This window comes from Dietzia timorensis, from assembly GCF_020742175.1.
GTDB lineage: Bacteria > Actinomycetota > Actinomycetes > Mycobacteriales > Mycobacteriaceae > Dietzia > Dietzia timorensis_A.
In genome coordinates, this window is the sequence record NZ_DYXM01000116.1 from 1 (window position 1) to 43,573 (window position 43,573).

Annotated in this window: 41 protein-coding genes; 25 read left to right on the forward strand and 16 right to left on the reverse strand. The window is 65.8% G+C overall.

Annotated elements, in window-relative coordinates; all coding sequences use genetic code 11:
- On the forward strand, positions 1–124 hold a 124-nt coding region (locus K8V11_RS06265), incomplete at its 5' end, for a DUF5701 family protein (RefSeq protein WP_369693045.1).
- Here the strand turns inward: K8V11_RS06265 and K8V11_RS06270 are convergent.
- Genes K8V11_RS06270 through glp form a run of 3 tightly spaced genes read right to left on the reverse strand, consistent with a single transcriptional unit; the run spans position 121 to position 2,927 of the window.
- Positions 121–1,008 carry a PhzF family phenazine biosynthesis protein gene (locus K8V11_RS06270; protein WP_303911761.1) on the reverse strand — a complete coding sequence of 296 codons (888 nt, stop codon included), beginning with the start codon at positions 1,006–1,008 and terminating at the stop codon, positions 121–123. The genes K8V11_RS06265 and K8V11_RS06270 overlap by 4 nt on opposite strands.
- 36 nt (positions 1,009–1,044) lie before the next feature.
- On the reverse strand, positions 1,045–1,647 hold the full coding sequence (locus K8V11_RS06275) for a molybdenum cofactor guanylyltransferase (RefSeq protein WP_303911763.1): 603 nt from the start codon (positions 1,645–1,647) through the stop codon (positions 1,045–1,047).
- A gap of 2 nt (positions 1,648–1,649) precedes the next feature.
- Positions 1,650–2,927: a gephyrin-like molybdotransferase Glp gene (glp, locus tag K8V11_RS06280; RefSeq protein ID WP_303911764.1), complete on the reverse strand. Its 1,278-nt coding sequence runs from the start codon at positions 2,925–2,927 to the stop codon at positions 1,650–1,652.
- A gap of 75 nt (positions 2,928–3,002) precedes the next feature.
- Here glp and K8V11_RS06285 point away from each other — a divergent pair, with 75 nt between their 5' ends.
- The gene (locus K8V11_RS06285) at positions 3,003–3,533 is read left to right on the forward strand and encodes a lipoprotein LpqH (protein ID WP_303911766.1); all 531 of its coding nucleotides are present in this window, start codon (positions 3,003–3,005) and stop codon (positions 3,531–3,533) included.
- Here the strand turns inward: K8V11_RS06285 and K8V11_RS06290 are convergent.
- The 5 genes from K8V11_RS06290 to K8V11_RS06310 all read right to left on the reverse strand — a co-directional run bounded on the left by K8V11_RS06290 (position 3,514) and on the right by K8V11_RS06310 (position 9,281).
- Complete coding sequence (locus tag K8V11_RS06290; protein ID WP_303911844.1) at positions 3,514–4,872, reverse strand: M20/M25/M40 family metallo-hydrolase; 1,359 nt, start codon at positions 4,870–4,872, stop codon at positions 3,514–3,516. The two genes, K8V11_RS06285 and K8V11_RS06290, sit on opposite strands and share 20 nt — an antisense overlap.
- A gap of 111 nt (positions 4,873–4,983) precedes the next feature.
- Positions 4,984–7,272 (reverse strand): FdhF/YdeP family oxidoreductase, encoded by a 2,289-nt coding sequence (locus K8V11_RS06295; protein WP_303911846.1) that lies wholly within the window; start codon positions 7,270–7,272, stop codon positions 4,984–4,986.
- A 287-nt stretch (positions 7,273–7,559) separates the two neighbouring features.
- Positions 7,560–8,285 carry a hypothetical protein gene (locus K8V11_RS06300; protein ID WP_303911768.1) on the reverse strand — a complete coding sequence of 242 codons (726 nt, stop codon included), beginning with the start codon at positions 8,283–8,285 and terminating at the stop codon, positions 7,560–7,562.
- Between the two features lie 10 nt (positions 8,286–8,295).
- Complete coding sequence (locus tag K8V11_RS06305) at positions 8,296–8,775, reverse strand: SRPBCC family protein (protein WP_303911770.1); 480 nt, start codon at positions 8,773–8,775, stop codon at positions 8,296–8,298.
- 32 nt (positions 8,776–8,807) lie between these two features.
- Positions 8,808–9,281: an SRPBCC family protein gene (locus K8V11_RS06310; protein WP_303911772.1), complete on the reverse strand. Its 474-nt coding sequence runs from the start codon at positions 9,279–9,281 to the stop codon at positions 8,808–8,810.
- Between the two features lie 250 nt (positions 9,282–9,531).
- Between K8V11_RS06310 and groL the strand changes: the two genes are divergently transcribed.
- The 6 genes from groL (at position 9,532) to K8V11_RS06340 (ending at position 15,727) form a co-directional block, all read left to right on the forward strand.
- Positions 9,532–11,157 (forward strand): chaperonin GroEL, encoded by a 1,626-nt coding sequence (gene groL / locus K8V11_RS06315; RefSeq protein WP_303911773.1) that lies wholly within the window; start codon positions 9,532–9,534, stop codon positions 11,155–11,157.
- A gap of 460 nt (positions 11,158–11,617) precedes the next feature.
- Positions 11,618–11,767 (forward strand): hypothetical protein, encoded by a 150-nt coding sequence (locus K8V11_RS06320; RefSeq protein ID WP_303911774.1) that lies wholly within the window; start codon positions 11,618–11,620, stop codon positions 11,765–11,767.
- A 104-nt stretch (positions 11,768–11,871) separates the two neighbouring features.
- Positions 11,872–12,036: a hypothetical protein gene (locus K8V11_RS06325; protein ID WP_303911775.1), complete on the forward strand. Its 165-nt coding sequence runs from the start codon at positions 11,872–11,874 to the stop codon at positions 12,034–12,036.
- 415 nt (positions 12,037–12,451) lie between these two features.
- Positions 12,452–13,540: an alpha/beta hydrolase family protein gene (locus K8V11_RS06330; RefSeq protein WP_303911776.1), complete on the forward strand. Its 1,089-nt coding sequence runs from the start codon at positions 12,452–12,454 to the stop codon at positions 13,538–13,540.
- A 107-nt stretch (positions 13,541–13,647) separates the two neighbouring features.
- The gene (locus K8V11_RS06335; RefSeq protein ID WP_303911778.1) at positions 13,648–14,748 is read left to right on the forward strand and encodes an alpha/beta hydrolase family protein; all 1,101 of its coding nucleotides are present in this window, start codon (positions 13,648–13,650) and stop codon (positions 14,746–14,748) included.
- A 97-nt stretch (positions 14,749–14,845) separates the two neighbouring features.
- Positions 14,846–15,727 carry an alpha/beta fold hydrolase gene (locus K8V11_RS06340; RefSeq protein WP_303911780.1) on the forward strand — a complete coding sequence of 294 codons (882 nt, stop codon included), beginning with the start codon at positions 14,846–14,848 and terminating at the stop codon, positions 15,725–15,727.
- On the opposite strand, the gene K8V11_RS06345 is transcribed toward K8V11_RS06340, so the two are convergent.
- On the reverse strand, positions 15,705–17,741 hold the full coding sequence (locus K8V11_RS06345) for a prolyl oligopeptidase family protein (protein ID WP_303911782.1): 2,037 nt from the start codon (positions 17,739–17,741) through the stop codon (positions 15,705–15,707). The genes K8V11_RS06340 and K8V11_RS06345 overlap by 23 nt on opposite strands.
- A gap of 173 nt (positions 17,742–17,914) precedes the next feature.
- Here K8V11_RS06345 and K8V11_RS06350 point away from each other — a divergent pair, with 173 nt between their 5' ends.
- Together K8V11_RS06350 and lpdA are read left to right on the forward strand one after the other, a co-directional pair.
- Positions 17,915–18,043 carry a hypothetical protein gene (locus tag K8V11_RS06350; RefSeq protein WP_303911784.1) on the forward strand — a complete coding sequence of 43 codons (129 nt, stop codon included), beginning with the start codon at positions 17,915–17,917 and terminating at the stop codon, positions 18,041–18,043.
- 94 nt (positions 18,044–18,137) lie between these two features.
- Positions 18,138–19,529, forward strand: a complete 1,392-nt coding sequence (gene lpdA, locus K8V11_RS06355; RefSeq protein ID WP_303911786.1) for a dihydrolipoyl dehydrogenase — start codon at positions 18,138–18,140, stop codon at positions 19,527–19,529.
- A gap of 84 nt (positions 19,530–19,613) precedes the next feature.
- Here lpdA and K8V11_RS06360 read toward each other — a convergent pair whose 3' ends face one another.
- Positions 19,614–20,462, reverse strand: a complete 849-nt coding sequence (locus K8V11_RS06360) for a hypothetical protein (protein WP_303911788.1) — start codon at positions 20,460–20,462, stop codon at positions 19,614–19,616.
- Between the two features lie 131 nt (positions 20,463–20,593).
- Between K8V11_RS06360 and K8V11_RS06365 the strand changes: the two genes are divergently transcribed.
- Positions 20,594–21,286, forward strand: coding sequence for an HAD family phosphatase (locus K8V11_RS06365; protein ID WP_303911790.1), 693 nt, complete (start codon positions 20,594–20,596; stop codon positions 21,284–21,286).
- A gap of 43 nt (positions 21,287–21,329) precedes the next feature.
- Positions 21,330–23,768, forward strand: coding sequence for a glycoside hydrolase family 65 protein (locus K8V11_RS06370; protein WP_303911792.1), 2,439 nt, complete (start codon positions 21,330–21,332; stop codon positions 23,766–23,768).
- Here the strand turns inward: K8V11_RS06370 and K8V11_RS06375 are convergent.
- The 3 genes from K8V11_RS06375 to K8V11_RS06385 form a co-directional block, all read right to left on the reverse strand.
- A complete protein-coding gene (locus K8V11_RS06375; protein WP_303911794.1) occupies positions 23,765–24,331 on the reverse strand; it encodes a carboxymuconolactone decarboxylase family protein in 567 nt (188 codons plus the stop codon). The genes K8V11_RS06370 and K8V11_RS06375 overlap by 4 nt on opposite strands.
- Positions 24,332–24,398: 67 nt before the next feature.
- Positions 24,399–26,345, reverse strand: a complete 1,947-nt coding sequence (locus K8V11_RS06380) for an HNH endonuclease signature motif containing protein (protein WP_303911813.1) — start codon at positions 26,343–26,345, stop codon at positions 24,399–24,401.
- A gap of 282 nt (positions 26,346–26,627) precedes the next feature.
- Entirely contained in the window at positions 26,628–28,103 is a 1,476-nt protein-coding gene (locus tag K8V11_RS06385) for a short-chain fatty acyl-CoA regulator family protein (RefSeq protein WP_303911815.1), read from the reverse strand.
- 327 nt (positions 28,104–28,430) lie between these two features.
- On the opposite strand from K8V11_RS06385, the gene aceA reads away from it, so the two are divergent.
- The 10 genes from aceA (at position 28,431) to deoC (ending at position 38,498) form a co-directional block, all read left to right on the forward strand.
- Positions 28,431–29,720, forward strand: a complete 1,290-nt coding sequence (aceA, locus tag K8V11_RS06390; RefSeq protein WP_303911817.1) for an isocitrate lyase — start codon at positions 28,431–28,433, stop codon at positions 29,718–29,720.
- Between the two features lie 184 nt (positions 29,721–29,904).
- Positions 29,905–30,855, forward strand: a complete 951-nt coding sequence (locus K8V11_RS06395) for a 3-hydroxybutyryl-CoA dehydrogenase (RefSeq protein ID WP_303911819.1) — start codon at positions 29,905–29,907, stop codon at positions 30,853–30,855.
- Positions 30,856–30,988: 133 nt separating this feature from the next.
- Positions 30,989–33,298 (forward strand): 5-methyltetrahydropteroyltriglutamate--homocysteine S-methyltransferase, encoded by a 2,310-nt coding sequence (gene metE / locus K8V11_RS06400; protein ID WP_303911821.1) that lies wholly within the window; start codon positions 30,989–30,991, stop codon positions 33,296–33,298.
- Between the two features lie 66 nt (positions 33,299–33,364).
- Positions 33,365–33,709 (forward strand): hypothetical protein, encoded by a 345-nt coding sequence (locus K8V11_RS06405; protein ID WP_303911823.1) that lies wholly within the window; start codon positions 33,365–33,367, stop codon positions 33,707–33,709.
- Positions 33,710–34,984: a DUF445 domain-containing protein gene (locus tag K8V11_RS06410; protein WP_303911825.1), complete on the forward strand. Its 1,275-nt coding sequence runs from the start codon at positions 33,710–33,712 to the stop codon at positions 34,982–34,984.
- 343 nt (positions 34,985–35,327) lie between these two features.
- Entirely contained in the window at positions 35,328–35,753 is a 426-nt protein-coding gene (locus K8V11_RS06415; protein WP_303911848.1) for a helix-turn-helix domain-containing protein, read from the forward strand.
- 65 nt (positions 35,754–35,818) lie between these two features.
- Positions 35,819–36,649: a hypothetical protein gene (locus tag K8V11_RS06420; protein ID WP_303911827.1), complete on the forward strand. Its 831-nt coding sequence runs from the start codon at positions 35,819–35,821 to the stop codon at positions 36,647–36,649.
- Positions 36,650–36,771: 122 nt separating this feature from the next.
- Complete coding sequence (locus K8V11_RS06425) at positions 36,772–37,056, forward strand: DUF2516 family protein (protein WP_303911829.1); 285 nt, start codon at positions 36,772–36,774, stop codon at positions 37,054–37,056.
- A gap of 15 nt (positions 37,057–37,071) precedes the next feature.
- Positions 37,072–37,782 (forward strand): MerR family transcriptional regulator, encoded by a 711-nt coding sequence (locus K8V11_RS06430; protein ID WP_303911831.1) that lies wholly within the window; start codon positions 37,072–37,074, stop codon positions 37,780–37,782.
- A gap of 11 nt (positions 37,783–37,793) precedes the next feature.
- Positions 37,794–38,498, forward strand: coding sequence for a deoxyribose-phosphate aldolase (gene deoC / locus K8V11_RS06435; protein ID WP_303911833.1), 705 nt, complete (start codon positions 37,794–37,796; stop codon positions 38,496–38,498).
- On the opposite strand, the gene K8V11_RS06440 is transcribed toward deoC, so the two are convergent.
- Together K8V11_RS06440 and K8V11_RS06445 are read right to left on the reverse strand one after the other, a co-directional pair.
- A complete protein-coding gene (locus tag K8V11_RS06440; protein WP_303911835.1) occupies positions 38,499–39,218 on the reverse strand; it encodes an LmeA family phospholipid-binding protein in 720 nt (239 codons plus the stop codon).
- A gap of 82 nt (positions 39,219–39,300) precedes the next feature.
- Complete coding sequence (locus tag K8V11_RS06445) at positions 39,301–39,798, reverse strand: DUF2505 domain-containing protein (RefSeq protein ID WP_303911836.1); 498 nt, start codon at positions 39,796–39,798, stop codon at positions 39,301–39,303.
- A gap of 140 nt (positions 39,799–39,938) precedes the next feature.
- Between K8V11_RS06445 and K8V11_RS06450 the strand changes: the two genes are divergently transcribed.
- Together K8V11_RS06450 and yidC are read left to right on the forward strand one after the other, a co-directional pair.
- Complete coding sequence (locus K8V11_RS06450) at positions 39,939–41,054, forward strand: UDP-N-acetylmuramate dehydrogenase (protein ID WP_303911849.1); 1,116 nt, start codon at positions 39,939–39,941, stop codon at positions 41,052–41,054.
- A gap of 41 nt (positions 41,055–41,095) precedes the next feature.
- Positions 41,096–42,130 carry a membrane protein insertase YidC gene (yidC, locus tag K8V11_RS06455; protein WP_303911837.1) on the forward strand — a complete coding sequence of 345 codons (1,035 nt, stop codon included), beginning with the start codon at positions 41,096–41,098 and terminating at the stop codon, positions 42,128–42,130.
- Between the two features lie 11 nt (positions 42,131–42,141).
- Here yidC and K8V11_RS06460 read toward each other — a convergent pair whose 3' ends face one another.
- Positions 42,142–42,903 carry an SDR family NAD(P)-dependent oxidoreductase gene (locus tag K8V11_RS06460; RefSeq protein ID WP_303911851.1) on the reverse strand — a complete coding sequence of 254 codons (762 nt, stop codon included), beginning with the start codon at positions 42,901–42,903 and terminating at the stop codon, positions 42,142–42,144.
- A gap of 225 nt (positions 42,904–43,128) precedes the next feature.
- On the opposite strand from K8V11_RS06460, the gene K8V11_RS06465 reads away from it, so the two are divergent.
- Positions 43,129–43,573: ATP-binding cassette domain-containing protein (locus tag K8V11_RS06465; RefSeq protein WP_303911840.1), on the forward strand; the 445-nt coding region annotated here is incomplete at its 3' end.

Here is a 43,573-nt window from a genome sequence, read left to right on the forward strand (position 1 = left end):
GATCAGCGGCGGCACCGGCCGAGACGGCGCCGAGCGCAAGGGCGCGCCGAAGGTCGGTTGGTGCTGGGCGGGGAATCGCCACACGTGGCTCGGCTTCGCCTCCGCAGCCGGGCGCGGCATCTAGCCCGAAAAACCACCTAGCCTGCCGAGGTCGAGAGACCCCGCCACGTGGGTGAACGTCTCGCCCGCCACCCACGCGCAACCCTCTGCGTCGAAAGAAATCCGCACGCGCCCATTCCGACCGAGAGCGGTCCCCTGCGCGGCCACGTAACCGCCGTCGACCACGCCCGATTCGCGCAGCCACGTCGCGGTCGATGCGCCGAGGCTGCCCGTCACTGGATCTTCGCGGATGGAGCCGTCGGGCGCCGAGAAGAAGGCCCGGACCTCGAAATCGACCTCCGCGTCCCCGGTCTCATGCGGGCCCACCACGCCGACATTGATCTCCGACGGCCAGCTCCCGGCCAGCGAGAGTTCGAGCACCTCGGCCGACGACGCAAGGCGTACGCCGAGCCAGCCCGGTCCGTTGTCGATCCACGCGGCGTCGATGACGTCGTCGGTGGTGATCCCGAGGAACCGCACGACCTCGTCGAGCTCGGCCGCGCTGGCAGGTCCCGAGCGGAACAGAGGCGGCGCCGCGAACGACAGCAAGCCTTCCGACGTCCGGCGGATCGTCACCAGGCCCGCCCCGCATTCCTGGACGAATGCGTCCCCGCCACGCCCGAAAAGTTCCGCGAAGACATGGCACACCCCGAGCGTCGGGTGACCGGCGAACGGAAGCTCGCGGGACGGGGTGAATATCCGCGCCTGATAGTCCGCGTCCGGAGTGGTTGCGGGAAGCAGGAAGACGGTCTCGGACAGGTCGAACCACCGCGTGACCCGTGCCATCTCGTCGTCGCCTAGGCCTTCGCCTCCGGTCACCACGGCCACCGGGTTCCCGTCCATGGCCCTTCCGCCGAACACGTCGACCATGTAGAGCGAGAGGTTGGGAGTGAGCTTTACGTCTGTCATCTCGAGATCCTCTTCAACTGTTGTGAGTTTCCGGTGCTACGAGTCCCGGCTGCGCAGATCACGTAAATCTTCCCAGGTGTTGACGTCGGAGGTCACGGTTTCCCAGTCGGCAACCGGCACGTCGATGCAGGACATGTCGGCGAGAAGGCCGCGTAGCGAGAGACCGTGCGCGCCCCCGGGCGCGAGGGAGTCCGCGCGGGCGCGGAGGGACTCGCCGCGCACCACCGACGGCAGGAAGGAGGCCTTGCCGCCTTGAGGATCGGGACGTGCGACGTCATACGTGACGGATATAGAGGTGCCGGAGCGCAGGGCCGCGAGGAGGGCCGGGAGCGCGCGCGGTGCGTATGGGGAGTCGCCGGCGAGAAGCGCGTAGGTATCGGCGCCAGGGGAGTGGTGCACCCCGGCGAGCAACCCCGCAGCAGGACCTCCGAACGGCGGATCCTCGAGGCAGCGCGCGGTGCCGTCGGGCAGCTCAAGCCCGGGCGGGGCAACAACGAGCGGTGCGAACCCGGCCGCGCGTGCACCTTCGATGACATGGGCGACGAGCGAGCGGCCGTGCAGCTCCAGCTCGGTTTTCGACACCCCACCCATGCGCCGTGCGGTTCCCGCGGCGAGGATGATCGCGACCCTGGAAGCCATGCTTACACGGCGGAGCGGTCGATGGCGATGGCGCGCATTTCGTCGCCCGCGGCCGCAGCGGTGTCAGGTTCGACGATGAGGAGCACGTTCGCGCGGTGCAGCGTGGATGCGGCGTGCGAGAATCCGCGGTCGGCGCCGAGCAGCGAGAACTCGCCGCCCGAGAGCACGGCAGGCACGAAACGCCGCTTGCCGCCGAACGGGCCGAGCGACTCCGACATCCGGCCGGTGACGTGTGCGAGGCGCGTGGGGTGGGTGCTCATCCGGCCGACGACGTGACGCACGTACAGCCACGCGGAAACGAAAGCGCTCACGGGGTTTCCCGGGAGCATCATGATCCGCGCATCGCCGATTGTGCCGTAGCCCTGCGGTTTTCCCGGCTGCTGCGCGACCTTCAGGAAGTGCAGGTCGATGTCGTCGCGGCCGGAGTCGGCGAGCATCTTCAGCGGGTCGTACGCTCCCGCGGACACGCCACCGGTCGTGACGACGAGGTCGACGAGGCCCGCGTGGTCGGAGATGACCTCGGCGAGTGCCTCGGGGTCGTCGTTGACGGAGGTGTTGTGGACGTCCGTGCAGCCCCACTGTCGCAGGAGCGCCGCGATCATCGGGCCGTTCGAGTCGTTGATGAACGTGCCGCCGTCGTCGAGCGAGGCCGAACCGCCCGACGCGGACATCAGCTCTGCGCCCGTAGAGATGACGAGCACGCGAGGCAGCGGGACGACCTCGACCTCGGTTACTCCGGCGGACAGGATGCCGCCGATCGAGAACGGCGTGATCACCTGCCCCTTCTCGGCGACGACGTCGCCCGCGCCCATGATCTCGCCGGCCTTGCGGATATGCGCCCCAGGCTTTGGCGCCGTCTCGATCCGTACCTCGGAGGGCAGCTCGTGAGGGCCCGCGGGGACGTCGGTGTCCTCGACGGGAACGATCGTGTCGGCGCCGTCGGGCACCGGCGCTCCGGTCATGATGCGAGCGACCGTGCGCGGCGCGAGGACGACGAGCGGGTTACCGGCGGGAACGTCCGCCGACACGGGCATCTTCGCTGGCACGCCCTGTTTCTCGATATCGGCCAGGCGGCACGCGAACCCGTCCATCGCCGAGTTCGTGAACGCGGGCGTGGGGGTCTGCGCGTGCACGTCGGCGGCGAGCACGCAGCCCTGCGACTGCGCGACTCGGCGCCGCTCGGTGGGAAGCGGGGTGAGCTGGGTATCGAGAATGCGCAGGTACTCGTCCGGGGTGATGAGCTCTTGGGCTGCGCGGGGGAGAGGGGAGTGCTCGTGCATGCCCACAATCTTGCTACAGAAGTCGCCTCCGGCGTCTTCACGTGGCTTTCATGTTCGGTAGTTAATCTCCGGCTTATGCGACATACAACGAGGACAACACTGGCACTATCCGTTCTACCTGCGGTGGCGTTCGCGCTCGCCGCATGTTCTTCCGATGACGGCGAGCAGGCTTCCACTCAGGCGGGCGCAGCCGAGCCTGCGACGACGGTTCAAGAATCGGCGAGCGAGACTCGCGACTCCGAAATCGGCGGTTCGGAAACCGGCGGCGTTCGGGTCCTCATCGACGGACAGCCCGTCGAGGCTGACCTGTCCCGCTCGCACTGCGAATGGGGCTCGGATGACGGCGTGGAACAGCTCGAGTTCGACGCCGGGCGCGACGATGACGGCCTGCTCGAGGTCGAGATCGACATGCACAACCCGCCGCGCCTCGACGACTTCGAATTCGACGGGCCGGGCGACGAGGACTGGGAGGCCGAGGATCACCACAAGCAGTCCGCCCAGATCGGAGTCGAGGGCGATACCTATACCGTCACATCGACGGTCGCAGAGGACGACTCCGACCGCGAGGCCGAGATGGTCGCGGTCTTTACCTGCCCACGGAGCTGAACGCGCGCAGGAACGCCGCCTGCGCGAGCGCGATGCGCTCGATCTCGGTCGGGTCGACGGACTCGTCCGGGGAGTGGATCGCGGCCGCCGGGTCCTCCACGCCGTAGAGCGCGATCTGCGCGGCCGGGTGGGCCTCCTGCAGGACGGTCGTGAGCGGGATCGACCCGCCGGAGCCGATCTCCGCGACCTCGCCGGCGCCGTAGGCGGAGGCGAGGGCCTCGCCGAGCAGAGCCTCGACGGACCCGGTGGACGCGCCGTCTGACGTCATAAATGGATGTGCGACCGCACCCTTATCGCAGGTGACGCGCGCATTCCAGGCGGCGCGGGCCTCCAGATGCGCGACGAGCGCGTCCTGCGCCGCGGACGGGTCCATGCCCGGCGGGATCCGCAGGTTGATCAGCGCGCGGGCCGTGGGCTGCACCGCGCCGATGGCGCCCTCGACAGGCGGGCAGTCGATGCCGAGCACCGTCGCGGTGGGGCGCGCCCACACGAGGTCCGCGACCGGCGCGGCGTTGGAGACCTCGACGCCGTCGAGGATGCCCGCGTCCGAGCGGAAGATGTTCTCGTCGTAGGGCATGCCGGACCAGGTGCCTGTGAAATCGACGCCGTCGATCGTGGTCGCGCCGGTGGCCGGGTCGCGCAGTGAGGACAGCATCGAGATGAGCGCGGCGAGCGCATCGGGCGCCGCCCCACCGAACTGGCCCGAGTGCACGCCGGCGGCCATGGTGTCGACCGTGACCGTCACGTTCGCGGTGCCGCGAAGAGATGTCGACAGCGTCGGCACGCCCACGGCCGCGTTGCCCGAGTCGACGATGCAGATCGCGTCCGCGGCGAACAGCTCGGGGCGCGAGGCGACAAGATCGTCGAGCCCTCCGCCGCCGGTCTCCTCGGAGCCCTCGACGACGAGCGTCAGCCCGAGGCCGTCGAGCGGATCGGCGCCGTCGCCGGCGAGCTCGGCGAGCGCGCGCAGCGAGGCGAGATGCACCACGAAGTTGCCCTTGCAGTCCGCGGCGCCGCGCCCGTACCAGCGGCCCTCGCGCTCGGTGAGCTCCCACGGGGACGCCGTCCACGCCTGGAGATCCCCGGCCGGCTGCACGTCGTAGTGCGAGTACAGCAGAACCGTCGGCTTATCACCCTCGGCGTCGCGGTGCGCGACGATGGTCGTCGACCCGTCCGAGGTCTCGATCTGCTGGATCTGCTCGCGGCCGATCCCCGGGATGGCGAGGCCCGCGAGGAGCTCGACCACCGTCGCGGCGGCCTCGGCGCACGCTTCCGGTTCGGCGCCGTGCACACTGGGCAGCGCCACGAGCGCGGAGAGATCGGTCTTCGCCTGCTCCATCTGCGCGGCAACGAGTGGGCGTAGCGCGTCGACGGACTCGGACGCAGAATTCGAATCGGTGGTGGAGTCGTCCTTCGGGGAGATCATGTACCCAGAGTAGAACCTTCTCACCTACGCCGACGGCGCGACCTTGACGAAAATGTTCTTCATGATCGGCTGATCGGATTGCGTGGAGAAATCGGTGACGCTCAGCAGCGCATTCATCTCCGGCATGTAGCCCGCCGCGCTACCGACCGGCGTGTTGTATCCGATGGCGCGATACCCGCGAAGTGTGCGCTGCGTGCCGTCGCGGCTCGTCGACGTAATGTCCACGGGATCCCCCTCGGAAATCCCGCGGGCACGCATGTCCTCCGGGTTGAGCATGATCATCTCGCGCACATTCTTGATGCCGCGGTAGCGATCATTGTTCGAGTAGATCGTTGTGTTCCACTGGTCGTGTGAGCGCATGGTCTGGAGTACGAGAGTTTCGGGATCGGTGGGGATGACGTCGGGCAGCGCCTCCAACGAGAACTCCGCGAGCTTCGACGGCGTCGTGAACTGTCGCTCCCTCGGCGGCTGCGGGATGCGGAAGCCACCAGGCTGCCGGATGAGCTCGTTCATGCCCTCGAAACCAGGGAGGACGCGTGCCATCGACTCGCGGATCGTGTCGTAGTTCGCCGCGAAGCCTTCCCAGTCGATCGAACTTTCGGGCATCGCCGCGCGTGCCAGTCGCGTGAGGATTGCCGGCTCCGACATGAGGTTGTCTGACGCGGGCTCGCGATGCCCGACGGACATGTGAACCATGCTCATCATGTCCTCGACCGTGACGCCCTGCGGCCCCGAGGCCTGCTCGTCGATTTCGGTGCGCGCGAGACACGGGAGGATGAGCGCCTTGCGGCCGTGGACGAGATGCGAACGATTGAGCTTCGTCGACACCTGCACCGTGAGCGCGCACTTGCGCAACGCCTCTGCCGTGTATTCGGGGTCGGGCACGGCGCGCACGAAGTTGCCACCCATGCCGACGAAGATCTTGACCTTCTCGTCGTGCATCGCCTCGATCGTGTCGACGGTGCCCAGACCATCCTCGCGGGGGCTGTCGATCCCGAATTCGGCATCCGTGGCCGTCAGAAGTTCCTCGGAGGGGTGGTGGTTGACGCCGCACGTCCGGTTTCCCTGGACGTTGCTGTGTCCGCGGATCGGGGACGGGCCGGCGCCGGGCCGTCCGATGTTGCCGCGCAGCATGAGCAGGTTGACGATCTCACGCACCTGATCCACTCCGTGCTCGTGTTGGCTCACACCGAGGCACCAGCTGATCACGACCTTTTCGGCCCGCAGATAGATCTTCGCGGCGCGGCGAATCGAGTCCTCGTCCAGTCCCGATTGCGTGGTGATCTCGTCCCACGACGTCGTTCGGCATAGTTCGCGGTAGGCCTCGAGGCCGTTGGTGTACCCGGAAAGGAACTCGTGGTCGAGGACATCCGGATCGTGCTCGGCTGCCTCGAAGACGACCTTCGACATCCCGCGAATCAGCGCCATGTCGCCGCCTGGCCGCACCTGCAGCGATGCGGTCGCGGTGTCCGTGGCCTGGAAGGTTGCCATTCGGGAGATTTCGTGCGGGACGATGGTCCTCGTCGCGCCGGCCTCGAACAACGGGTTGACGTGCACGACGTCGGCGCCGCGGCGGACCGCCTCGGCGAAAGTGGTGAGCGCTCGCGGGGCGTTGGAGGCCGAGTTGGAGCCGAGAATGAACAGCGCGTCCGTCTCGTTCCAATCCTCGAAGTCGCAGGTGCCCTTACCGGTACCGATCGAAGCCGTGAGCGCCCGGCCCGACGCCTCGTGGCACATATTCGAGCAGTCGGGCATGTTGTTCGTGCCGAGGGCGCGACACATCACTCCGTACAGGAACGATGCCTCGTTGCTCAGCCGACCAGAGGTGTAGAACGAAGCCTCATTGGCAGAATCGAGCTTGCGCATTTCCTCGCCGTACAGGGCGAACGCATCGTCCCACGAGATCGGGACATAGTGGTCGGACTCGGCGTCGTACACCATCGGTTCGGTCAGCCGGCCTTGCTCCTCGAGCGCGTAATCGCTCCATGTCGCGAGCTCACTCACCGTGTGCTCGGCGAAGAACCCGCCCCTGGCGCGCTCGCGGGTCATCTCCCACGCGGCGTGTTTGATCCCGTTTTCGCACACATCCATCGTGATCTTCTGATCGTCCGGCCATGCGCAGCCCGGGCAGTCGTAGGAGACCCGGTCGTGGTTCATTCGGACCACCGAATGTGCGACCTGGAGCGGCAGGCGTTCACGCAGCATGACGCCTGCCACCGACATTGCGGCGCCATAGCCGGCGGCCGGATGCGTGTAGTCCTTCTGCGAGAAACCGTCTGACGTCGGAGGACCGAATCCGCCCTGGCGCGGCATCGTCGACAGCAGCCCTAGCGTCTCGGGCGCGAGCGTCGCGACGCGCTTGCCCCCGGAGGGCTCCGTCGCCGCGCTCGGGGACACGGTCATCCTTTTCGTGCGCGGACCGTGAAGATACCCAGAGTCGTGGGAATCGCCCTCGCCGCGTGCTTCGTTGCTCACGATCAAGCTCCATTCATCCGACGCGCATACGCATACCTATTTATAGTCAATTGTTCGGGCCCGGGCAGGCGAAGTCGAATGGTGCACCCGAGCGTCGGCAAATGGGGCTACTCGCAAAGCTGGCGCTAAACCATGTTGTCGAAGCGCAGCGAGCCGAGAACCTGATCGATCACGGCCTCCGGCTCGACGCCCGGCTCGTCCTCGTCTGTCATGAGCAGGAGCGCCACGGTCTCGGGGGACTCGGGGCTACCGATACTCACTCCGATGACGTCGGCGCGGATGGTCGGGGGAGTACAGATCGAGCGGGGTTCGTTCGGGGTGCCCCGAATGGTCTGGTGGTAAGCCAAAGTGCCGGAGACACCGATCTTGTCCGCGCTGCCGAGGTCGACCTCCGAGCCGTGCTCGGAGAACATCGTGTCCATCGCGTCGCCCATCGACCGCGACATCGACGCCGTGATCGACTCCGCGTCCCCCTGCGCCGGTTCCGTGAGCCCCACGCGCACCCGGAACGATGAGGTCCCGGGCAGCGAGCAGTAGCCGCGCTGGGCTTCTGCGTTGGCCGACGTCAGAACCCCGAAGCCCCAGTCGAGCGAATCGTCGGCCGCCTCGGGAGCGTCCTCGGCGACCACGGCCCACTCCGGCGGCACCGAGTAGACCAGGCCGGAGCGGTGCCGAAGGTCCTGCCAGTCCGAGGGGACCTGCGCGCCGAGGGGCGGCCCCGCCTGCTCCTGCACGGGCCGCTCGGGCGCGGACTCGGGGAGCAGCGCGCAACCACACAGCGCAGTGCAGGCAAGTGCTGCGAGGCCGGCGCGAAACCTACGACGTGCGGTAGGAAGACGTGCGGTGGACACCGGCGAGGAGCTAGACGGACCGCTGCTCGGCGAGCGCCTTGATGCGCTTGAGCGAGGAGTTGACGCCCTTGCCGAGGCCCTCGGAGAACTTGTCCTCACCGCCGGTGGCCTTGGAAATCACGTTCTCGAAAAGGGAGACCACCGGGGCAGGGGCGTCGCGGTACTGCTTGAGGGTCGTCGTGCCCGCGCCTCCAGCGCCCTCGGACAGTTCGAAAACCCACTCCGAGCCGTTTGTCGCCATATTCGAGATGCGCCGACCCGGCACGTAGTCGACGACCTTCGAGGTGGTCGGCCAGAAGACGGGGCCCTGCTTGTTGAGGTTGAGCGACCACGTCCCGTTCTTCGTGCGACCGCCGAGCGCGCGGACCTTCTTCGTGGTCGGCGCCCACTTCGGGGCGTTCTCCACTTCGCCCACGATCTCCCACACGGTGGAGACGGGCGCGTTGATCTCGATCTCGGACTCGAAGCTGCGGACCTTCTTGTTAGCCATGGTGTCGATAGTACGGAACGGCCGCCGCGAACCTACCCGGTCTCGACGATGTTCTTGATCTTCTCCAGCGATTCGCCGACGCGGGCGCCCATGAATTCGTTGTACGGCTGCTCGCCACCCATTGCGGGCGTGACGATCCGTCCCGCGATAAACCCGCGCGGGTAGTAGGTCTCCCGGAACTGGCGCAGGCGCGTGGTCCCGTCCTTCGGCCCCGGCTCCAGCTCGAACACCCATGTCGCGCCGGCCATACCGACCTCGTTCGCGAAGCGCTTGCCGGGCTGGAAGTCGGTCACCTTGGCCCAGGTCGACCACGCGATGACGCCGCGGTGGTTGAGATTGACCGAAAAGGTGCCCAGCTTCGTCGTTCCGCCGAAAGCGAACACCTTGCGTGCCTGGCTGCTCCATTGCGGCGCGTTGCGCACGTCGGAAATGAGCTCCCAGACGCGCTCGACCGGCGCGTTTATGTCGACCTCGTGGAGAAGTTGGCGTTCGGTGCGCGTCGTCATGCCCGCAATGCTAGTCGGCCGCCGGCGTGCCGGGGCGAAGTAAGCGCTGGCCAGCGCTTACAACGGCGTTCACAACCTTGCACTCGCCCACGGAGAGTGCTAGAAAAGGGCTTGGCACTCTACTAATCAGAGTGCTAAACAAACTGAACTCTGGTCGGGGCGGCGAGATCGGTCCAGACACGCCGTTCGTCCGTCGCGGGCGTCGCGCTCGACCATCGCGTGTCACAAACACGAAGGAAGACGTACCAAGATGGCAAAGACTATTGCTTTCGACGAAGAGGCACGTCGCGGACTGGAGAGCGGTCTCAACCAGCTCGCCGATGCCGTGAAGGTCACCCTCGGCCCCAAGGGCCGCAACGTGGTGCTCGAGAAGAAGTGGGGCGCCCCGACCATTACCAACGACGGCGTGTCGATCGCCAAGGAGATCGAGCTCGAGGACTCCTACGAGAAGATCGGTGCGGAGCTCGTCAAGGAGGTCGCCAAGAAGACCGATGACGTCGCAGGCGACGGCACCACCACGGCGACCGTGCTCGCCCAGGCACTCGTGCGCGAGGGCCTCCGCAACGTCGCGGCCGGCTCGAGCCCGATGGGCCTCAAGCGTGGCATCGAGAAGGCCACCGCCGCTGTTGCAGAGAACCTCATCTCCACCGCCGTGGAGATCGAGACCAAGGAGCAGATCGCTGCCACCGCCGGTATCTCCGCTGCGGACCCGACCATCGGCGAGCTCATCGCCGAGGCCATGGACAAGGTCGGCAAGGAAGGCGTCATCACGGTCGAGGAGTCCAACACCTTCGGCCTGGACCTCGAGCTCACCGAGGGCATGCGCTTCGACAAGGGATACATCTCCCAGTACTTCATGACCGACCCGGAGCGCCAGGAGGCCGTGCTCGAGGATCCGTACCTCCTGCTCGTCTCGGGCAAGATCTCCACGGTCAAGGACCTCCTCCCACTCCTCGAGAAGGTCATCGGCGAGGGCAAGTCGCTCCTCATCATCGCCGAGGACGTCGAGGGCGAGGCTCTGTCCACGCTCGTGGTGAACAAGCTCAAGGGCACCTTCAAGTCCGTCGCCGTCAAGGCTCCGGGCTTCGGCGACCGCCGCAAGGCCATGCTCGCCGACATCGCCATCCTCACCGGTGGCCAGGTCATCTCCGAAGAGGTCGGCCTCTCGCTCGACACCGCCGAGCTCTCGCTCCTCGGTAAGGCACGCAAGGTCGTCGTCACCAAGGACGAGACCACGATCGTCGAGGGCGCCGGAGACGAGTCCCAGATCGAGGGCCGCGTCAACCAGATCCGCGCCGAGATCGAGAACTCCGATTCCGATTACGACCGCGAGAAGCTGCAGGAGCGCCTCGCCAAGCTGGCCGGCGGCGTCGCCGTCATCCGTGCCGGTGCGGCCACCGAGGTCGAGCTCAAGGAGCGCAAGCACCGCATCGAGGATGCCGTGCGCAACGCCAAGGCAGCCGTCGAAGAGGGCATCGTCGCAGGCGGCGGCGTGGCTCTCGTGCAGTCCGAGAAGGTCATCGACGCCCTCGGCCTCACCGACGAGGAGCTCACCGGCGCGAACATCGTCAAGTCCGCGCTGTCCGCTCCGCTCAAGCAGATCGCCTTCAACGCCGGCCTCGAGCCGGGCGTCGTGGCGGAGAAGGTCCGCGGCCTCGAGGTGGGCAACGGTCTCAACGCCGCCACCGGCGAGTACGAGGATCTCGTCGCCGCGGGCATCAACGACCCGGTCAAGGTCACCCGCTCGGCGCTGCAGAATGCGGCGTCCATTGCGGCTCTGTTCCTGACGACGGAGGCCGTTGTCGCCGATAAGCCGGAGCCCGCCGGTGCGGCAATGCCGGGCGCCGACGGCGGCATGGGAGACATGGGCTTCTAAGCGGCCCGTCCGCCCCGAAACGCCCCGCAGGGATGCGAAAAGCATTCCCGCGGGGCGTTTTTCGTGCCCAATTACACCCCTAAACGTTGTGAACCTGCTCACGACGCTGACGTCGGCAACATGATGAGCAAGTGAACCCTAAGTTAATTAATGGTCCACGTTGTTCTGAGAAAAATAAAGAACGAATTCATAATCCGAGTTAAACAGCTTCTTAGGGTGGATTGTTGACGTTACAACTGGAATTTCCGAGGCGTGCGAGTGCGCGGTACGTGACATGCGCTACGCCGTTTTTGCTGTTGACCTAACGTTTTGTTGTGGCAGAATTCAGGTCGACAGTGAGGGGGAAGTTGCGGCTATCGCGGCCGTGCGCCGTCACAGTTCGAAACCCGGGGGTTGAATACGGCCCCTACGCTCATGTCCTCGGCGACGAGGAACAACAACATCAATCTGGGAGAGAAATATGCCTGACTTCGGTGCCATCTCTGATCTGCTCGGCAACGTCGGCGACGCCTTCGGCTTCATCGGCGAATTCGCCGGTTCGCTCCAGGCTCCTTTCGGTGACGGCGACTTCGCCGGCTCGGTTGAGGACGCCATCGGCGGCACGGAGTAATACGCCCCGAGCCTGCGGGCTCGTTCGCTCGCCCGGGACTCAGGGTGAGTGGTCACAAAAACTCGAGGTCGGGAAAGCCGGCCACCACCTCTCAAGGAGTAATCATGGAATTCGGTTCCCTCAGTGATTCGGCCGAGCTCGGCGTCATCGGCGATGCAGGCGAGGTCATCAGCGGCTTCTTCAGCAACTTCTCCACCCTCTTCGGTGTTGTCGACTACTTCACCGGTGAGGACTTCCAGGAGGCTCTCGCCAAGGGCTTCATGAAGTAACACTTACCTCGGCCACGCGGCCGAAGTTGTTTTGGAGATGCGCCCTTCCTGATTCAGGGAGGGCGCATCTTTCATTTCCTCTGGTAACGGCGCTGTCGGGGGTGTTTTATGGGCGCTGACGTACATGGATGGTGACCTAAGAAAAGTCCCCGGCTAAAGTGGTAACGGTTCGGCAACGATGGACGATACAAGAGTATTGACGTCGGACAGCCGACGTTGAACGGCGACGGAAAAGCCCCGCCCAGCGGGGGTTTGTCCACGAGCTACATAGTTTGACTTAAGTTGCGTATGTGACTTATGAGAAAGTGTTGCGGTGTAAGCATTTTTAAGGAATGCTTCTTCACGTAGGTGGCCTATTCTTTGTGGGTCCCAGTCGCAACGAAGAACGATCTAAGAGAAAGTCAGGCCTGGGAGTATGCGCGCAGCGAAGAACCGCCATCTCGTCAAGAAAGTCGTGGCGGCAGCCATGGCGGTTGGCGTGGTTCCGGTGATCGGCATGGCCGGCACCGCAAACGCACAAGATAAAAACGTTCCGTACACGAAGGCCACCGAAGAGAACCCGGTAGTCGAAACGCCACTGGAAGACGGCCGCCTCATCGTCTCGGTGTGGTCGGATTCGATGGAGATCGAGGTTCCGAACATCGTTCAGAAGCCCGCGGATCCCAACGCCGCTGCACCCGTCTCATACCTCATTAACGGTGCCGGCGGCGGCGAGGACTCGGCGACCTGGCAGGCGCAGTCCGACGTCAAGGAGTTCATGTCCGATAAGCAAGCATGGACCGTTACTCCCATCGGCGGCGCGTTCTCCTACTACACCGACTGGCGGAAGCACGACCCCAACGTTCAGACGCGGTTCGCCACGGAAACAGATAAGCCGATGGCATTCGAGACGTACCTTGCCAAGGAGCTGCCCGACGCGTTCGAAAAGCAGTACAACACGAACGGCAGGCGCGCACTCTCCGCGATCTCCATGACCGCCACCTCGGTTCTCACCATCGCGGAGAACCATCCGGGCCGATTCCAGTTCGTCGGCTCGTACTCCGGCTGTGCCGAAACCTCCACGCCGGCGGGCCACGCGTTCATCGAGATCGTCACCGGAATGCGCGGGGGCGCCAACCTCGACAACATGTGGGGCCCCTACCCGGGAGAGGGTTGGGTCAACAACGACCCGGTCGCCCAGGCGCCGAAGTTCGTACAGCAGAAGAAGGACGGAACGCTTCCTGCGATCTACGTGAGCACCGGCAACGGCCTGCCCGGACCGCACGAGTCCCTCGACAACTGGCGCATCCGCAACAACATCCCCGCGCTCGCCAACCAGGCGATCGTCGGCGGTGTCATCGAGGCTGCGACCAACTACTGCACCGCGAACCTCGGTCGCCGTTTCAACGAGCTGGAGATCCCGGCGAAGTTCAACTTCAAGCCCGCCGGAACCCACTCGTGGGGCTACTGGCAGGACGACCTGCACGACTCCTGGCCGATGCTCGCCGAAGCGGTCGAAGCCTAACAACAGCTTCCGTAGCCCGGGGGCCTCACCAGGCGTCATCGACCTGGTCGGGTCCCCGGACTGTGTGAATTATCCGAATAACAGCAAAAAGAAAGAAGGACCGGAGCATGCGCGCTAAGAAGAACCGCCATCTCGGTAAGAAGCTCATGGCGGCCGTGCTGGCGCTCGGCTTCGCGCCCGTTGCCGGCGTAGTCGGCACGGCCAACGCCCAGGACTCGTCGATCCAATACACGAAGGCCACCGAGCGTGAGAAGGTAGTGGAGACGAACCTCCCGGACGGCCGCAAGATCGTGTCCGTGTGGTCTGACGCGATGAAGCTCGAGATCCCGAACATCGTTCAGCCTCCGCGCAACGGCAATGCGAATGCCCCGGTCCTCTACCTCATCAACGGCGCCGGCGGCGGCGAGGACTCCGCGACCTGGCAGGCCCAGACCGACGTGAAGAACCTCATGGGCGACAAGAACGTGTGGACCGTGACCCCCATCGGCGGCCGCGGCACCTACTACACCGACTGGCTGCGCCACGATCCGAACGCCGGCACCCGCATCTCCAGGGAGACGCAGGAGCCGATCCAGCTCGAGCGCTTCCTCACCTGGGAGCTCCCGTTCCAGTTCGAAAACCATTACGGCGGCGCCGTCGACGGCAACCGCAAGCGCGGCATCGCCGCCATCTCGATGACCGGCACCTCGGTCCTCAACTTCGCGAACCACTCGCCGGGCCGCTTCCAGTTCGTCGGCTCGTACTCCGGTTGCGCCGAGACCGCGACGCCGATCGGCCACGCCGCCATCGACATCGTCACGAAGTACACCGGCGGACCGAACCTCGACAACATGTGGGGACCGTTCCCGGGTGACCGCTGGGCGTACAACGACCCGGTCGCCATGGCGCCCGAGCTCGTCAAGCAGCGCGATAGCGGCGAGCTCCCGGAGATCTACGTGACCACCGGTAACGGCCTGCCCGGGCCGCACGAGAACCTCGAGAACTGGCGTATCCGCAACAACGTCCCGGCACTGGCGAACCAGACCATCGTCGGCGGCGTCATCGAAGCGGCCACCAACTACTGCACCGGCAACCTCGCTCGCCGCTACAACGAGCTGGGCATCCCCGCGACGTTCAACTTCAAGCCGAACGGCACGCACTCCTGGGGCTACTGGCAGGACGACCTGCACGACTCCTGGCCCAAGATCGCCCACGCACTCGGCGTCTGATAAAACGCCCGCGTAAAGCGGGGCCCTCGCCCGGCGGTAATATTTCGCCGGACGAGGGCCCTTCGTCATTTCCGCACCAAGAGGGGATAGAACGCACGTGGCACGCACGCCTGACACGATCACGACGCTCCAACATGCCGACGGGCACACGAGCGAGCTCCGTATCTTCGACGCCGCCACGGCCTCCCCGAAGGGACTCTTCCTCATCCTCCCCGGGATCGCCGTCGGCGCCCGGTACTACGACCCCATCGCCGAAGCCTTCGCCGCCGCCGGGTACACCGCCGCGAGCACCGAACTCCCCGGGCAAGGAACCAGCACCATCGGCGTAGGCCGCAAGGCAATACCCACCGGCTATCACGACGCCGCAGCGAAGGACTTCCCGCTCGCCGTGGACACCCTCCGCGCGCACACGGCGGGCCCGGAACTCCCGCTGTACATGCTCGGACACTCCCAAGGCGGCCAGCTCGCCGCGTATTACGCCGCGCGCGAGGCGATCGTGCAGACCCCGGGGAGGGGACTGTCCGGCGTCATAGGCGTGGCGACCCAGTCCCCATTCCATCGCGGATACGCCCCGCACGTCGGCCGCCGATTGCGGGCCGGATCGGTGGTCCTGCCTATCGGCGCGGGACTGTTCGGCGCCGTGCCCGCGTCGTTCTTCGGTGGCGAGGGTCTGCAGCCCGGCCGGCGGATGCTCGACTGGTCGCAGCTCGCACGCACCGGCCGGATGAACCCGCTCGGCGCAGATGTCGACTACCTCGAGGGGATGAAGAAGGTGCGCACGCCGGCGCTCGCGATCACGCTCCCGGGCGACGAGCTCGCACCGCAGTCCGCCGCGCGCTACTGGCTCGATTTCTTCCCGAACGCCCCGCGCACGATGCGGCACATCGATGCCGACCTCGGCCATAACAGGTGGGCGCGCACCCCGGAGCCGATCCTCGGCGCCGTGCTCGACTGGATCAGTAAAGTCCCAGCCGCTTAGCGAGGAACCAGTACAGCAGCGCGTTCTTGCGCGCCTCCTGCGAATTATCGGCCGCACCCGCGTGCCCGCCCTCGGTGTTCTCGAAGTACGTCACGTCCTGCCCGGCTGCCTCGAGCGCGGCGACCATCTTCCGCGCGTGCCCCGGGTGCACGCGGTCGTCGCGAGTCGACGTCGTGAGGAACACCGGGGGATAGGTCGGCTCCTTCGCGACCTGCTGATACGGCGAATACCGCGAGATGAACTCCCAATCACCGGGCACATCCGGATCGCCGTACTCAGCCATCCACGACGCCCCCGCGAGGAGCCTGTTGTACCGGCGCATATCGAGCAGCGGCACCGCGCACCCGATCGCCCCGAACAGCTCAGGGTATCGCGTGAGCATCACGCCCATCAGCAGCCCACCGTTCGACCCGCCGTAAGCGCCGAGCTGCTCGGGCGTAGAGAGACCGCGCCGCACGACGTCACGCGCGACGGCCGCGAAGTCCTCGTACGCGCGCGGCCTCTTCTCGCGCAACGCCGCCGCGTGCCAGCCCGGGCCGTACTCGCCGCCGCCCCGGATCCCCGCGACGACATAATGCCCGCCGCGCTCGACCCACAGCTTTCCCCGGAGCGCCGCGTACGACGGCGTCATCGCGATCTCGAATCCCCCATAGCCGTAGAGGACCGTCGGTGCGGGGCCGTCCACGTCGCTGCGCCGCATCACGAAATACGGCACACGCGTACCGTCGTCCGATTCCGCGAAATGCTGCTCGACCACCACGTTCTTCGCGTCAAAGCGCGCCGGCGTCTGCGCCAGCACGTCCCCGTCGATCGTCACCAATGACGGCGGGGTGACCGGGTTACTCAGGGCCAGCACCGCCACGTCGGAAGTGAAACGATCGGTCGCGGTGACCGTGACCTCCGCGTTCTCGGCAAGCCCCTCTACAGGCGTATGGGTCCAGCCGTTCGCGCCCGGCCGCAGCCAGAACAAGCTCGACTGGACGTCGTCGAGCACCGTACACAGCAGCCCGCCGCGCGTGACCGAGATGTCCTCGAGCGCCTGGCTCGCGGAAGGCTCCCACAGCACCTCCGCGCGCGGCGACCCGTCGATGACGTCGGACCAACGAAGCGCTCCGATGCCGCCCGCGGGAATCCGAGTGCCTGCGATCTCCGCGGCCTCGCGCGGCAGCAGAATGAGATGGTCGGCCGTCTGCACGAGGCGGCAGTCGGTCGGGATGTCGAGCGGGCTCCAGTCCTCCTCCGGGCCCGAACGCACGGCGTATGCGGCGTTGTGGAAGTCGAGCGCGCGCGTGGCCACCTCGCGCCCGGTCTCCGGATCCTTGGAAAAGCCCACGGCGACGTCGTCGACCTCTCCCTCCCAGATCGCCTCGGCCGACAGGCCCTCGCCGCGGCGCCACAGCTGCACGCGCCGACCGTATCCGGACGACGTCGCAGCCTCGGCCGCAGAGACCACTGCGACCGTGTCCTCGTCGACCCAGGACACGTCCTGCTTGGCCTCGTCCAGCCAGAGGCCGTCGGGGACGAAGTCGGCCGTCGCCAGGTCGAACTCACGCACGACGACGGCGTCCGCCCCGCCCTTCGAGAGCAAACAGAGCGCCCGGTCGTCCGCGGGCCTGCGCACCACGGTGCCCGCGTAGACCCAGTTGACGCCCTCTGCCGCCGCGAGCGCGTCGACATCAAGCAGGAGCTCCCAGTGCGACGAGGCGGGATCCGGGCCGCCCGACGTCATAAATTGCGAAAGAGGCATGCGCCGCCAGATGCCGCGGGGGTGGGAGGCGTCGCGCCAGAAGTTGTACGCCCAGTCGCCGCGAATCTGCGACCACGGGATGCGGTCCGAGGCATCGAGGATCGAGCGGGCGTCGCGCTCGAGGGCGAGGTACTCCGGGTCGGCCTCCGCTGTGGCGAGGGTGGCGTCCGAGCGGGTCCGCGCGAAGTCGAGCGCGTCGGCGCCTTCCACCTCTTCGAGCCAGAGGTGCGGGTCGGAGGTGTCGTTGGGGTTCGCGTTGTCGGTCATATGTCCATAGTGCCTGTCCCGCGGCGGGGGTGAGCCGGTGACATTTACCTGAATATCGGAGAAATATGCTGGCACAGCTCTTGAGCTAAGCAAGAATTATTTATAACCTGGGCGAGTACGTTTTGTTATGTGCCTGCACCTTCGTGCAGGCACCTTTGGAAGGATCTTCATACATGAGCCTCGACCTCACCGGCAGCCTCACCTCCGGCTCCGACAACCTGACCGACGACATCGCCGACTCCATCGGCGACGCGGTCGCTTCGCTCGTCAAGACCGCGTTCAAGAGCTTCCTCGGCAGCTAATACGCGTCTCGGCTCAGACCGCCCCACCGCTCGGTGGGGCGGTTTGTCTATTTCGGCTCGGCGCTATCAGGCGAAGTCGCATATTGTGGGAAATATGGCTGACAACAAATTCGATCTCATCGTCCTCGGCGCCGGACCCGGCGGCTACGTATCCGCGATTCGCGCGGCACAACTCGGCCTCAAAGTGGCTGTTGTGGAGCAGAAGTACTGGGGCGGCGTGTGCCTCAACGTGGGCTGCATCCCCGCGAAATCCCTGATCAAGAACGCTGAGGTCGCCCACACCTTTAAGCACCAGGCCGAGGAATTCGGCATCTCCGGCGACGTCACCTTCGACTACGGAAAGGCCGTCGACCGGAGCCGCAAGGTGTCCGCCGGCATCGTCAAGGGCGTCCACTTCCTCATGAAGAAGAACAAGATCACCGAGCTCGACGGGCGCGGCACCTTTGTCGACGCGCACACGATCGAGGTCGACGGTGAGAAGTACACCTTCGACAACGCGATCATCGCCACCGGCTCGGTTGTCAAGACCCTCCCGGGCGTCGAGCTTTCCGAAAATGTCGTGTCCTACGAAGAGCTCATCGTCGACCGCGACCTGCCCGATTCCATGGTGGTTATCGGCGCTGGCGCCATCGGCATGGAGTTCGCCTACGTGCTCGCCAACTACGGTGTCGAGGTCACGGTCGTCGAGTTCCTCGACCGCGTCCTGCCGAACGAGGACGCGGACGTTTCCAAGGAGATCACCAAGGCGTACAAGAAACTCGGGATCACCTTCAAGACCGCGCACAAGACCACCGAGGTCCGCGATAAGGGCGACTCGGTCGAGGTCGACATCGAATCCGCCGACGGCAAGAAGAACGACACCCTCGTCGTCGACAAGGTCCTCGTCGCCGTCGGCTTCGCCCCGCGTGTCGAGGGCATCGGCCTCGAGGCCGCCGGCGTCGAACTCACCGATCGCGGCGCCATCGCGATCGACGAGCAGATGCGCACCAACGTCGACGGCATCTACGCCATCGGCGACGTCACCGCCAAGCTCCAGCTCGCCCACGTCGCCGAGGCGCAGGGCGTCGTCGCCGCCGAGACCATGGCCGGTGCCGAGACCCAGACGCTCGGCGACTACCGGATGATGCCGCGCGCAACCTTCTCCGAGCCGCAGGTCGCGTCCTTCGGGCTCACCGAGGCACAGGCCAAGGACGAGGGCTTCGACGTCAAGGTGTCGAAGTTCCCGTACTCCGCGAACGGCAAGGCGCTCGGCCAGGGTGACCCCACCGGCTTCGTCAAGCTCGTCGCCGACGGCACGCACGGCGAGCTCCTCGGCGCGCACCTCGTCGGCGCCAACGTCTCCGAGCTCCTCCCGGAGCTGACGCTCGCGCAGATGTGGGACCTCACCGCCGCCGAGATCGCGCGCAACGTGCACACGCACCCGACGCTGTCCGAGGCGATCAAGGAAACCGCCGAGGGCATCGAAGGCCACATGATCAACCTCTAGCGCGGACACACGTACAAAGAAGGCGGGTATCTCCTCCACCAGGGAAGATACCCGCCTTCGCCGTCATAGACGGGAGGTTTCCGACTAGGCGTCCTGGAGCTTTTTCGCCTGTGCGGAAAGGATCTCGTTGAGACGCTCGTTGTCGACCGCCGTGATCGGGTTCGTGTCCGGACCGTCGCTGTTCGCGCTGTAGGAGATCTCGATCGTGGTATCCCCGGCGTAAGCGTGGATGATGACGTTGCGGCTGAGCGCTGTCTCGCCGGCGTCGTTGCTCTTGACGATGTCGCGCACTTCGCGGAAGCCCTCGACCCCGTCGATGCCGGTGAGGCCCTCGACGGCGATTCCGAGCGTGACGGTGAACGGCTCGTTGCCTGCCTCGACGCCGGGAACCTCGGTCGACGGCGCCTGCGCGCCCTGGCAGCCGGTGTAGTTCGAGCGGTCGAGGAAGCCGTCGAGCTTGCCCGGCTTGAGCGCGACCGTGGTGGCGCCGGCGGAGTCCTTCGGCGCCTCGCCCTCTCCCTCGGGGAAGGACACGCGATTGATGACGGCGTCGTCGAGGAGGCTGTCGACGACGACATCGGTCTCGAGGGCGCTGTCGCACGTGCCGCCGAAGATCTCGGAGGCGTCCTTGATCGCCTCGCGTCCCTCTACGTACTTGACGATCGTCTCGGAATCGAGCTCCGAGACCTTCGCGTTGGGGTCGAAATCCTGCAGGTCCTCGGCCGTGATGAGCTTCTCGGCGAGCGCGGTGTTGGTGCCGATACGCGGATCGCGTTCCGGGTCGGCGGCCTCGCCGTCGGCGGGGTGGGCGCCGTCGACGACCTCCTCGGCGGTGGAGACGCTTTCCTCCTCGCCGCCGCCGGAGCAGCCGGCCAGAAGTGCCGTGGCCGTCGCCGATGCGGCAAGCGCGGCGAACAGTTTTCGAGCTCTCAAAGTACGTCCCCTTAACGTGCAAGCAAATATCAAGAAACTATTCTGCCAAAGCTGCTGCGCATCGGCGCGGTGTTCTACCGATACAACTACTGTGTCACCTAACTATCGATTCGACGTAAATGGGGGCGGAAATGGGACTGACGGGCGATAAGCTCTTCGGCGCCGGCGCGGTGTTGTTCGATCTCGACGGGGTCATCACCCCCACCGCGGACCTCCACATGCAGGCATGGGCCGGACTATTCCAGCCGCTCTTCGCCTCCGCGGGCGTCGCCGACTACGGCGACAGTGACTACTTCACCTTCCTCGACGGCAAGCCGCGTACCGCCGGCATCGGCTCCCTGCTCGACGATCGCGGGTTGGATCACGACGACGCCTACGTCGACGAACTCGGCGAACGCAAGAACGCGCTGTTCCTCGAGCTCCTCGCCGCCGGCATCGAGCCGTACCCGGGTTCCGTGCGGTTCATCGATGCGCTCGACGAGGCAGGCATCGCCAAGGCGGTCGTGTCGAGCTCGAAGAACGCGTCCCAGGTGCTCACCTCCGCAGGGCTCCGCGACCGCTTCACCGTTGTGGTTGACGGCGCAGTCTCCGCAGCCCAGGGGCTGCCTGGCAAACCGGCCCCCGATACGTATCTCTATGGCGCCGAGCTCCTCGGCGTCCCCTCGTCCACCGCGCTGGTGATCGAGGACGCGATCTCCGGAGTTCAGGCGGGCGCGGCCGGGGACTTCGCGGGCGTCGTCGGCGTCGACCGCGGCGCCGGCGCCGGCGCGCTGAGCGAAGCGGGGGCCACCGTCGTCGTGCGTGAACTCGACGAATTGTTGTAAGTTCTAGCCCGGCTCCACCCCCTTCTTCGAAAGTCGGTCCGTGATGAATTCTTATCTTCCGTCCGCCGGACTCAACCGCACGACGCACGGCGTCAATCTCCGCAGCCACCTCGAGGTCCCGGAGATCGACCGCTCGATGCATCCGGTTGACCCGTGGCGGTGGAGCGAGACGAGCCCGAAGGCCGGGCCGCTCGGCGTCTCCGAGACCGTCTTCGCCGTGGGGAACGGCTTCCTCGGGCTCCGCGGTAATCCGGACGAGGGGCGCGACAGCGCGCAGCATGGAACCTTCGTCAATGGCTTCCACGAGACCTGGCAGATCGAGCACGCCGAGGATGCGTTCGGCCTGGCCCGCGACGGCCAGACCATCGTCAACGCGCCCGACTCGAAGACCATCCGTATCTACGTCGACGACGAGCCCCTTCGCCTCCAGGTCGCCGATCTCGAGGACTACGACCGCTCGATCGATTTCCGCGAGGGCATCCTGCGGCGCAGCGTCAACTGGCGTACGCCGTCAGGAAAAATGGTGCAGATCAACTCGACGCGCATGGTGTCGATGGAGGAGAAGCACCTCGTGGTCTACACGTACGAGGTCGTGCTCCCCGACGATTCCGCGCCGGTCGTGATCTCCTCGCAGCTGCTCAACCGGCAGGACGGGGAGGACGAGTATCACCTCGCTTCGCAGGCCGGCGGCGAGTTCGACCCGCGCAAGGCCGAGTCGTTCAGCCACCGCGTGCTCGAGCCGCGCCTGCGCCGCAGCGAGGGTGAGCACCAGATCCTCGGCTACCGGTGCGCCAATTCCGGTATGACCATCGCCGTGGCCACCGACCACCAGCTCATCACCGATAACGACTACGACCTGCGCACCTTCATCGACGACGACTCCGCCAAGTCCGTCTACCACGTACACGCCAAGCCCGGCCGCGTCATCCGCCTCGTCAAAATGGCGTCGTATCACACCTCCGTAGGCACCCCGGTGCGCGAACTCGGCTACCGCTGCTCCCGCACGCTTCGCCGCGCCCGCGAGGCCGGCGTCGAGGTGCTCGAGCAGTACCAGCGCGACTGGTTCGAGGATTTTTGGGCCAGGTCTGACGTCGAAGTCGAGGGTGCCCCCGAGACCCAGCAGGCGATCCGCTGGAACCTCTTCCAGCTCGCGCAGGTTTCCGCCCGCGCAGAGCAGAACGGCATCGCGGCGAAGGGCGTGACCGGGTCCGGATACAACGGCCACTATTTCTGGGACACCGAAACCTACGTGCTCCCGTTCCTCACCTATACCTCCCCGCAGGCGGCGCGCAACGCGCTGCGCTTCCGGTATTCGCTCCTTCCGGAGGCGCGCGACCGCGCAAAGGAACTGTCCGTCGAGGGCGCCCTGTACCCGTGGCGCACCATCAACGGCCGCGAGTCGTCCGCCTACTACGAGGCCGGTACGGCGCAGTATCACATCAACGCCGACATCGCGCACGCCCTCGTGAAGTACACGCTCGCCACCGGCGACCTCCGTTTCATGGCGCGCGAGGGCGTCGACATCCTCGTCGAGACCGCGCGCATGTGGGTGTCGCTCGGCTTCTTCAACTCGCGCTCGGAGTTCCACATCCACGGCGTGACCGGGCCCGACGAGTACACCACCGTCGTCGATAACAACCTGTTCACCAACGTCATGGCGCGCGCCAACCTCCACGCTGCGGTGACGGTTGTGCTCGAGATGGCGCGCCGCGTGCCCGACGAATACGAGACGATGGTCAACCGGCTCCGCCTCCGCGAGCACGAGATCGACGATTGGCAGCGCGCGGCCGAGCAGATGTTCATCGCCTACGACGACAAGCTCGAGGTGCATCCGCAGGACGAGTACTTCCTCGACAAAGAGGTGTGGGACAAGGACATCGACAGCCCCCACAGGCCGCTGCTGCTGCACTACCATCCGCTTGTCATCTACCGGCACCAAGTGCTCAAGCAGGCTGACGTCGTGCTCGCGCTTTTCCTCCGGGGAGAGGACTTCACCCACGACGAAAAACGCGCGGACTTCGAGTACTACGATCCGCTCACCACGGGCGACTCGACGCTGTCCGCGGTCGTGCAATCGATCATCGCCGCCGAGATCGGTTACGCGAAGGAAGCCTTCGAGCACTTCTCCAAGGCGCTCGTCGTCGACCTCGCCGACGTGCACGGCAATGCCGCGGACGGGGTGCACATAGCCTCGACGGGCGGTGTGTGGTCGGCGCTCGTGTGCGGCTTCGGCGGCATGCGCGACCCGGGCGGGGACGTCACGTTCGACCCGCGCCTCCCCGAGGAGTGGGAGAGGCTCACCTACCGCCTCACCATCCGAGGGCAGCGGGTGCGCGTCGAGGTGACCGCCGACGAGATCGCGTTCGAGCTCGAGGTCGGCGAGCGTCCACTCGACATCTTCGTCCAGGGAACCGGGTACACGGCCGTCCCGGGCGAGAGGCTCGTCGCGCCGCTCGCGAAACCGGAGAAGAAGACCGATTAACTCTTGTTGTCGAGCTGCACACGCAGGGTGTGCAGTGTCGTCGCGAGCCCGTCGTATTGGGTGACGAGCATGACCAGCCCAATGAGCTCCCGCTCATTGAGGTGACGTGAGATCTCGGACCATGTCGCGTCCGAGACGTCCTTTGTGCCTACGAGTTCGTCGGCGACCCGCAGCATCGCGGCGGTTCTCTCGGGCCACCCCGCTTCGCGCGGGCCCTCCTTCGTGCGGGTGATTTCCTCCGACGTCAGCCCGATACGTGCACCGAGGTGCTCGTGGTGGTTTCGCTCGTAAGCGCTGCCGCGAAGGTGCGAGACCCGCAGGATGACTAGTTCGGTCTCCTTTCGGGAGAGCACGCCGAAGGGCATCATCATGCCCGAATACAGCAGCCAGGCCGGGAAGAGACGGCGGACTCGGCCGAGAGTGGAGAAGAGGCGAACATCGTCGGTGCCGGTGACCTTCGAGCCGACCTTGGAAGCGAGGAGGGCCAGCGGGCTGAGCTCGAGCCCCTTCCCCGGAACGACGCGGGCGCGGGAATCGTCTGATCGGTTCTCGGATTCAGTCATGGCTTCACCATAAAGGCGTCCATTCGCCGGCGGGTGGGTTGAGAGGAAGTCCGCGCATCGGGTTCGCCTAGAACTCGATTGTGTTGAGGTCTATTGCGGTTGAACCGTGGATTCCGTCGTTCCACCTTGATTGAGCGACCCGTTCCCGGAAGCGTCGTGCCTTCTTCTCTCTGAGCGCAGAGCGAAGCTCGATGACGTCGGATTTCGTCGCCTTCCTGGCGGGCGCCTTCTCGCCGTTCCGTCCCGAAGAGACGCTACCGACCAACAGTTCGTCGAGGTGGGCAGCAAGCTCCCAGGCCGCCTGGGCGAGCTGGGCGGTTTCCTCGAGAATTTCGGCCCGCGGCCCCTCGTATTCCGCGCCGATATCGCCGCGCAGCAAGCCACGATGGCCCTGCGGTGAGCTCGACCCGATGCAGTCGTCGCCAATCCGTGCGTACACCGTGCCGTCCGCATCGAGGCGGTACGAGCAATTGCCGTGCGTCTTGAACCTGTGATGATGGCGGCAGAGGGAGATGAGGTTGTCCTCGCGTGTGAGCCCGCCGGTGAGCGGCCTGTTCTTGTTGAAGGGGGTGACGTGGTCGAGGTCGCACCGTTGGGCAGGGTGGGTGCACCCGGGGTGGCGGCAGGTGCCGTCCCGTTCGACGACAAGTCGGCGGACGGTGTCGGTCGGGACGTAGGTGGTCTGTTCCTTGAAGTCGGAATCGATGCGCTCTAGGAGAGCGGAGAGGCCTTTGAGGTCGCTAAGTCCGACGTCATGCCTGGTGGGTACTACTTGCAGGTGAGCGCGGGACGCCTCTGCGAGAAGTTCGTCCAGCTTCTGCTTTGCCACCGATGCGTTGCCGGCCCAGGCGCGGGTGCGTGCGTGGGCGGGGTCGACATCGGCGACCAGCGTGATTCGTGGCTGGATGACTGGCGGCTCGGAGTGAGAGGGGGTACGGGCGGGGGCTTCCTCGCCTTCCGGCATCTTGCTCAGTCCAGTGACCAGCTGGACGAGGGCGTCCGCTCGGAGCTCGTCCTCGCAGCGATCGTCGCCGTCGGTATCGATCCATTCGTTGGCGATGGAATCGAGCCTTTCGGCGATTGTCGCGCACTCCAGAGCAGGGAGCTTCGCGCTGAGTGTGGCCATTCCGGACTTGCTCGCTCGAGTGGAGACCTTGCGATTTTTCGTTTCTTCGTTCTCGCGATCGACAACGCCCTCAGGGTCGATTTCTGCGATCACTCGGTCCAACTGCTTGGACAGGTGGGGGTTCCAAAACGCTGGTGACTTGTCTCTGTCCATTCGGTTGAGGAATACCGCCTCGATGGTCGAGCGCTTTTCTGGATCGACCACGTTGCGGAGTTGAAAGGCGATTTTCCTGGCGGCATACGCAGGTAGTTTGCCGTCGACGACGCGATTCCAGAGGCGCGGAAACTTGGAATGCAATTCGACGGCGCCGGCGACCATGTCCGATGCGGCGCGGTGATGCTGGCGATGCTCGATAGCCACGATGTCCGCCGCCACCCGTTCCGGATCGACCCGCGCAAACTTGGGGCGAGACTTCTCGGCGGCGTGCGATTGCGCCTCACGCGCCCGGTCGACCGCTTCAACGCAAAGCACCATCTGGGCGCCGTCCAACGTATTGCGCAAGTTGACGAGAAGCGCGGCTGATTCGGAAGGGGAATCGGCGTTGAGAATGACCGCGACGAGTTGCTTGGCAAGCAGTTGAAGCTCGTGTCCCATGGCGGTGACAGGGCTCGGTTGGCGGCGGGGATGCCCGGGCGACATTACGGCACGTTCCAGATATTCCGGCAACGGCGGAGCTGCTGGTGGGCCGAAAGGTTCATTGGTGTCGAACGGAATATCTATAAATCTGTCATGTTCGAATGCGTTGCGTATTGTGGTGGCGGTGCTAATGGTGGAATCAAGTAGCGTACCCCGGCCGTGCGCGAGATCGCGTAGACTCTTTGGGCGCTCTAAAATCGCACATGAACCGGTGGTAGGAGGTTTGTAGTCGGCGTCAAGCGGCTGGTTCATATCGGGCCTCGGTTTCCGTTTGTGAATGGATCTCGGTGACTCGTTTTGAGCGTAGATCAGTAGTTCGACAAATGCAATGATTTTCGATATTGTTGTTCGCGGATGCCGAGTGTGTTGAGGGTGGTGGCGAAAAAGGCCGAGGAAGGCGGATGAAAGCTGGGTTTTGGTGAGGCGTGATGCTGCGCTTCCTGTCGAGAGGGCAGCGAAGATGAGGCCAGGGTGGCTTCGTTGAATTGACCGGCTGTCGGGTGCGCGGGTGTGCGTCGTCCCGGAGTCGGTGAGTTAGCGGGAGTCGCCGAGAAAGTAGGGCGACAGTGAAGAGCGGTGAGCGTTGATCTTGAGGTCAACACTGACCGGAGGGAATGCGCGTTGTGGGCAGTTGGTGCGTTCGCACAGTCGGCAGCCGATGCCGATAGGTGTGGCAGCGTCCTCGTCCTCTAGGTCCAGCCCCTGCGCGTAGACCGTGCGGTGCGCATGCCGCGCTTCGCAGCCCAGTCCGATGGCAAAGGTCTTGCGCGCTTGCCCGAAACGGACGCTGCGCGTTGAGACCGTGCGGGAAATCCAGAGGTAACGCCGGCCATCCGGCATTTCCGCCACCTGTCGATTGATCTCGCCGGGAGAGGAGAACGACTCGTACACGTTCCACAGCGGGCACGTGCCGCCAGAGGTGGCGAAGTGGAAACCCGATGCAGACTGTCGTTTCGACATGTTTCCGGCGCGATCGACGCGGACGAACGAAAACGGAACCCCAGGCGAGCCCGGTCGCTGGAGGGTGGAAAGGCGGTGGCACACCGATTCGTACCCGGTCCCGTAGAAGGCTGCGAGGCGTTCGATGTCGTAGCGAAAGTCCTCGGCGGATTCTAGGAATCGTCCATAGGGCATCAGCACGGCTGCGGCGAAATAGTTCGCGAGGCCACGTAAGGCCAGATTTCGGGCGGCAGGGGAGGAGAACGATGCCTCGTCGACGAGTTGGTTGAGAAGTTCGCGATGTTCAAGGAAGGCGAGCTCGGTGGCGATGCGGAACGACTGCTGACCCCGATTGAGCTGAGCAGAAAGTTCGAGCCGTCTGGTCCGCGGGTCGAACTCGTGCCACACGCCGTCCGGGAGGTCGACGCGTCGGACGACGCGAACGTCATGTTCTGTTTCTATCCGGCGCCCGATCACGGTGCGGGTGTCACCGCGATTCATCCGGATCCGCGTGCTCAGGTCCTCGGCGGCGACGTCGAGCGAGCCGATGTAGTTCTGTCGCTGAGCGAAATAATCGCGCACCTCTTCGTGGGGCATAGCGGTCGATGCCAGCTGGTTGGTGCGCGAGGTCTGCGAGGCGTGTAGGTCCGATTCGGCTACCGACCCGGGTTTGGGGAGTGCGTTTCGAGTCTCCGCGACGATCGAAAGAAGTTGCCGCGTGTTGCCAAGTTGTTGGTATAGCGCGAGGAAGGCTTTCGCCATGTTGGGGTTCTCGCGAACCATCTCGACGATCTCGGAGGTGGGGACGCCGTCGCTCTGGCCGGTCTCGGTGAGCGCGTCGGTGAGCTGCGCGATGAGGCGGGTGTCCGAATCCGACGACATCGTCGCCAGGTCGACCCCGTACCTTTCGGCGATCAGCGTAAGTACACGCGACGACAGCGACCGCACGTTGTTCTCGAGCTGGTTCAGATAACTCGAGGAGATGCCCAATTGCGCGGCGAAAGCCGCTTGGGTGAGGCCTTGATCTTGGCGAAGCTCCCGAAGGCTCGCGCCGGCAAAGGACTTGGGCATGAACCCGACGATAGTGCCGCACAACGCGATTCGGAAACGCCCGACAGCCACCCGTAACCACACCTGAGGGGAAAGACAAAAATTCGCAAACTTTGCAAAGTTGACCAAAATCCTCGCGACATTTACAGAAAAGCCTGGTAGACGCCTCCGGATAAATGTGGCAAGCTCTGCTGTACGCCGCAAAGTCATTGGCAATAATGCGAAGCATCTGGGCCTGGCAAGGTCCAAGGGAATGCCTCGACACGATTGCCGATGCTGCGGGAGACGCACCGCAACGGTGCATCGTATTACTCAAGTAATTGGGACAACGGAAAGCGAGACTTACGAATGTCTAACGTCGGTCAGGCACGTACCGCGCAGGAGATCCAGAAGGACTGGGACGAGAACCCCCGCTGGAAGGGCATCACGCGCAACTACACCGCTGAGCAGGTTGCCGAGCTCCAGGGCACCGTCGTCGAGGAGCACACTCTCGCTCGCCGTGGCGCGGAGATCCTCTGGGACAAGGTCAACAACAAGGACTTCGTGAACTCCCTCGGTGCCCTCACCGGTAACCAGGCCGTTCAGCAGATCCGCGCGGGCCTCGAGGCTGTTTACCTGTCCGGCTGGCAGGTTGCCGGCGACGCCAACCTCTCGGGCCACACCTACCCGGACCAGTCGCTGTACCCGGCCAACTCGGTGCCGAACGTTGTTCGCCGCATCAACAACGCGCTTCTCCGCGCCGACGAGATTTCCCGCGTCGAGGGTGACACTTCCGTGGAGAACTGGCTCGCCCCGATCGTTGCCGACGCCGAGGCCGGCTTCGGTGGCGCTCTCAACGCCTACGAGCTCCAGAAGGCCATGATCGCCGCGGGCGCCGCCGGCGTCCACTGGGAGGACCAGCTCGCTTCGGAGAAGAAGTGTGGCCACCTCGGCGGCAAGGTGCTCATCCCGACCCAGCAGCACATCCGCACGCTGACCTCGGCTCGCCTCGCTTCCGACGTTGCCAACGTCCCGTCGGTCATCATTGCCCGTACGGACGCCGAGGCCGCTACCCTCATCACCTCCGATGTGGACGAGCGCGACCAGGAGTTCATCACCGGTGAGCGCACCGCTGAGGGCTTCTACAACGTCAAGAACGGCATCGAGCCCTGCATCGCCCGTGCGAAGGCCTACGCTCCGTTCGCCGACATGATCTGGATGGAGACCGGCACCCCGGATCTCGAGTACGCCAAGAAGTTCGCCGAGGGCGTCAAGGCCGAGTTCCCGGACCAGCTCCTCGCCTACAACTGCTCCCCGTCCTTTAACTGGAAGGCGAACCTCGACGACGAGACCATCGCCAAGTTCCAGAAGGAGCTCGGCGCGATGGGCTTCAAGTTCCAGTTCATCACCCTCGCGGGCTTCCACTCGCTCAACTACGGCATGTTCGATCTGGCCCACGGCTACGCCCGCAACCAGATGACCGCGTTCGTCGACCTGCAGCAGCGCGAGTTCAAGGCCGCCGAGGAGCGTGGCTTCACCGCCGTCAAGCACCAGCGCGAGGTTGGCGCCGGCTACTTCGACCGCATCGCCACCACCGTCGACCCGGAGAGCTCCACCACCGCTCTCAAGGGCTCCACCGAAGAGGGCCAGTTCCACTAGGAACTCCCTCCGGCTAGACAGCCCTTAGCTACATATAGGTACCGGGGCCGCACTGTTTCACGACACAACTTCGTTCGTGTCGGGTGCGGCCCCGAGTGCTACCGGGGCCGGAATGTGTCCCGGCTCACGCGCCAGCAAGACCCGCCAGCACAAACCCTTTCGTCCTAGGAGCTGAATCCTTCCCATGACAGAGAACACCGCCGCGCAGAACGCGGACAATGCTGCAGATCGTGCCGCAGAGACGGCAAACAAAATCACGCGCGTCGGTGTCATCGGCGCAGGCCAGATGGGCGCCGGCATCGCCGAGGTGTGCGCCCGTGCCCAGGTCGACGTCCTTGTGTGGGAAAAGACCCGCGAGGCCACCGCCGCAGGCCGTGCGCGCATCCTCAAGTCGCTCGACCGCGGCGTGTCCAGCGGAAAGATCACCGAGCGCGAGCGCGAGCAGGCCGCCCTGCGCCTCCGCTTCACCACGGAGATCGCGGACTTCGCCGACCGTCAGCTCGTCACCGAGGCCGTCGTCGAGGACGAGGCAGTGAAGACCGAGCTGTTCCGCGAGCTCGACGAGGTCGTCACCGACCCGAACGCCGTGCTCGCCTCGAACACCTCCTCCATCCCGATCATGAAGCTCGGCATGGTCACGCAGAACCCGCAGCGCGTTATCGGCCTCCACTTCTTCAACCCGGTGCCGGTGCTCCCGCTTGTCGAGCTCATCACCACGCTCGAGACGTCGTCGAAGGTCACCGAGCGCGCCGAGAAGTTCGCCGCGGAGATCCTCGGCAAGCAGGTCGTGCGCTCCGCGGACCGTTCCGGCTTCGTCGTCAACGCGCTGCTCGTGCCGTACCTGCTCAGCGCCATCCGCATGGCCGAGTCCGGCTTCGCCACGGTCGAGGACATCGACCAGGCGATGGTGCTCGGCTGCGCCCACCCGATGGGTCCGCTCACCCTCACCGACCTCGTGGGGCTCGACACCGTCAAGGCCATCGCCGACTCGATGTACGGCGAGTTCAAGGAGCCGATGTACTCGCCGCCGCCGATGCTGCTGCGCATGGTCGAGGCCGGACGTATCGGCAAGAAGGCCGGCCACGGCTTCTACCGGTACGACACCGACGGGCGCGTCACGAAGTCCGGCGCATAAGGCGCCTGCCGCCACCCGTACAAACATTCACGTGTGACGGCGGAGTCGGTGAAATCTCCCCGCCTCCGCCGTCATAGGTGATCGAATCGAAACCACAAGCGGTACGTTCGTCGAAAAGTAAAGGGTAAAGAATATGCCGGGGCACTCTGATTCCATCGCGCACCTCGATCGCACCCGTGCTTCCAGCGTCCTGGGTTATCCGAGGATCGGGCCACATCGCGAGCTCAAGCGCGCGCTCGAGAGCTACTGGCACGGCGATTCGCCGGCCGCCGAGCTGCTCGCGACGGGACGCCAGATCCAGGAGTCCACGTGGCTCGAGCTCAAGGCGATGGGGCTGACCCAGATTCCGGGCAAGACCTTCTCGTTCTACGACCACATCCTCGACGACGCGCTGCTTTTCGGCGCCGTCCCGCACCGGTTCAAGCCGCTGCAGGAGGAGCTCGACCCGCTCGATTTCTACTTCGCGATCGCTCGCGGCAAGCCCGAGTACCCGCCGCTGGAGCTCGCGAAGCTACAGGGGACGACGTACCACTACCGCCAGCCGGAGTTCGAGGACACCTCGCACTTCGAGCTCGACGCGCAATCGGTGCTCGACGAGATCGACCGCGCCCACGCGCTCGGTATCGAGGTGCGTCCGGTGATCACCGGTCCGCTGTCGCTGCTGCTGCTGGGCAAGTCGGCGGAGACGGCCGCGAACAACTTCAAGCCGATCATTCTGCTCGACCGGCTGCTCGCCGAGTACGTCAAGCTGCTCGAGGCGCTCGCCAAGCGGGGCGTGGTGTGCGTGCAGTTCGACGAGCCGGCGATGACGATGGAGCGCACGGACTTCGAGATCAAGCGCTTCCGCGAGGCCTACCAGGCTCTCGCCGATTCGGCGCTGCGCCCGCGCATCCTCGTCACCGGACCGTATGGGGATTTCGGCGCCGCGCTCGAGGCGATCGCCGCGACAAATGTGGAGGCCATCGCGCTCGATCTCGTGCACGGGCGCAACGATGTCGAGGAGCTCGCCGCTATTCCCGGCCTGCGCCGCAAGCGCATCTACGCCGGCGTCATCGACGGGCAGAACATCTGGCGCAACGACAAGTTCGCGACGCTCGATTACCTGAAGAAGCTGCGCGAGAAGTTCCCGGATCTCGTGGTCTCGACGTCGTCGACGCTGCTGCACGTGCCGCTCGACGTGCTCACGGAGACCGATCTGGACCCGGCGCTCGACGACACGCTCGCGTTCGCCAAGCAGAAGGTGGCCGAGGTCGTCTCGCTGGCGAACGCGCTCGAGGACGGGCCGACGAAGCGGTGGCGCCCGCTGCCGGAGCGCGAGGGCGCGTTCCGTGAGGACGTGCGCAAGGTGGTCGAGGCCGCGCGCGCCTCGCGCTCGGATCGCATGCCGTATGCCGAGCGCAGCGTGCTGCAGGCCGAGCGACTGCAGCTTCCGGTGCTGCCGACCTCGACGCTCGGTTCCTTCCCGCAGACCCCGCAGATCCAGCGTGCGCGCAAGGACCTCGGCGAGGGGCGCGTCAACTACGAGGAGTACTCGCAGTACCTGCGCGAGGAGATCGAGAAGGTCATCCGCCTGCAGGAGGACATCGGCCTCGACGTGCTCGTGCACGGCGAAGTCGAGCGCAACGACATGGTGCAGTACTTCGCTGAGCTGATGGAGGGCTTCGCCGTCACCCAGAACGGTTGGGTCCAGTCCTATGGCTCGCGCTGCGTGCGCCCGCCGATCCTGCACGGCGACGTCAAGCGCCCGCGGCCGATGACTCTCGAGTGGAATGCGTACGCGCAGACGCTCACCGAGAAGCCGGTGCGCGCGACGCTCACGGGCCCGGTGACGATGCTCGCGCGTTCGTTCTGGCGCGAGGACCTCGCGCCGGAGGAAGTCGCCTACCAGGTGGCGTACGCGGTGCGCGAGGAAATCGCCGACCTCGAGTCGGAGGGCATGGCGATCATTCAGGTCGACGAACCGTCGATCCGCGAGCTGCTGCCGCGCCGCGGCGCGGACCGGGCGCAGTACCTCGATTGGGCGGTGGACACGTTCCGCTTCGCGACCGAGGACGCGAAGCCGGAGACTCAGATCCACACGCACATGTCGTACTCGTCGCTGCAGGTGATGACGGAGGCGATCGAGGATCTCGACGCGGACGTCACGTGCATCGTCGCGACGCGCTCGATCGACTGGGTGCTCGAGGCGCTCGACGACCACACCCTCACCCGCGAGGTCGCGCCCGGCGTGTACGAGTCGCGCTCGGCCTTCGTGCCCGACATCGATCTGCTGCATCGCCGCCTGCGCAAGGCGGTCGATACGCTTGGCATCGAGCGTGTGTGGGCCGTTCCTGACGGCGGACTCAAGACGCGCCACATGTGGCAGCTGGAACCGGCGCTTCGCAATATGGTCGCCGCGGCGCACCGGCTTCGTCGGGCGGCCGCCAAGGACGCGCAGGGGTGATTGTGTGCACGCGGCCGCGGTCCGTCTAAGATATTGCTGAACAAGGTTAAGTAAAGGGGTCCGAGAATGGAACACGCCGCAGAGCTCGAGCACCGCGGTCCGCAGATCGAGAAGGCGTACTACCCGGAGTACTTCGACGAGGCGCCGACGACGTTCCCGCTGTACAGCTGGGAGGTCCTCCTCGGCAGCTCGGTCATGCTTGCCGGAATGGGAGCACTTGGGTTCCCCATCACCGCCGCCGCGTACATGAACGAGAACGGCGATGTGTCGATGAGCCTGGTCATCGGGGCCGCCATCTTCTTCGTCCTCGTCGAGACGCTCGGGCTGCTCATGGTGGTCACCGGGTTCAAGCGCCACACACGTGAAGACGACCACCATTTGCGCGACAACCACCACGTGGATTCTCACTAGGTGGCCGGAACCGGCCTCGTCGCGCCCACCGCGGCGGATATCACGAACGCACGTGCGCTGCGGCGCATGAAAATCGTGGCGACAAGCTTTCTGCTTGTCGCCGCGATTTGTTATGTGCTCTCTCAGATCGCGTTGTCTCGCGATGCGGGGGCGTGGGCCGGGTACCTTCGCGCCGCGTCGGAGGCCGGAATGGTCGGCGGTCTGGCGGACTGGTTCGCGGTGACGGCGCTCTTCCGTCACCCCCTCGGCATCCCGATCCCGCACACCGCCTTGATCCCGCGGCGCAAGGATCAGCTCGGCGAATCGCTCGGCGGGTTCGTGGGGGACAACTTCCTCGACCCGGATCTCGTGGGGGAGAAGGTTGCGAGCGCGCACATCCCCGAGCGCGCGGGGCAGTGGTTGCTGGAGCCGGATAACCGCCGGCGAGCGTCCGGCCAGGCGGCGAAAGCGATCCGCGCGGCGCTCGAGGTGCTGCGCGACGAGGACGCGGTCGGTCTCATCGAGCGGACCCTCGTGGCCCGGATCTCCGAGCCCGAATGGGGACCGCCGATGGGCAAGGTGCTCGGCGAGATGGTCGCCGAGGGCAGGCAGGAGCCTGTCGTCCAGCTGCTCGCCGACCGCACTCTCGAATGGGTCGAGCGCAACCCCGAGACGATCGAGTACTGGGTCACCGAGAAGGCGCCGACGTGGGCGCCGCAGCTGGTCAACGAGATCGTCGCCGAGCGCGCCTACTCGGAGGTGCTGCATTGGGCGCGGGCGATCAAGGAAGATCCGCACCACAGCGTGCGGGTCGCGCTCACCAACTTCCTCACCCAACTCTCGCGGGATCTGCAATACGATCCGGACACCATCTCCCGGCTCGAGCGGTTCAAGGGCGACCTGCTGTCGCGGCCCGCGACGCGCGATGCCATCGCCTCGGCGTGGATCTCGGCGAAGAACGCCTTTATCACCGCGACGGAAGACTCGAGCTCCGAGCTGCGCGGCAAACTCGACGAGCTCACCGAGCGGCTCGCGAACAACCTGGTCTCGGACTCGAAGATGCGCGCGTCCGTGGACGACTACCTCGTGCGCACCGCCTCGTTCGTCGCGTCGAACTACGCGGGCGAGATCACCTCGATCATCTCCGAGACCGTCGAGCGCTGGGATGCGCACGAGGCGAGCCGCAAGATCGAGCTCCTCGCGGGCAAGGACCTCCAGTTCATCCGCATCAACGGCACGGTCGTGGGTGCGCTCGCCGGCATCGTGATCCACGTGTTTACCGAGCTGCTCTTCTAGCGCCTAAATCGCTGTTACGTCTACAAAAATAGAGCCTCCGCCGTCATCGGTTGGGGCTCTATTTGTGGGATGGGTCACGTTTGCTAGCAAAGTGCTTGCAATTGCTAGCAAGGGCCTTTAACTTGGGAATCGCAGGTCCGAAGAGTTCGGGGCTGGGAATCGACAGATTCGCTCTGAACCGAACAGGGGAAAGGCGGTGTCGACCGTGGTAACTTCACGCAAGACCTCCGCCAAGCCCGCCAGCAAGCAGCCGGGTAAGCAGACCAGCAAGCCCTCGGCTCCCGTAGCTGCGTCGAAGGAAGTCGCCGTCGCGGGGGGCGAGGATGCCTCGGCGATCGAGCGGATGGTCGGCCACGCCGCCCAGGACATCGGCTCGTTTATCCGCGCCCAGCGCGAATCGGCGGAGGTGTCGCTCCGGCAGCTCGCCGAGCGCACCGGGGTGTCGAATCCGTACTTGAGTCAGATCGAGCGCGGTTTGCGTAAGCCTTCGGCCGAGGTTCTCGCGCAGATCGCCAACGGTCTCCGGGTCTCTGCCGAGGTGCTGTACATGCGTGCGGGAATCCTTGAGGAACGCACCGGAGGTTCGACTCGCGACGCGCTCGTCATGGCGATGGAGCTCACCGAGAAACAGCGGTCCGCGCTGCTCGAGGTGTACGACGCGTTCGTATCCGCGAACTGCGCGAGCGCACCGCCCGAGGAACCGAAGCCGGACGGCACGAAGAAGCCGACCGCGAGTACCGCGAAGGTGCCGCCGCCGAGCGGCGATTAGCTTTCGGACCACAACAAACTTTGCCACTTTTCCCACGAAACGTTCTGAACCACAAAGGAGTAATCATGGCTACGAAGAAGAGCAAGAAGGCCGATAAGGCATTCGAGGGCCCGCTGGGTCAGGCGCTCGGCGTCGTACGCACCCCGGTTTACGCTTACATCGGCGCCAACGACCTCGCGATCGAGGCCGCTACCGGCATCGTGAGCGACCTGCGCCGCCGCGCCAGCGAGACCGCTGCCGAGCTGCAGGAGAAGGCCGCCAACTTCCAGGGCCGTGCGGCCGAGGTTCCGGACCGCGTGCAGGCCGTTCCGGCCGACGTTCAGGCGCTGCTCGACAAGTACAACCCGGAGGAGCTCCGCAAGGTTGCCGAGGCTTACGTTCAGGTTGCCGCCGGCATCTACTCCGGTCTCGCCACCCGCGGCGAGGACGTCGTGACCCGCCTGCGCAACGACAACCCGCAGCTTGACGCCGGACTGAACCGCGCCGGCGAGGCGGTCTCCAGCGCCGACGAGCGCATCAACGACGGCATCGAGGCCGGCGAGGAGACCCTCGGCACCGTCTCGCGCCAGACCCGTTCGCTCGGTGTCCGCGGCGCCAACAAGGTGTCGAAGGCCGCGCACGAGGCCGCCGACGACGTCAGCGATGCCGCGTTCGAGGCTTCGGACAACATCCAGTCCGTCGCCGGCAAGGCCGAGGCGAAGACGTCGGCCGCCGCGAAGAAGGTTCCGGCCAAGAAGGCGCCCGCGAAGAAGGCTCCGGCCAAGAAGGCGCCCGCAAAGAAGGCTGCCTCGACCGCCACGAAGTCGACTGCCTCCAAGTCGACCACCACCAAGTCGACCACCACCGCGAAGAAGGCTCCGGCAAAAAAGTCGACCGCCCCGAAGACGAACAACTAAGTCTTTTCTCCGGTCTCGGCGAATAGTCGAGGCGAAGGGGCCACTCTCAAGACCATATCGAGCGGCGCGTACTCCGATGAGGGGGTACGCGCCGCTTCTTTGTGTCCGTTAGACTACGTCGTGTGAATGAGCTGCTTTCTGGCGGAATGAACACTTTTATGACGATCGCCCAGGTCGCCTTCGTGATCTGGGCTCTCGTCGGCGCCGTGCTGTGTGCACGCGCGAGCGCCGGGGCGTTCGTGGCCGAGGGCAAGTGGAACAAATGGGGCTGGTTCGCGGTGTGTGCCGCGGCGGCGGTCATCTTCGTGGTCATCGGACCGTTCTCGATTTTCGGCATCGTCGGCATTGTCGCCGTCGGCGTGTTCTTCGCCGACGTGCGCCCGTCGGTGGCGAACGCCGGAAGGTAGCGGCTGGTAACGCCGATGCCCCGGGATCCCGCACCGCGCGAGCTGCGGATAGAGGAGCTCGCGGAGCTCGCGCAGTCGAGCGTGCGCAACATCCGGGTGTATCAGGAAAAAGGCCTCATCCGGCCGCCGGTCCGGCGCGGCCGTACCGCGTGGTACGGGCCGGAGCATCTGTCCCGGCTGCGACGCATCACCTCTCTGCTCGAGCGCGGATACACCTTCGCCACCATGGAGGAGATATTCACCGCCGAAAGTCTCGGGCTCTCGGTCTCGGAAATGATCGCGGCCGGCTCGGCCGAGGACATGCGGCGGCTGCCGGGCGCGCGCAAGACCATCCCGATCGACGAGCTCAGCCGGGCGTTCAGCATCGATCTCTCTCCCGCGTTCTTCAGGCTCTGTCAGGAGAGTGGGCTGCTTCGCCTCGACGAGTCGGAAGGCGTTGTGGATATCGACGTCGCGTCGGTGCGGATGCTCTCGGTTCTCGCGGAGCTCGGCCTCGACATGGACGATCTCGGCTCGCTGCTCGAGCGCATGCAGGACTTGTCGCGCGACGTCGCCGCGGCATCGGGGGAGCTCGTCGACCGCGTGATCGAGGTGCGCGCCGACTCTCCGCCGTACACCCGCACGCGCGAGGACATGGAGGTCATCGCCGTCGTCGGGACGAAGCTTCTGCGCCGGATGTGCGTCCATCTGGTCTCTGAAATGCTCGACGCGCGCCTGCACGAGTAAATTTGGAGCCCATGACGTCGAACATGCCGATCACCCGAGCCGAACTCGCCGACAGGATCGATCACACATTGCTGCGTCCGGAGGCCACCCGCGAGGACGTGGCCGCGCACGTCGCGGAGGCGACGGAACTCGGTGTGCGGACGGTGTGCATTTCGCCGTCGATGCTTCCCGTGCGCGCGGGCTCGATGCCCGTCGGCACCGTGATCGGGTTCCCGTCGGGTAAGCACCACTCGCTCATCAAGGCGATGGAGGCGCGCATCGCCGTGGATATGGGCGCCACCGAACTGGACATGGTGCTCGACTACAGCGCGATCATCTCCGGCCGCCCCGAGGAGATCCTCGGCGAGCTGAGCCCGGTACGCGACGCGGCACCACATCCTGTGGTGCTCAAGGTGATCCTGGAGACTGCGGCCATCTATGCGGAGTTCGGGGCCGAGCGGGTCGAGGAGGCCGACGCGGCGATCGCGAACGCCTGCGAGCTCGCCGCGAAAGGCGGGGCGAACGTGGTGAAGACGTCGACGGGATTCCACCCGGCGGGCGGCGCGAGCGCGCACGCCGTGCGCGTGATGGCGCGGGCGGTGGACCCGTTGGGCTCGGTGCTCGTGAAGGCCTCGGGCGGCATCTCCACGGCCGCGCAGGCCGTGGAGATGCTCGAGGCGGGCGCGACGCTCATCGGTACGAGCCGCTCGGCGCAGATGCTGGCCGAGCTGGGGTAACTATCCGAGCTTGACGTTTTCGCCCTGCAGCTCGATGACGAGACCTTCGTCGGTGACCTTCGCCCCGGACACCGTGACGCCCTCGGGGAGGCGGTCGACGGTTTCCTGCACGAGGGAGATCGTGCCGCCAAGGAGGTTCTCCGGCAGCTCCATGCCCATGACCTCGGCGTTCTGCGGCTTGAGCGAGAGCGAGCCGTCCGAGACCTCGGGGATGAGCTGCGCGGTGGCGAAATCGCCGATCTCGACGTCGAGCGCGCCGGCCTCGGGGTTCGGATTGATCGCCTTCACCGACGCGAGCTGGCTGAGCAGATCGTCGCCCTGGGATTCGGTGGCGACGGCGAGCATCGCCTCGGAGCTGAGGGTCGCGGTGCCGCTGAGCGACTTCGCGGTGGAGCTGCCGTCGTCGCCGGTGTTGACGTCGTCGAGCTGGATATCGATCGCGGGCGCAGGGTCGCCCGTGTCCGTTGTTCCCCCATCCGAGGTGAGCGTGACGCCGTCCGCGGTGCGCTTGATCGCCGTCACAATCGCCAGACCGTTGAGGCTGGCATCGGTCGGCGCGCCGATGCTGGAGGTCGCGGAATCGGCGATATCCGTCTCGATGCGGTTACGCAGGAAGAACTCGGCCGCGACGACCGCGACGACCAGGAGAACGATGACGACGAGGCTGCCGATGAGGAGGCCCGCTCCGCGGCGGCGCCGTTGTGGGTACGCGTTGCTCATTGCACCCATTGTTCCGGATGAGAGCTGAAAGTTGGGCAGCCGGATCCCATAAATCCCTGTAAAACCCTGAGGATTTCTCGTTCTAGCTGTTCAGGTAGGTCTGCACGGTGTCGAATTCGCGCTGGTGCGCCTCGGCGAGGAATTCGATGACCATCTTCTCGATCTTCTTGCCGATGAGAGGAACGGACGCACTGGCCGTGCCCTTGACCGTCTCGATGGTGACGTTCCCCTCGCGCGTCGAGGTCAGTGTGCCGGAGACGCGCAGGATGCTGCCCAGGGCCTCGCCGCTGGAGACGGCGTTGATGGTGTCGCCCTCGGGCGCGTTGTAGGTGGCCTTGCGCGAGATCGGTAGGTCGCCCGTGTGGATCTTGGACACGAACGACGGGATGTGGGTGCTGTCGACTACCTGCTGGAACTCGATCTCGACGCCGGAGTCCGTGGCCTCGAAGGACGTGAGCTTGTCGTGCTCGGAACCGGCGGCGGACATGCGCATCTCCCAGAACGCGGCGTCCTGGTAGCACTGCCACAGTTCATCGATGGTGGCGGGGGTGGATGCGGAAAACTCGAATGGGGTAGCCATGGAAAAACCTTAACGCGACGGCGGCCCTCGCGCGTTGCGTCGGGTGTGATCTGCTCCCGGCGGGCGCAGGCATTACCGTTGTGGGGGTGACTACCGGTTCCGGCACCCAGATTCTTGCAGAGCTCGCCGCGCGCGAGGACGTGCGGCTGCTCGCGAATGAGCCGCTCAGCGCGCATACGACGTTGCGCCTCGGCGGAACCCCGCGCGCGTACCTGCGCGCCGAGACGACCGAGGCAGTTGTGGAGTGCGTGCGCGCGCTCGACGCGGCCGGAGTGCCGGTTCTCGTGCTCGGCGGCGGCTCGAACCTCGTGGTCGCCGATGGTTCGGTGGGGGAACCGGGGGATGACGGCGGGCTCGGGTTCGTCGTCGTGGCCGTCCGCTGCGCGGCGATCGATATCTCGCCAGGCGGGGTGGTGCGCGCGGAGGCCGGCGTGACATGGGACGAGCTCGTGGCGCGGACCGTCGAGGCTGGGATGGGCGGACTCGAGTGCCTGTCCGGGATCCCGGGGTCGGTGGGCGCGACGCCGGTGCAGAACGTCGGCGCGTACGGGGTCGAGGTCGCGCAGGTGCTGCGGCGCGTGCGCGTGCTGGACCGCGTGAGCGGGGAGGACGCGTGGCTGGAACCTTCCGAGCTGGGGCTCGCGTACCGGACGTCGAAGCTCAAGGGCAACGATTCTGGCGTGGTGCTCGAGGTCGAGTTCACGTTGCGCCCCGATGGGCTCAGCGAGCCGATCGCTTACCGGGAGCTTGCCGCGCGGCTGGGCGCGGAGCAGGGCGAGCGCGTGCCCGCTGCGAAGGCGCGCGAGGTCGTCCTCGAGCTTCGCGGCGGCAAGGGGATGGTGCTCGACGCCGAGGACCACGACACGTGGAGCGCCGGCTCGTTCTTCACGAACCCCGTGGTGCCGGCGGCCGAGTTCGGCGCGGTGCGCGCGAAGGTGGCGAAGGCGCTCGGCGACGAGGCGGCGGAGAAAATGCCGGCGTTCGACGTCATGGGCGGGGGTTCTGGTTCTGGCGTGAAGCTATCGGCGGGGTGGCTGATCGAGCGGGCCGGTTTTGCCAAGGGGTACCCGGGCGAGGCGGCGCCGATGCGGCTGTCGACGAAGCACACGCTCGCGCTGACGAACCGGGGGAGCGCGCGGACGAAGGACCTGATCGCGCTGGCCCGCGAGGTGCGCGCGGGCGTCGAGGACGCGTTCGGCGTGACGCTGCACCCGGAGCCGGTGTGGGTCGGCTGCACACTTTCCGGCGAATCCTGACACACTTGTGTGATGCACGCGAAGGCATTTAAGGACGGTACATGTTAGACGCTCTGGCCTACCCGGTCTCGTTGTTGATGAAGTTCTGGCACTGGCTGCTGTCGCTGGTCGTGCCGGGCGACTCGGGGATCGCGTGGGTCGGGTCGATCCTGCTGCTCGTCGTCACGGTGCGCCTGATCCTGCTGCGACCCATGTGGGTGCAGATGTACTCGATGCGCAAGATGGCGACGCTGACGCCGGAGATCAAGCGCATCCAGAAGGAGTACAAGGACGACCGGCCGAAGCAGGCCGAGGAGATGCAGCGCGTTTACAACGATGCGCAGGTCAACCCGCTGTCGGGCTGCCTGCCGATGCTCGTGCAGATCCCGGTGTTCCTCGGGCTCTACCACACGCTGATCGGGTTTACCCCGCGCGGAATGTCGATCCAGGAGGCCGCCGCGCAGTCGAACGGTGCGTTCGGTCCGGAGCAGGTCTCGCAGTTCCTCTCGGCGCAGTTCTTCGGTGTGCCTCTGGCCGCGTATATCCGGATGCCGCGCGAGCAGCTCGAATCGCTCGCGCAGGGCACGTCTACGTCGACGGTGCTGATCATGTGCGTGACGCTGTTCCTGCTCGCGGGCATCGCGACGTGGATCAATATGCGCAATTCGATGAAGCGCCAGGAGCGCGCGCGGGAGCAGGCGAAGGAAGAAGAGAAGCTCATCGAGGAGGCCGAGCGCGCTGGCGGGCCCGTGGTCGACGGCGAGGTCGTCGCGATCGATGGGAACTCCGATGCCGCCGACGAGGCGAAGAAGGAGTCCGCCAAGAAGGAGGCGGCGAAGAAGGACGAACCCGAGGTGCCGGACTTCGCGCAGGTCCTGCAGGATTCGATGGGCCAGTCGATGAAGATCATGATGTACGTGTTCCCGATCTTCCCGCTGGTCGGCGCGTTCATGTTCAACTTCCCGCTCGCGATCGGCATCTACTTCCTGCTCAATAACGTGTGGACCGCGGTGCAGTCGCATCTGCTGCTCAACCGGTTGGAGAAGCTGCTGCCCACTGGCGGCGCGGCGGGGCTGCCGCCGAGCGCCTACATGTAGGTCGCTGTCAGTCACCCCCAGCGGGATTGGCCGCCGTCCAACGGGATGGTGGCTCCGGTGAGGTAACCCGCCTCGGCCGAGCACAGCCACGCCACCGGACGCCCGACGTCGATTCGCGGGTCGCCGATCCGCCCGGCGGGAATCGAGGCGATGAACTCCTCCGCCTCCTCCGGGTGGTTGTCCACCCACCAGTCGAGCCCCGGGGAGTGCGCGTGTGGGGCGACGTTGAGCGCCCGGATTGCCTCCTCCGCCCACTCGTGTGCGGCCGCTCTGGTGAGTGCCCGGATCGCTTCCTTCACCGCGGCGTAGACGCCGTAGTTCGCCGCGTCCCAGCGCACCGCAGCAGAGGACGCGAGGTTGATGATCGTCCCGCCGCCGCGGGCAGCCATATGCGGACGAGCCGCCTTCATGAGGGAGAGCGTGGCGCGGGGGCCGGCGTTGAACGCGGAGAGAAAATCCTCGTCGGAATACGCCTCGAGCGGCGCCGGGATCGCCAGATTGGCGTTGTTGACGAGTATGTCCACGCCGCCGAGGAGGTTGGTGGCGGCCTCGACGATCCGCTGCGCGGCGTCGCCTGCGGTGATGTCGATTTCGAGCGTGGCGGCCTCGCCGCCCTCGGCGCGGACCTGGTCCGCGACACTGTCGAGCTTTCGTGCGGTGCGACCGACGAGCAGAATATCGGCTCCGGATTCGGCGAGAGCCAGGGCTATGCCCCGGCCGACGCCCTGTCCCGCGCCGGTGACGACGGCCGCTTTGCCTGCGAGGCGTGTGATTGAGCTGGTCATGTCGCCAGGCTAGTGGCGAAGCCTTGACGGCGTAGCACGAATTGTTCTATCGTTCCGAACGTCATTCGCCGGGCACTTCGGGGCGCGCTTAGCTGCGCGGGCCGAGGGGCAACGGCGTTCGGTCTGCCCGAGGAGTTCGATACACAGTGCATGGCTAGGTGATGAGTCCTTCGCCCGTTCGCGGCGACCCTTCTCTTCACCCTGGAGCGAGCCATGCCCTCTATTTCCTGTATCGACGTCTCCTACGAACACCCCGACCGCACTTCGGTTTTCGATGGCCTGAGCCTGACTCTCGGCCCCGGACTTTCCTCTCTCGTGGGGCGCAACGGCGCCGGCAAGACCACCCTGCTGCGCCTCGTGGCGGGCGAACTCGCCCCCGGTTCCGGGACGGTGCTTGTTGACGGCGTGCTCGCCTATGTCCCCCAAGACCTGCTTATTTCGGCGCGCGGGGTGGGCGGCGCCCAGTTCATGGCGCCACGCATGGCGGATTTGCTGGGCGTGCGCTCTCGGCTTGCGGCGCTGGCGCGGATCGAGGCGGGATCGGTGGACGAGGCCGATTTCGCCGCGCTCGGCGACGAGTGGGACGTGGCGGAGCGGACGTCCGCCGTCATCGCGAAGATGGGTTTGCCCGCGGGACCGGGCGACCTCGAACGGCCCG

Excerpts from the sequence above, each read along its gene's own strand:
- K8V11_RS06440 (WP_303911835.1), bottom strand. The coding sequence starts at position 39,218 with ATGAGCAACGCGTACCCACAACGGCGCCGCCGCGGAGCGGGCCTCCTC.
- K8V11_RS06385 (WP_303911815.1), bottom strand. The coding sequence starts at position 28,103 with ATGCCCAAGTCCTTTGCCGGCGCGAGCCTTCGGGAGCTTCGCCAAGAT.
- K8V11_RS06275 (WP_303911763.1), bottom strand. The coding sequence starts at position 1,647 with ATGGCTTCCAGGGTCGCGATCATCCTCGCCGCGGGAACCGCACGGCGC.
- yidC (WP_303911837.1), top strand. The coding sequence starts at position 41,096 with ATGTTAGACGCTCTGGCCTACCCGGTCTCGTTGTTGATGAAGTTCTGG.
- K8V11_RS06310 (WP_303911772.1), bottom strand. The coding sequence starts at position 9,281 with ATGACGACGCGCACCGAACGCCAACTTCTCCACGAGGTCGACATAAAC.
- K8V11_RS06290 (WP_303911844.1), bottom strand. The coding sequence starts at position 4,872 with ATGGAGCAGGCGAAGACCGATCTCTCCGCGCTCGTGGCGCTGCCCAGT.
- K8V11_RS06320 (WP_303911774.1), top strand. The coding sequence starts at position 11,618 with ATGCCTGACTTCGGTGCCATCTCTGATCTGCTCGGCAACGTCGGCGAC.
- K8V11_RS06405 (WP_303911823.1), top strand. The coding sequence starts at position 33,365 with ATGGAACACGCCGCAGAGCTCGAGCACCGCGGTCCGCAGATCGAGAAG.
- K8V11_RS06270 (WP_303911761.1), bottom strand. The coding sequence starts at position 1,008 with ATGACAGACGTAAAGCTCACTCCCAACCTCTCGCTCTACATGGTCGAC.
- K8V11_RS06295 (WP_303911846.1), bottom strand. The coding sequence starts at position 7,272 with ATGCCGCGCCAGGGCGGATTCGGTCCTCCGACGTCAGACGGTTTCTCG.
- glp (WP_303911764.1), bottom strand. The coding sequence starts at position 2,927 with ATGCACGAGCACTCCCCTCTCCCCCGCGCAGCCCAAGAGCTCATCACC.
- K8V11_RS06345 (WP_303911782.1), bottom strand. The coding sequence starts at position 17,741 with ATGACCGACAACGCGAACCCCAACGACACCTCCGACCCGCACCTCTGG.
- aceA (WP_303911817.1), top strand. The coding sequence starts at position 28,431 with ATGTCTAACGTCGGTCAGGCACGTACCGCGCAGGAGATCCAGAAGGAC.
- K8V11_RS06285 (WP_303911766.1), top strand. The coding sequence starts at position 3,003 with ATGCGACATACAACGAGGACAACACTGGCACTATCCGTTCTACCTGCG.
- deoC (WP_303911833.1), top strand. The coding sequence starts at position 37,794 with ATGACGTCGAACATGCCGATCACCCGAGCCGAACTCGCCGACAGGATC.
- K8V11_RS06365 (WP_303911790.1), top strand. The coding sequence starts at position 20,594 with ATGGGACTGACGGGCGATAAGCTCTTCGGCGCCGGCGCGGTGTTGTTC.
- K8V11_RS06375 (WP_303911794.1), bottom strand. The coding sequence starts at position 24,331 with ATGACTGAATCCGAGAACCGATCAGACGATTCCCGCGCCCGCGTCGTT.
- K8V11_RS06430 (WP_303911831.1), top strand. The coding sequence starts at position 37,072 with ATGCCCCGGGATCCCGCACCGCGCGAGCTGCGGATAGAGGAGCTCGCG.
- K8V11_RS06445 (WP_303911836.1), bottom strand. The coding sequence starts at position 39,798 with ATGGCTACCCCATTCGAGTTTTCCGCATCCACCCCCGCCACCATCGAT.
- K8V11_RS06380 (WP_303911813.1), bottom strand. The coding sequence starts at position 26,345 with ATGAACCAGCCGCTTGACGCCGACTACAAACCTCCTACCACCGGTTCA.
- K8V11_RS06305 (WP_303911770.1), bottom strand. The coding sequence starts at position 8,775 with ATGGCTAACAAGAAGGTCCGCAGCTTCGAGTCCGAGATCGAGATCAAC.
- groL (WP_303911773.1), top strand. The coding sequence starts at position 9,532 with ATGGCAAAGACTATTGCTTTCGACGAAGAGGCACGTCGCGGACTGGAG.
- K8V11_RS06330 (WP_303911776.1), top strand. The coding sequence starts at position 12,452 with ATGCGCGCAGCGAAGAACCGCCATCTCGTCAAGAAAGTCGTGGCGGCA.
- K8V11_RS06420 (WP_303911827.1), top strand. The coding sequence starts at position 35,819 with ATGGCTACGAAGAAGAGCAAGAAGGCCGATAAGGCATTCGAGGGCCCG.
- metE (WP_303911821.1), top strand. The coding sequence starts at position 30,989 with ATGCCGGGGCACTCTGATTCCATCGCGCACCTCGATCGCACCCGTGCT.
- K8V11_RS06335 (WP_303911778.1), top strand. The coding sequence starts at position 13,648 with ATGCGCGCTAAGAAGAACCGCCATCTCGGTAAGAAGCTCATGGCGGCC.
- K8V11_RS06415 (WP_303911848.1), top strand. The coding sequence starts at position 35,328 with ATGGTCGGCCACGCCGCCCAGGACATCGGCTCGTTTATCCGCGCCCAG.
- lpdA (WP_303911786.1), top strand. The coding sequence starts at position 18,138 with ATGGCTGACAACAAATTCGATCTCATCGTCCTCGGCGCCGGACCCGGC.
- K8V11_RS06325 (WP_303911775.1), top strand. The coding sequence starts at position 11,872 with ATGGAATTCGGTTCCCTCAGTGATTCGGCCGAGCTCGGCGTCATCGGC.
- K8V11_RS06370 (WP_303911792.1), top strand. The coding sequence starts at position 21,330 with ATGAATTCTTATCTTCCGTCCGCCGGACTCAACCGCACGACGCACGGC.
- K8V11_RS06350 (WP_303911784.1), top strand. The coding sequence starts at position 17,915 with ATGAGCCTCGACCTCACCGGCAGCCTCACCTCCGGCTCCGACAACCTG.
- K8V11_RS06395 (WP_303911819.1), top strand. The coding sequence starts at position 29,905 with ATGACAGAGAACACCGCCGCGCAGAACGCGGACAATGCTGCAGATCGT.